At 62.6% G+C, this 57,169-nt stretch carries 57 protein-coding genes and 1 tRNA gene (1 of these 58 cut by a window edge); 32 read left to right on the top strand and 26 right to left on the bottom strand.

Annotation, left to right across the window (positions count from 1 at the left end; genetic code table 11):
• Positions 1-271: 271 nt before the first annotated feature.
• A complete protein-coding gene (locus NED98_RS12975; RefSeq protein WP_265313291.1) occupies positions 272-1,846 on the top strand; it encodes a lysine--tRNA ligase in 1,575 nt (524 codons plus the stop codon).
• Positions 1,843-3,045 (top strand): Na+/H+ antiporter NhaA, encoded by a 1,203-nt coding sequence (nhaA, locus tag NED98_RS12980; protein ID WP_265271200.1) that lies wholly within the window; start codon positions 1,843-1,845, stop codon positions 3,043-3,045. Before NED98_RS12975 ends, nhaA begins: the two co-directional genes overlap by 4 nt.
• On the opposite strand, the gene NED98_RS12985 is transcribed toward nhaA, so the two are convergent.
• Positions 3,046-3,720 (bottom strand): RlmE family RNA methyltransferase, encoded by a 675-nt coding sequence (locus tag NED98_RS12985; protein ID WP_179512906.1) that lies wholly within the window; start codon positions 3,718-3,720, stop codon positions 3,046-3,048.
• Entirely contained in the window at positions 3,717-4,754 is a 1,038-nt protein-coding gene (locus NED98_RS12990) for a Ppx/GppA phosphatase family protein (protein ID WP_265271202.1), read from the bottom strand. Before NED98_RS12990 ends, NED98_RS12985 begins: the two co-directional genes overlap by 4 nt.
• A gap of 146 nt (positions 4,755-4,900) precedes the next feature.
• On the opposite strand from NED98_RS12990, the gene NED98_RS12995 reads away from it, so the two are divergent.
• The 8 genes from NED98_RS12995 to NED98_RS13030 all read left to right on the top strand — a co-directional run bounded on the left by NED98_RS12995 (position 4,901) and on the right by NED98_RS13030 (position 9,844).
• A tRNA-Gln gene (locus NED98_RS12995) sits at positions 4,901-4,974 on the top strand.
• A 137-nt stretch (positions 4,975-5,111) separates the two neighbouring features.
• Positions 5,112-6,356 (top strand): tyrosine-type recombinase/integrase, encoded by a 1,245-nt coding sequence (locus NED98_RS13000; RefSeq protein WP_265313292.1) that lies wholly within the window; start codon positions 5,112-5,114, stop codon positions 6,354-6,356.
• Positions 6,353-7,027, top strand: a complete 675-nt coding sequence (locus NED98_RS13005; RefSeq protein ID WP_265313293.1) for a hypothetical protein — start codon at positions 6,353-6,355, stop codon at positions 7,025-7,027. The genes NED98_RS13000 and NED98_RS13005 overlap by 4 nt, the downstream gene beginning before the upstream one ends.
• Before the next feature lie 124 nt (positions 7,028-7,151).
• Positions 7,152-7,313, top strand: coding sequence for an excisionase family DNA-binding protein (locus tag NED98_RS13010; RefSeq protein WP_265313294.1), 162 nt, complete (start codon positions 7,152-7,154; stop codon positions 7,311-7,313).
• Positions 7,314-7,512: 199 nt separating this feature from the next.
• Complete coding sequence (locus NED98_RS13015; protein WP_179511234.1) at positions 7,513-7,716, top strand: hypothetical protein; 204 nt, start codon at positions 7,513-7,515, stop codon at positions 7,714-7,716.
• Positions 7,706-8,038, top strand: coding sequence for a hypothetical protein (locus NED98_RS13020; RefSeq protein WP_265313295.1), 333 nt, complete (start codon positions 7,706-7,708; stop codon positions 8,036-8,038). Before NED98_RS13015 ends, NED98_RS13020 begins: the two co-directional genes overlap by 11 nt.
• Positions 8,035-8,592 carry a hypothetical protein gene (locus NED98_RS13025; protein ID WP_265313296.1) on the top strand — a complete coding sequence of 186 codons (558 nt, stop codon included), beginning with the start codon at positions 8,035-8,037 and terminating at the stop codon, positions 8,590-8,592. Before NED98_RS13020 ends, NED98_RS13025 begins: the two co-directional genes overlap by 4 nt.
• Positions 8,582-9,844 (top strand): AAA family ATPase, encoded by a 1,263-nt coding sequence (locus tag NED98_RS13030; protein WP_265313297.1) that lies wholly within the window; start codon positions 8,582-8,584, stop codon positions 9,842-9,844. The genes NED98_RS13025 and NED98_RS13030 overlap by 11 nt, the downstream gene beginning before the upstream one ends.
• On the opposite strand, the gene NED98_RS23410 is transcribed toward NED98_RS13030, so the two are convergent.
• Positions 9,841-10,410, bottom strand: a complete 570-nt coding sequence (locus NED98_RS23410; protein WP_432423324.1) for a hypothetical protein — start codon at positions 10,408-10,410, stop codon at positions 9,841-9,843. The two genes, NED98_RS13030 and NED98_RS23410, sit on opposite strands and share 4 nt — an antisense overlap.
• Positions 10,411-10,471: 61 nt before the next feature.
• Here NED98_RS23410 and NED98_RS23415 point away from each other — a divergent pair, with 61 nt between their 5' ends.
• Entirely contained in the window at positions 10,472-10,711 is a 240-nt protein-coding gene (locus tag NED98_RS23415; RefSeq protein ID WP_432423325.1) for an HGGxSTG domain-containing protein, read from the top strand.
• A 134-nt stretch (positions 10,712-10,845) separates the two neighbouring features.
• Here the strand turns inward: NED98_RS23415 and NED98_RS13040 are convergent, their stop codons facing one another.
• Complete coding sequence (locus NED98_RS13040; protein WP_265313299.1) at positions 10,846-11,142, bottom strand: hypothetical protein; 297 nt, start codon at positions 11,140-11,142, stop codon at positions 10,846-10,848.
• A 355-nt stretch (positions 11,143-11,497) separates the two neighbouring features.
• Complete coding sequence (locus NED98_RS13045; protein ID WP_265313300.1) at positions 11,498-12,334, bottom strand: hypothetical protein; 837 nt, start codon at positions 12,332-12,334, stop codon at positions 11,498-11,500.
• 230 nt (positions 12,335-12,564) lie between these two features.
• On the opposite strand from NED98_RS13045, the gene NED98_RS23420 reads away from it, so the two are divergent.
• The gene (locus tag NED98_RS23420) at positions 12,565-12,927 is read left to right on the top strand and encodes an energy transducer TonB (RefSeq protein WP_432423328.1); all 363 of its coding nucleotides are present in this window, start codon (positions 12,565-12,567) and stop codon (positions 12,925-12,927) included.
• Between the two features lie 67 nt (positions 12,928-12,994).
• Here the strand turns inward: NED98_RS23420 and NED98_RS13050 are convergent, their stop codons facing one another.
• From NED98_RS13050 to NED98_RS13065, 4 genes are all read right to left on the bottom strand, one after another.
• Positions 12,995-13,651, bottom strand: coding sequence for a sigma-70 family RNA polymerase sigma factor (locus NED98_RS13050; RefSeq protein WP_265313301.1), 657 nt, complete (start codon positions 13,649-13,651; stop codon positions 12,995-12,997).
• A 138-nt stretch (positions 13,652-13,789) separates the two neighbouring features.
• Positions 13,790-13,996 carry a hypothetical protein gene (locus tag NED98_RS13055; RefSeq protein ID WP_265313302.1) on the bottom strand — a complete coding sequence of 69 codons (207 nt, stop codon included), beginning with the start codon at positions 13,994-13,996 and terminating at the stop codon, positions 13,790-13,792.
• A complete protein-coding gene (locus tag NED98_RS13060) occupies positions 13,993-14,283 on the bottom strand; it encodes a hypothetical protein (RefSeq protein WP_265313303.1) in 291 nt (96 codons plus the stop codon). The genes NED98_RS13055 and NED98_RS13060 overlap by 4 nt, the downstream gene beginning before the upstream one ends.
• Before the next feature lie 450 nt (positions 14,284-14,733).
• Complete coding sequence (locus NED98_RS13065; protein ID WP_265313304.1) at positions 14,734-14,922, bottom strand: hypothetical protein; 189 nt, start codon at positions 14,920-14,922, stop codon at positions 14,734-14,736.
• A gap of 454 nt (positions 14,923-15,376) precedes the next feature.
• Here NED98_RS13065 and NED98_RS13070 point away from each other — a divergent pair, with 454 nt between their 5' ends.
• From NED98_RS13070 to NED98_RS13100, 7 genes are all read left to right on the top strand, one after another.
• A complete protein-coding gene (locus tag NED98_RS13070; protein WP_265313305.1) occupies positions 15,377-15,832 on the top strand; it encodes a hypothetical protein in 456 nt (151 codons plus the stop codon).
• 104 nt (positions 15,833-15,936) lie between these two features.
• Positions 15,937-16,359 (top strand): hypothetical protein, encoded by a 423-nt coding sequence (locus NED98_RS13075; protein ID WP_265313306.1) that lies wholly within the window; start codon positions 15,937-15,939, stop codon positions 16,357-16,359.
• Positions 16,359-17,063 (top strand): hypothetical protein, encoded by a 705-nt coding sequence (locus NED98_RS13080; protein WP_265313307.1) that lies wholly within the window; start codon positions 16,359-16,361, stop codon positions 17,061-17,063. The genes NED98_RS13075 and NED98_RS13080 overlap by 1 nt, the downstream gene beginning before the upstream one ends.
• A 173-nt stretch (positions 17,064-17,236) precedes the next feature.
• On the top strand, positions 17,237-19,243 hold the full coding sequence (locus NED98_RS13085) for a hypothetical protein (RefSeq protein ID WP_265313308.1): 2,007 nt from the start codon (positions 17,237-17,239) through the stop codon (positions 19,241-19,243).
• Positions 19,240-22,395, top strand: coding sequence for a hypothetical protein (locus NED98_RS13090; RefSeq protein ID WP_265313309.1), 3,156 nt, complete (start codon positions 19,240-19,242; stop codon positions 22,393-22,395). Before NED98_RS13085 ends, NED98_RS13090 begins: the two co-directional genes overlap by 4 nt.
• A 13-nt stretch (positions 22,396-22,408) precedes the next feature.
• Positions 22,409-22,783 (top strand): hypothetical protein, encoded by a 375-nt coding sequence (locus NED98_RS13095; RefSeq protein ID WP_265313310.1) that lies wholly within the window; start codon positions 22,409-22,411, stop codon positions 22,781-22,783.
• 742 nt (positions 22,784-23,525) lie between these two features.
• Entirely contained in the window at positions 23,526-24,434 is a 909-nt protein-coding gene (locus tag NED98_RS13100) for an SDH family Clp fold serine proteinase (protein WP_265313311.1), read from the top strand.
• A gap of 294 nt (positions 24,435-24,728) precedes the next feature.
• On the opposite strand, the gene NED98_RS13105 is transcribed toward NED98_RS13100, so the two are convergent.
• The 3 genes from NED98_RS13105 to NED98_RS13115 form a co-directional block, all read right to left on the bottom strand.
• Positions 24,729-24,857 (bottom strand): hypothetical protein, encoded by a 129-nt coding sequence (locus NED98_RS13105; RefSeq protein ID WP_265313312.1) that lies wholly within the window; start codon positions 24,855-24,857, stop codon positions 24,729-24,731.
• A 76-nt stretch (positions 24,858-24,933) separates the two neighbouring features.
• Positions 24,934-25,428 (bottom strand): methylated-DNA--[protein]-cysteine S-methyltransferase, encoded by a 495-nt coding sequence (locus tag NED98_RS13110; protein WP_265313313.1) that lies wholly within the window; start codon positions 25,426-25,428, stop codon positions 24,934-24,936.
• A gap of 74 nt (positions 25,429-25,502) precedes the next feature.
• Positions 25,503-26,093 carry a TlpA family protein disulfide reductase gene (locus NED98_RS13115; protein WP_265313314.1) on the bottom strand — a complete coding sequence of 197 codons (591 nt, stop codon included), beginning with the start codon at positions 26,091-26,093 and terminating at the stop codon, positions 25,503-25,505.
• 16 nt (positions 26,094-26,109) lie between these two features.
• Here NED98_RS13115 and argH point away from each other — a divergent pair, with 16 nt between their 5' ends.
• The 6 genes from argH (at position 26,110) to NED98_RS13145 (ending at position 32,537) form a co-directional block, all read left to right on the top strand.
• Positions 26,110-27,471 (top strand): argininosuccinate lyase, encoded by a 1,362-nt coding sequence (argH, locus tag NED98_RS13120; protein ID WP_265271283.1) that lies wholly within the window; start codon positions 26,110-26,112, stop codon positions 27,469-27,471.
• A gap of 2 nt (positions 27,472-27,473) precedes the next feature.
• Positions 27,474-27,731 (top strand): lipoprotein, encoded by a 258-nt coding sequence (locus NED98_RS13125; protein WP_179512902.1) that lies wholly within the window; start codon positions 27,474-27,476, stop codon positions 27,729-27,731.
• Entirely contained in the window at positions 27,731-28,990 is a 1,260-nt protein-coding gene (gene lysA / locus NED98_RS13130) for a diaminopimelate decarboxylase (RefSeq protein ID WP_265271246.1), read from the top strand. The genes NED98_RS13125 and lysA overlap by 1 nt, the downstream gene beginning before the upstream one ends.
• Positions 28,987-29,850, top strand: coding sequence for a precorrin-2 dehydrogenase/sirohydrochlorin ferrochelatase family protein (locus tag NED98_RS13135; RefSeq protein ID WP_265313315.1), 864 nt, complete (start codon positions 28,987-28,989; stop codon positions 29,848-29,850). The genes lysA and NED98_RS13135 overlap by 4 nt, the downstream gene beginning before the upstream one ends.
• Positions 29,847-30,800: a CorA family divalent cation transporter gene (locus tag NED98_RS13140; RefSeq protein WP_179512899.1), complete on the top strand. Its 954-nt coding sequence runs from the start codon at positions 29,847-29,849 to the stop codon at positions 30,798-30,800. The genes NED98_RS13135 and NED98_RS13140 overlap by 4 nt, the downstream gene beginning before the upstream one ends.
• Before the next feature lie 84 nt (positions 30,801-30,884).
• Positions 30,885-32,537 carry a hypothetical protein gene (locus NED98_RS13145; RefSeq protein WP_265313316.1) on the top strand — a complete coding sequence of 551 codons (1,653 nt, stop codon included), beginning with the start codon at positions 30,885-30,887 and terminating at the stop codon, positions 32,535-32,537.
• 29 nt (positions 32,538-32,566) lie between these two features.
• On the opposite strand, the gene fcl is transcribed toward NED98_RS13145, so the two are convergent.
• Positions 32,567-33,505, bottom strand: a complete 939-nt coding sequence (gene fcl, locus NED98_RS13150) for a GDP-L-fucose synthase (RefSeq protein ID WP_265313317.1) — start codon at positions 33,503-33,505, stop codon at positions 32,567-32,569.
• A 5-nt stretch (positions 33,506-33,510) separates the two neighbouring features.
• Entirely contained in the window at positions 33,511-34,608 is a 1,098-nt protein-coding gene (gmd, locus tag NED98_RS13155; protein ID WP_265313318.1) for a GDP-mannose 4,6-dehydratase, read from the bottom strand.
• A gap of 211 nt (positions 34,609-34,819) precedes the next feature.
• Between gmd and NED98_RS13160 the strand changes: the two genes are divergently transcribed.
• Positions 34,820-35,863, top strand: a complete 1,044-nt coding sequence (locus NED98_RS13160) for a glycosyltransferase family 4 protein (protein WP_265313319.1) — start codon at positions 34,820-34,822, stop codon at positions 35,861-35,863.
• Between the two features lie 4 nt (positions 35,864-35,867).
• Here NED98_RS13160 and NED98_RS13165 read toward each other — a convergent pair whose 3' ends face one another.
• The 12 genes from NED98_RS13165 to NED98_RS13220 are packed head-to-tail and all read right to left on the bottom strand — an operon-like array spanning position 35,868 to position 48,366.
• Positions 35,868-36,614, bottom strand: coding sequence for a glycosyltransferase family 2 protein (locus tag NED98_RS13165; protein ID WP_265313320.1), 747 nt, complete (start codon positions 36,612-36,614; stop codon positions 35,868-35,870).
• The gene (locus NED98_RS13170) at positions 36,611-37,798 is read right to left on the bottom strand and encodes a glycosyltransferase (RefSeq protein ID WP_265313321.1); all 1,188 of its coding nucleotides are present in this window, start codon (positions 37,796-37,798) and stop codon (positions 36,611-36,613) included. The genes NED98_RS13165 and NED98_RS13170 overlap by 4 nt, the downstream gene beginning before the upstream one ends.
• Positions 37,795-38,721: an NAD-dependent epimerase/dehydratase family protein gene (locus tag NED98_RS13175; RefSeq protein ID WP_265313322.1), complete on the bottom strand. Its 927-nt coding sequence runs from the start codon at positions 38,719-38,721 to the stop codon at positions 37,795-37,797. The genes NED98_RS13170 and NED98_RS13175 overlap by 4 nt, the downstream gene beginning before the upstream one ends.
• Entirely contained in the window at positions 38,718-39,569 is an 852-nt protein-coding gene (locus NED98_RS13180) for a class I SAM-dependent methyltransferase (protein WP_265313323.1), read from the bottom strand. The genes NED98_RS13175 and NED98_RS13180 overlap by 4 nt, the downstream gene beginning before the upstream one ends.
• Complete coding sequence (locus tag NED98_RS23305) at positions 39,566-40,141, bottom strand: acyltransferase (RefSeq protein ID WP_349293262.1); 576 nt, start codon at positions 40,139-40,141, stop codon at positions 39,566-39,568. Before NED98_RS23305 ends, NED98_RS13180 begins: the two co-directional genes overlap by 4 nt.
• On the bottom strand, positions 40,138-41,223 hold the full coding sequence (locus NED98_RS13190) for a glycosyltransferase family protein (protein ID WP_265313324.1): 1,086 nt from the start codon (positions 41,221-41,223) through the stop codon (positions 40,138-40,140). Before NED98_RS13190 ends, NED98_RS23305 begins: the two co-directional genes overlap by 4 nt.
• 4 nt (positions 41,224-41,227) lie before the next feature.
• Positions 41,228-42,580: a hypothetical protein gene (locus NED98_RS13195; RefSeq protein ID WP_265313325.1), complete on the bottom strand. Its 1,353-nt coding sequence runs from the start codon at positions 42,578-42,580 to the stop codon at positions 41,228-41,230.
• Positions 42,577-44,478: an asparagine synthase (glutamine-hydrolyzing) gene (gene asnB, locus NED98_RS13200; RefSeq protein ID WP_349293263.1), complete on the bottom strand. Its 1,902-nt coding sequence runs from the start codon at positions 44,476-44,478 to the stop codon at positions 42,577-42,579. The genes NED98_RS13195 and asnB overlap by 4 nt, the downstream gene beginning before the upstream one ends.
• On the bottom strand, positions 44,426-45,658 hold the full coding sequence (locus NED98_RS13205; protein WP_265313327.1) for a lipopolysaccharide biosynthesis protein: 1,233 nt from the start codon (positions 45,656-45,658) through the stop codon (positions 44,426-44,428). Before NED98_RS13205 ends, asnB begins: the two co-directional genes overlap by 53 nt.
• Before the next feature lie 56 nt (positions 45,659-45,714).
• Positions 45,715-46,821, bottom strand: coding sequence for a DegT/DnrJ/EryC1/StrS family aminotransferase (locus tag NED98_RS13210; protein ID WP_265313328.1), 1,107 nt, complete (start codon positions 46,819-46,821; stop codon positions 45,715-45,717).
• 19 nt (positions 46,822-46,840) lie between these two features.
• Positions 46,841-47,308, bottom strand: coding sequence for an acyltransferase (locus tag NED98_RS13215; RefSeq protein WP_265313329.1), 468 nt, complete (start codon positions 47,306-47,308; stop codon positions 46,841-46,843).
• Between the two features lie 2 nt (positions 47,309-47,310).
• The gene (locus NED98_RS13220) at positions 47,311-48,366 is read right to left on the bottom strand and encodes a Gfo/Idh/MocA family protein (RefSeq protein ID WP_265313330.1); all 1,056 of its coding nucleotides are present in this window, start codon (positions 48,364-48,366) and stop codon (positions 47,311-47,313) included.
• Between the two features lie 143 nt (positions 48,367-48,509).
• Here NED98_RS13220 and NED98_RS13225 point away from each other — a divergent pair, with 143 nt between their 5' ends.
• From NED98_RS13225 to NED98_RS13250, 6 genes are all read left to right on the top strand, one after another.
• Entirely contained in the window at positions 48,510-49,943 is a 1,434-nt protein-coding gene (locus NED98_RS13225; RefSeq protein ID WP_265313331.1) for an O-antigen ligase family protein, read from the top strand.
• 150 nt (positions 49,944-50,093) lie between these two features.
• Positions 50,094-50,693: a polysaccharide biosynthesis/export family protein gene (locus tag NED98_RS13230; protein WP_265313332.1), complete on the top strand. Its 600-nt coding sequence runs from the start codon at positions 50,094-50,096 to the stop codon at positions 50,691-50,693.
• A gap of 68 nt (positions 50,694-50,761) precedes the next feature.
• A complete protein-coding gene (locus tag NED98_RS13235) occupies positions 50,762-52,930 on the top strand; it encodes a GumC family protein (RefSeq protein ID WP_265313333.1) in 2,169 nt (722 codons plus the stop codon).
• Positions 52,931-52,989: 59 nt separating this feature from the next.
• On the top strand, positions 52,990-54,159 hold the full coding sequence (locus NED98_RS13240) for a hypothetical protein (RefSeq protein ID WP_265313334.1): 1,170 nt from the start codon (positions 52,990-52,992) through the stop codon (positions 54,157-54,159).
• A gap of 46 nt (positions 54,160-54,205) precedes the next feature.
• Positions 54,206-54,481 (top strand): hypothetical protein, encoded by a 276-nt coding sequence (locus tag NED98_RS13245; RefSeq protein WP_265313335.1) that lies wholly within the window; start codon positions 54,206-54,208, stop codon positions 54,479-54,481.
• Between the two features lie 210 nt (positions 54,482-54,691).
• A protein-coding gene (locus tag NED98_RS13250; protein WP_265313336.1) for an alpha-2-macroglobulin family protein crosses the window boundary here: on the top strand, positions 54,692-57,169 show its start. It continues 3,315 nt past the right edge of the window; only the first 2,478 of its 5,793 coding nucleotides appear in the window; it begins with the start codon at positions 54,692-54,694; its stop codon lies off the right edge, out of view.

Genomic DNA, 57,169 nt, shown 5'->3' on the forward strand with positions numbered 1-57,169 from the left:
CCCGGAGAAGCCCGCCGGCAAGGAGCGCAGCGCAGACGCGTAGCAATTGCTACGCGCAAGCAAGCGACGCCGTCCGGCGGGCTTCTCCGGGCGACCCCTTCGGGGCGGGCGGATTTTGGCGCCATGCGGCGTCGCGCGTCGATCACGATGCATGAGCATCGCTCACTCCTTGCTCCTAGCCCGGCGCCAAAATTCGCTCCGTCACGACGCCTTCCTGGTTGGGCTTGGACCCTAGCCATCGCCGCCGCGTCTCGCTACGTCGCACCGCACCATGACTGATGATCTCCGCACCGCAGCCCTAGAGTCCAAGGCCTGGCCGTTCGAGGAAGCGCGCAAGCTTCTCAAGCGCTGGCCCGAGGGCAAACCGGGGGGCGAGGCGATCATCTTCGAAACCGGATACGGCCCGTCGGGGCTGCCGCATATCGGCACGTTCAACGAAGTGCTGCGCACGACGATGGTGCGCAACGCATTCAAGGCTTTGTCCGACCAGCCGACGCGGCTGATCGCCTTTTCCGACGATATGGACGGGCTGCGCAAGGTGCCCGACAATGTCCCCAATCAGGCGATGCTCGCGCAATATCTCGGCAAGCCGCTGACCCAGGTGCCCGATCCGTTCGAGAAGTTCGAAAGCTTCGCGCATCACAACAATGCGATGCTGCGCGCCTTCCTCGATCGCTACGGCTTCGACTACGAATTCGCTTCGTCGACCGAATATTATGCCGCGGGCCGCTTCGACGAGCAGCTCCGCAACGTGCTGCGCAACTATGATGCGATCATGGCGGTGATGCTGCCGACGCTGCGCGGCGAGCGCCAGGCGACCTATTCGCCGGTGCTGCCGGTCAGCCCCAAGTCGGGGGTGGTGCTGCAGGTGCCGGTCGAGGTGGTCGATGCCGAGGCGGGGCTGATCCGCTTCGTCGACGAAGGCGAGACGATCGAGCAGAGCATCCTCGGCGGCAAGGCCAAGCTGCAGTGGAAGCCCGACTGGGGGATGCGCTGGGCGGCGCTGGGGGTCGATTATGAGATGCACGGCAAGGATTTGATCGATTCGGCGGCGCTCGGCGGGCGGATCTGCCAGATTCTCGGCGGGCGGAAGCCCGAGACGCTCGTCTACGAGCTATTCCTCGACGAGAAGGGCGAGAAGATCTCCAAGTCCAAGGGCAACGGGCTCAGCCTCGAACAATGGCTGACCTATGGCCCCGAGGAATCGGTCGCCTTCTACGCCTATCGCGAGCCCAAGAAGGCCAAGCAGCTGTACATGGGGGTGATCCCGCGCGCGGTCGACGACTATTGGCAGTTCCGCGGCAATTATGCCGGGCAGGCGATCAAGGAGCGGCTCGGCAACCCGGTCCACCACATCCACGACGGGCGATTGCCCGAGGGCAATCTGCCGGTGACCTTCGGGCTGTTGCTCAACCTCGTCGGGGTGATGGGCGAGGCGTCGCCCGAGCAGGTATGGGGCTATCTCGGCAATTATGTCGCCGATGCCTCGCCGGCGCGCTATCCCGAGCTCGATCGGCTGATCGGCTATGCGCTGGCCTATCACCGCGATTTCGTCGCGCCGACGCTCAAGCGCCGCGCGCCCGAGGGGGTCGAGGTGGCGGCGCTCGAACGGCTCGACGCGGCGCTCGCCGCGCTGCCCGCGGACGCCTCTGCGGAGGATATCCAGAACGAAGTCTATGAGATCGGCAAGACCGGCGGGTTCGCCGAATTGCGCGACTGGTTCCGCGCGCTCTACGAAACCCTGCTCGGATCGAGCCAGGGGCCGCGGATGGGGAGCTTCATCAAGCTCTACGGCATCGCCAACAGCCGCAAGCTGATCGCGGAGGCCCTGGGGCGGGCGGCATGACGGCGGCGCGGCGCGGCCCGACTTCCGCCCTGCGCGATTTCCTGCGCGGCGAGGCGGCGGGCGGCTTCGTGCTGGTCGCCGCGGCGGCGCTGGCGCTGATCGTCGCCAACCTGCCGGCGACGGCGGCGCTTTACGCGCATATCCTCCACGCCGAAACCGGCCCGGTGCTGGCGCCCGCGCTCGGGCCGATGACGGTCCATCTGTGGATCAACGACGGGCTGATGGCACTGTTCTTTCTGTTCGTCGGGCTGGAGATCAAGCGCGAGCTGACCGATGGCGGGCTGGCGCGGGCGGACCAGCGGCAATTGCCGTTCATCGCCGCGGTGGCGGGGATGGCGGTGCCGGCGCTCACCTATCTGCTGGTGGTCGGCGACAGCCCCGGGCTGCAACGCGGCTGGGCGATCCCGGCGGCGACCGATATCGCCTTTGCGATCGGGGTGATGGCGATGCTGGGGAAGCGCGTGCCCTCGTCGCTCAAGCTGCTGCTCACCACCGTCGCGATCGTCGACGATATGGGCGCGGTGGCGATCATCGCGCTTGCCTATACCGAGGAGATACGCGCGGTTGCGCTGGTCGGCGCCGGGGTGGCGCTGGCGGTGCTGTATGTGATGAACCGGCGGGGCGTCCACGCGCTGTGGCCGTATCTCGCGGTCGGTGCGATATTGTGGCTGCTCGTGCTGCAATCGGGGGTCCATGCGACGATCGCCGGGGTGGCGACCGCCGCCTTCGTGCCGCTGGTGCGGACCCCCGGCGCGCCCGATGCGCCGCATTCGCCGCTCCACCGGCTCGAACATGCGCTCCACCCCTGGGTGGCCTATGCGATCGTCCCGCTGTTCGCCTTCGCCAATGCCGGGGTCGCGCTGGGCGGCGTCGGCTGGAGCGCGCTCGCGGCGCCGGTGGTGATCGGGGTGGCGCTGGGGCTGTTCCTCGGCAAGCAGATCGGGATTTTCGGCGCGATCTGGGGCGCGGCGCGGCTGGGGATCGCGCGGCGCCCGCACGGGGTAAGCTGGGCGCAGATCCACGGCATGGCGCTGCTCGCCGGGATCGGCTTCACGATGAGCCTGTTCATCGGCGGGCTCGCCTTCCCCGGCGACGCGCGGCTGATCGCCGAGGTCAAGGTTGGGGTGCTTGCCGGTTCGCTGCTGTCGGCGGCGGCGGGGGCGGTGGTGCTGGCGCTCAGCGGGCGATCGCGCGGCTGATCAGTCGCCCGCCGCGCGGCCCTTGAACCCCTGCGCGACGACGAACCATTCGACGCTGCCCTTGCGGCTCGCCGGGGGCTTGGCGTGCTTCACGGTGGTGAAATGGCGTTTCATCTCCGCCACCAGCGACGAATCGGCGCCGCCCGCGAAGACCTTGGCGACGAACGTCCCGCCCGGTGCGAGCACCTCGATCGCAAAGGCGAAGGCGGTCTCGACCAGCGCCATCGTGCGCAACGCATCGGTCTGCGGATGCCCGACGGTGTTCGCCGCCATATCCGACAGCACCAGATCGGGCGCGCCGCCCAGCGCGTCGATCAGCATCCCCGGCGCGGCATCGTCCATGAAATCGTGCTGGAAGATCGTCACCCCGTCGATCGGATCGACCGGCAGCAGGTCGATCCCCACCACCGCCGCCTTGGGCAGGCGGCGGCGCACCACCTGGCTCCACCCGCCGGGCGCGATGCCGAGATCGACCACCCGCTTGGCGCCCTTGAGCAGCCCGAAACGCTCGTCGAGTTCGGTCAGCTTATAGGCCGCGCGGCTGCGATATCCCTCGGCCTTGGCGCGGCGGACATAGGGGTCGTTGAGCTGGCGCTCGAGCCAGCGGGTCGATTGCGCGCTGCGGTTGCGCGCGGTGCGCACGCGCTGGTGCCCGCCCGATCCGCCGCGGCTCATCGTGCGGTCGCCATCAGCCGGCGCAGGATGCCCTCGCGGATTCCGCGATCGGCCACCCCGAGCCGCTCGACCGGCCACAGATCGAGGATCGTCTCGAGGATCGCACACCCCGCCACCACCAGATCGGCGCGCTCGCGCCCGATACACGGCAAGGCGGCGCGCTCGGCCGGGGACATATGCGCGAGGCTGTTCGATACCATACGCATCGCCGCCGCCGGCGCGATCAGCCCGTCGACCGCGGCGCGATCATAGCGATCGAGCCCGAGATGGACCGAGGCGAGCGTCGTCACCGTGCCCGAGGTGCCGAGCAAGCGCCGCTGCCGGTCGCCTGCCGGCAGCCGCGCAGCGAACGGCGCGAAGCTTTCGCGCACCAGCGACCGCATCCGCTCATAGGTTGCCGCACGCCCGGCGGAGCCGTCGGCCGCGGGAACGCTTTCGGTGAGCGAGACGACGCCCCACGGCGCCGAATGCCAGTCGAGCACCGAGGGGACGGTGGTGGCGGTGTCGATCAGCACCAATTCGGTCGATCCGCCGCCGATGTCGAACACCAGCGCCGGCCCTTCGCCCGGCTCGAGCAGCACATGGCAGCCGAGCACCGCGAGCCGCGCTTCTTCCTCGGCGGAGATGATATGCAGGTGGATCCCGGTCTCGGCGTGGACACGCGCGATGAATTCGGCGCCGTTCGACGCGCGGCGGCACGCCTCGGTCGCGACCGATCGCGCGAGCGCGACGTTGCGGCGCTTCAGCTTGTCGGCGCAGACGCGCAGCGCGGCCAGGGTGCGCTCGATCGCCGCATCGGACAGCCGCCCGCTGCTCGCCAGCCCCTCGCCGAGCCGGACGATGCGCGAGAAGGCGTCGACCACCGCGAAACCGTCGCCCTGCGGGCGGGCGATGAGCAGCCGGCAATTGTTGGTGCCGAGATCGAGTGCGGCATAATGGCGCGCGAATCCGGTGCGCGGGCGCGCCGAGGCTAGGGCCGAACGGGCAGGGTCTGAGCCCTGCCGGTACGGCAAACTGGCGGAGCTGTCGCCCATTGCCGTCGGGTCACTTTCTATTCTGTTCTGCCGTCGCGGACCCTATCGTCCGCCCGGTGCTTGGACGCGAGGCTACAGTTTCGTGACCCGACGAGCAAGCCGGCCTTGACCAGCCCGTATGTTCCAGCTTAGAGGCGCCCGCCTGTTGCCCCGTCGTCTAACGGCAAGACTACGGACTCTGACTCCGTCAATCGTGGTTCGAATCCACGCGGGGCATCCAATCCTTCTTCCGCCGACATTCGCCACCGTTCAATTTCCTCTCGGGAAACGGAACGGATCGGATACGCATGTTCCGCTTATGTCCGTTGACGTTCGCGGCCAGCCATGAAAAGATGTGGGAACCAATGAGGGTTCCGCATGGGAAGGCTGACAGTCAACAGCGTTAAGGCCAAGCGCGCAGCCGGTCGTTACGGCGACGGCGATGGCCTCTATCTGCTTGTGAAGCCTTCGGGCACCCGATCATGGGTGCTGCGCGTGCAGGACGGCGGCCGTCGTCGCGACATCGGCTTGGGCGCGGTTCAGTGTGATTCGCTGATCGATAATCACGGGCTAAGTGATGTCTCGGTGCTGCACCGAAAAATTCTCACACTCGCTGAAGCGCGCGAGAAGGCGACCATTCTCCGGCAATATGCAAAGGCCGGACGTGACCCGATCCTAGAGCGCGACAAGGAACGGCGATCCGCACCGACCTTCAAGGAGGCGGCAACAACCTGCCACGAGGCTTTGAGCAAGGGATGGGCGCCGAAGCACGCGGCTGCGTTTCTCGCCTCGCTAGAAGAACACGCTTTCCCCGTCATCGGTTTGTATCGCGTGGATCAAATCGACGCAGGGCGTGTAATCGAGGCGCTGTCGCCGATCTGGACCGACAAGCCGGTCATGGCTCGCAAGGTGCGCCAGCGCATCGGAACGGTATTGGCGTTCGCGAAATCCAAAGGATGGCGGAAGGACAGCGCGCCTGATCCTCAGGAATTGCGGCGGGGCCTCGCTAAACAACCAAAGCGCGGCAACTTCGCCGCCATGCCATATGCCGATGTTCCAAGCTTTTACGCCGCAGTGAGCGCGAAGTCCGAGACAACGGGGCGTAGCGCGCTCCTGTTCCTCATTCTGACGGGCGCGCGGTCCGGTGAGGTGCGACATGCCCGCTGGTCGCATATCGATTTCGACGCCAAGCTGTGGCGTCGACCGGCGTCGCTGATGAAGACGGGCGAGGGGCATGACGTCACCTTGAACGGCGCCGCGCTCGCACTCTTGAGGCGTCTGTACGAAGACAGGCAACTGAAGGTTGACGGGCTGATCTTCGCGGGGCGGCGCGGAAAGCCGCTGTCAGACATGACCCTGGCGAAAGTGCTGCGCGATGCAAAGCTACCATACGTCCCGCACGGCTTCCGATCGAGCTTCCGCGATTGGGCGGCGGAGAAGATGCACCGCATTCCCGATCCGGTGGCGGAGGCTGCGCTGGCGCATAAAGTGCCTGATGACGTCATTGCCGCGTACAAGCGGACGAAATTCCTCGCCCTACGGCGTGAGCTGCTGGAGGCATGGGGGACGTTCGTTGTTTCATATCCAAGCCAGCCCGCTGACCATTTGGGACAGCCGGCATGAATGATGGTGACTGGACCGATGACCTGCGTCGGTTCCTTGTACTCCGCGAAGGCTGGGAGGACATTCAGCACCCGGTTCTGCGGGCGCGCAAGGCCTATATGCTTTTCAAGGCGGCCATTCGCATTGCCCGCGGATTGTGCGGAGAAGCGATGCTGCGTGAGGTTTACGGTCCGTCTGACGATGTGGACGGCAGGGACCGGCTGCTATTGATCGCGCGTCGACTGGAGGCCGCCGCGTGGATTTTTCTGCCATTCCACGGTCAGCCAGTGAGCTTATCCGCCGTTGCAGATGAAGCGGTTGCGGTTGCGAACGGCGACGATCCGCTAATCTTTGCTCGCCTCGGAAAGCTCAGCAAGGTGCGCCTGCTTGGGGAGAAACTCGAAGCGCTCAAATGGGAAGCGTGGTTGAGCGGCTTAGGCGTAAGCGCCGCCGACCGGCAGCATGCGATTACAACCGCCTATCTCGGCAATGGGGTGTGGGACAGCATTCGGCGCCGATGGGGTGAGGACGTCAATAAACACTTCGGCGAAAATCGTGTCGCGGACGTACTGAAGCGGGAACGCCGCGATGGTTCGCGCTCGCTTCGTCGCTGGGTAATGCGGCCGGACGAGCACTGGGAAGCGGCGCTAGCTCGAAGCGGCAATCGTTATCGAAGGGCGCGCGGCACCTAGAAGCGGACAGAATCTCTCGATTTTGTCCGGACGCACGCTCGCTTTTATGTCCTTGGACCGTCCGCCGTTTTCCGCATTATTTCGCTGTCGCCCGCTGGAACCCCAGCGCAATCGGAGGCGACAGATGAAAATCACGGGTACGGTTCAAGAAGCTGAATTGGCTTCCGGCCTTGGTAAGACGACCATCTACCAAAAGATTGCCGAAGGAAAATTGAGGACGGTGACGGTTGGCCGGCGACGGCTGATCGTCTGGGACAGCCTGCGCGCTATGCTGGAAGCGGCGTGACGCACCGTGTTCGCAGCAGCAAGGGCGAGCGGCCCTAAAACGCGAAAGGCCGGGACCGCCACAGTCCCGACCCCCGCAATTTTGTTCAACAACAGCACGATCGAAGATAGCCGTGGGGCCGACGCAGCGCAATGCTTTGCGCTCGTCCCGCGGATCATTGCACTCCACTGGCTGCGATCGGATTCGGGGGAGGGTGGCTATGTCTGAGCCCTTCGCCACCGTCCCCGACGCCGCGCGCGCTTTGTTGGCCGTTGAAACGCTGACCGAGCGGGAAGGCCAGTTTTGCGGCGGCCTCGCATTTCGCGCGGCGCCGATAACCGATCGGCAAGCCCACTGGCTTCGGATCCTGCTTGAGCGCCACGGTCTGCCCCAGTTGATCAAGGGAGGCTCCGATGTCCATTGATCGCTATCCTGATATTGCCGGGCATCGCGGCGTTGATACGTCGATCGCGGCCGCGGAGGACGTCGCTCCAGCGGCGGGCCCCCTTCAACGAATTGTCCTCGCCGCCATCGCCGCGGCCGGTCCACTCGGCCGATCGACGAACGAAATCGCCGATCAGCTCGAATTGGACCGTGGCTCGATACAGCCGCGCACTTCCGAACTCAGGTTGAAGCGCCTGATTGCGGATAGCGGCCTTCGTCGCCGTAACGCGAACGGCAAGCGCGCCATCGTATGGGTGCTGCCGCAACACGCGCCGTCTTCTGCTTCGGTAGATCCAGCATGATCGGCCGCGATCTGGAACGGGAGTTCGACGCCGCGGTCACGAACGTCCTGTCGGTTCACCTTGAGCGCCTTCGCGCGCTTGGGGTAGCCCCGGCCACAATCGCGCGGATCAACCTCGCATATCCGGCGCTCGGCATCGCGTCGGGGGCGATTGATCGGCATGGGGTTTTCGTTCCCGGCGACGGCGGCGCGCATGTCGTGCAGCCGCTCGTCGAGAATGGTGGCCTCGTCGATCTGATAGCCTGGCGCCCGGCCGCGCCCACCCGCTGGGGTCTGCGCACCGGCCTCGGTTGGCTGCTCAACGCCGATACCGCCTTTTCGACGCGCTGGGATGGTGAGGTGCTGGATCTCTACGCCACACCGCTCGATTGGCTGCGCACCGATGCTCGCGGTGCCGTGGTTGTCGATTGGGATGCGCCGGACCTCGATAGCCTTCGATCGTTCGAACGCATCCGCTGCGGCAACGACATGCTGGGGCGTACTCTTCGTCGCGCGCTGGACCGGCCGCGTCGGCTTCCCCGCATCGAAACGATGGAGGCGCGTCGTGCCGCGTGATCTGAACAGCGTTGCCTCTGAGCCCGTTCCGCATCCGGCAATCGACCGGGCGATTCGCGCGACACCATATCGGTGGCGAGACCCGGCCTCCATTCCGGAGCGTCGGTGGATTTATGGTCACCAGTTGCTGCGAGGCGCGGTGACGGTGGTGGTCGCGCCGGGGGCGACCGGTAAGACCGCGCTGATGATCGGAACGGCGCTCGCGCTCGTCTCGGGGCGCCCGCTGCTCGGGAAGACGGTATGGGGTGGTCCCAAGACGGTCTGGCTCTGGAACCTCGAAGACAGCGGAGAGGAACTGGCGCGTGGCCTCCAGGCCGCCGCATTGCATTGGGACATTGGCCCCGATGCTCTGGACCGCGACGGCAATTCGCGCCTGTTCGTCGATAGTGGCCTCGATGGTGCCGAATTGAAGGTCGCCCATGAGATGCCCGGCGGCGCGCGGATCAACGGCCCGGTCGTGTCGGCGCTGGTCGAGCAGCTTAAAACCAACGCGATTGACGTGCTCATCGTGGACCCATTCGTTTCGTCCCACGCGGTCAGCGAGAACGACAACAACGCGATCGACATGGTGGCGAAGCAATGGGCTCGGGTGGCGACGCAAACGGGCTGCGCGATCGTCCTCGTCCACCACGCCCGGAAACTCGGCGGGGAGCAAGTCAGCGCGGAGACTGCACGCGGCGCCAGCTCATTGATCGCGGCGGCCCGCTCGGTCCTGACGCTCAACCGCATGTCAGATGAGGAAGCGCCGCGGTTCGGTGTCGAAGGCGAGGATCGCCGCCGCTATTTCCGGGTGTACGATGACAAGAACAATCGTGCCCCGCCGGCCGATCGGTCAGACTGGTATCGACTGCACAGCGTCTCGCTGGGCAATGGCACCGACGGTGGTGACAGCCTGCCCGTGGTCGTGCCGTGGTCCCCGCCCGATGCCTTCGAAGGGGTGAGTGTCAGCCATCTGCGCGCGGTGCAGGAGCGATTGGCCTCGGGCGAGTACCGCAAGAACGTTCAGGCCAAGCCGTGGGCTGGCGAGGCGGTCGCGGAGGTGCTCGGCCTCGATCTGAGCCGGAAGGCGGATAAGGCCCGTGCCGCCGAGTTGCTGCGGACCTGGGAGGTCAATGGCGCGATCGTGACCGAGATGAAACAGGACGGCCGTCGCGAGCAGCGTCCGTTCCTCGTGGTCGGGCAATGGGCGGATGATGAGGCTGCCGCACCTGTAACAAGTGCGGCGCGGCAAGGTGCGGCAGTGGGGCGCTAAATCTGCCGCACCACCACCCCCTTATATAGGGGGTGGGGTGGTGCGGCACGGCAGCAGGTGAACGGTGAGGTGCGGCAAAGATGACGACGACGATGACCCCGCCGACGGATGGCGAGCCCGAAATGAATGATGAAAAGAAGCCGTCGTTGCAGATCGAAATGAAGCTCCCTGATGGTAGCTCCGTTTCGCAGGCGATGGCCGTCCTTCAGATCGAGCCGAATATGCGGAACGCTCACCTGACGAGCCTCGCCGCCTCTGGCGTCCTGTCCGCATCGAGCGATCGCGCCGATTTCGGCGACACGTTCGCGAAATTGAACGCTACGGTGGATGCGGCCAAGGGCGGCGACATAGAGCATGTATCGGCAGCGCTCGCGGCTCAGGTGATTAGCCTTGATGCGATCTACACGGATCTGGCGCAGCGCGCCGTCGTAAACATCGGTCCGCACTTTGATGCGTCGATGAAGCTCATGGGCATGGCGCTCAAGGCGCAGTCGAACGCGCGCGCCACCGCCGAAGCGCTGGCGCGAATCCACCAGCCGCGCGAGCAGACCGTCCATCACCGCCATTACCATATCGGTCCCGACGGAAAGGCGGTCTTCGTCGAGAATATGAACGGGGGTCTCGGAAATGCAGGAATCGCCTATCAAGCCTATACACAAGGCGCACCAGTCGCCCCGCTGCCTGGCGCGAACCAGATCGGGGAGCCCGTGCCAAGCGCCGGCTGTCAGGGGCAAGAAGCGATGCCGAATGCACGGCGGAGCAAAGGGAAGCGGCGCGCCCAAGGGCAATCGGAATGCGCTGAAACATGGGGCGCGAAGCCGTGAGATGATCGAGCTGGCTAAGCTGCTGAGGGGGATGCGGGGCTAGGCGGCCGGCCTGGGAAAAGGGGGGAATCTTTTTGATCCCCCCTCTGTTATAACAACCTCATGAGAGGTCATTATTCAGACTGCGCGATCTATAACGAGCCCGCGATGCCGCAGGGCGCCTGCGATTGCGGCGGCCTAGAGTTGAGCGAAGATTTCGATCATTCCGCGGTCGTTCTTCGCATATCCTTGCCGGGGAGCCTGGGAGACTTCCTCCGTCATATGCATGGTGAAGGCCTTGTCCAGCACCATCATTTTCCAACCGACCGGCTCCCCGCTGACGCTGCCGCCGGCAGTTTGGAACACGCGCATACAGTGATTTCCCGCCGTCGAGATGCCAACGGCATGGACTTCCACGATGCGGTGGAAGCCATTGTACTGGAGGCGGAGCCGAACGCCGCTCTGAAGCGCGGCAACAGGTAAATTATGTAACATGGTTACTTGTTCCCTTCATCGGGAGAAGCAACCGCCTTGACCTATTGCCCTGAAACCGCCACGAAGCCGGTGCATTTAAAGCATCTGTCCGCAGCGGTTGCAGCCATTGCGGATTGAACCGGGCCGGGGGGTGCAACCCTCGGCCCAATTCATGTCGACCTCATCGATACAAATTAACCATTGGCACTGTCTACGTGCGAGTGCCACGGGGTCGCGATTTTCGGCTCCCGTGTGGCAAGAAATCATCGCCGAGCTTTTGAGATATAAGAATATCTTTATATACTCGCGCGCCATCGCAGCAGAGCGGCCCCGCTGCTTGAGCGAGGCGATTTTGAATATCGGCGGGTCAGATTCCTCAGCTCTTATCCACGCCGAAGTCAAAAATCCGGGCTGTCATTGCTCCGGCGCCCGCGCCACCGGTCAACGAATAGATGAAACCATATTCGCCCGGTGCGAGTGCGGCTTTGGTCGAAACCTTGAAAACCCCCGGGCGGACCATCTGATAGTCGAACGAAAGCCGATCGCTATCCATCACGCCGGTCTTGGCTCCCCCAATGTTTACGCTTCCCACGCGCGCTTCGCGGCGCCCCTTCTTTTCCATCAGCTTGATAAGCGTAAACTCGCTCGGCGCCGTGACGGTCGCTGCGGTTCCGGCCTGCCATGCGCTAGACTGCGCGACCGTACCCGGGTTGGACTCGTCAAAGAAGAAATAGAAGGTCGGGCTCGCATTCTCCGTTCGCACGCGTGCAGCCGGATTCTGGATCGACGCCTTCACGCTCATCGAGGCGAGACCGCCGGTAAGCGCATATCCGAGAATCCCGCCGGTTTTAGCCTGGTTGGAGGCCGTCGCGTCGATCCGGGCCATCTTCTGGCCTGAGACGAGATACACGCCCGATGGATGCGGGACCATCGGGTCCGGCGAATCCAGCGACATAGCCGGCGCCGGCCCCGACGCCTTGCCGCTCAGCATCGCGGCGATCACCGGCCCTGAGACACCATTATTCTTGAGGGCGATAATATCGTTGGTGTCGAGATTGTACTGCCCGTCGCTGCTTCGAATCTTCGCGACAATCGCTTCGTCGCCGAGCTTCGCCTGGGTCATCAGCACGATCGACTGATTGGTGAGCGTCTCCGCCGCAGCCGGAGTAGCGACAGCCAACGCCGCCGCCGCGACGTGGAAATACGTTTTCATTTGAACCCCCGTTCGCGCGCCGATCATGTCGGCTTCATTATTGTTGCGGCTTAGCAACGAGTCGCACAAGCGGATTTCGTGGCGGAACCGCCTGCGACATGATCCGATATGGGGCGAAAATATGCTGGTCGCGCTGACCCTTGCTGAGATCAAGCCGGTGGGGCGCGTTGCGTTCCCCGCAAGGAAGAAGATAAAGTGAGAGGACTCTTTCGAGGGACGCGGCAAATATGATGCAGGAGGTGCCGATCCTGTCTTTAGGGCTGGCTCTCGCCATTCAGGCGGTGGGACCGCCGACGCTTCTACCCCCACCAACTACGCCACCGCCACCACCGCCATCGCCGCCGTCACCTAGGTCGCCCGCCGCAACGCCACTCGGCATCGGGCCGTCGCGTGCGGTCGTACACCTAACGATCGGCGAGGACGGCCGCGTAACGAACTGCGACATAAAGGAAAGCACCGGGAATGCGGCTGTCGATACGGCAACCTGCCGAATTGCCTTCCAGCGAGTGAAATACTCCGCGCGAATCGATGCTTCACCCGGAGCACCCCTGCGCACCGTCGATTTGCCCGTTAGGTGGCAGATCAATCAGTAGCGGGTGGTATGGCTTGGCGCGATGAACGGCAAGGCTGCCCCAGCCTCTCGACCGGGGCGCCAGCGTTTCACCAGACCGTCGCGCCCATTTCCTCTAGCCATGAGCTGGATCGCTCGTCCGGGATCATATCCATCATAGTAAAGCCGTCGCCATCGTCGCCGAGCTCTTCGTTTAGCGAGCGCGGGCCGTATCGGTTGGCGAATTGCTCGAGTGCCTTGTTGCCGTAGCGTCGAGCGGCCTTCTCAATTTCGGCCACCGGAATGGTCCCATCGAGTATATCGACGATCATGGCCTGGGTGGCTTCTTCCGCTATATCCCGCGGTAGGCCGCGCCCAATCGCCTTCTTTACCCGATCGAGGATCCCGGCGAGCGTGGGGCGCGGGTTGTGCAGCTCGTTCACGCCGAGGGAAAAATTCGCGGCGAGCCCGAGATCGCGACGCCAGCCGCGGATGCTTGTCTTATGCACTCCCTGCTCGCGGGCGATATGACGATCGCTCCAGCCAAGTTGATACATGAGCATTCGCGCTGCTCGCTGCGTTGGCGTCAGGCGATAGGAGGTGCGAGAGCCACGATTTACCGGTAGGTCCCGCGCCCTGCGCCAAACGACGATCGTGTTTTTCTTCGCCCCGGTTCGTGACGCTATTTCACCATCGGTGAGCCCCTGCTCGTAGAGGGAAAGGCGAGTAGCAAGCGCCGCTGCCGACGCGGCCCGATCGATTTTCATGTTGCTTCTCCTGAGGCCAGCCGAATTTGACTGGCGGCAGGAGGTTTCACCGCTCGGCCGATGAGGTCGCAGCTTTCGCGACATGCGGTGGCAAAATTTAAGCGGGCGCCCCAAAACAGTTCGAAGCGCCCGCCTTCATTATGCGATCAGGCAGCGCTCCCGCACCAGCGTTTTGATCGCCGCGACGCGATCGGCGTGGCCGGAGATCTGGGCGATGAGCAGCCACTGGTCGGCGCCCTTGTCGAGGCCACCGAACCACAGTCGCCCGTCACCGGTCAGGGCGTAGCCGCCCCCAGCCTCGGTGAATGCGGCGAGCCACACCGCTGGATTAAACGGGGCGCTCATGACGGCTTCCTCGCTGCACCGAGTTCATCGGCCAGATGGGCTCGCTCCGCCTCAAGGTAATTAATCGGCCCGAGCGACTGATCGAGGCCGTATTTCGGGAGTGTGGTCAGGATACCTCGCGAGCTGGCCGCCTCTCCACGCTCGTCCAACTCGTCCCCGGCGGGGTCATCATCCTCCCGGTCTGAATCTCCGTCGACCAGATCAAGCAGTCCGATCAGCCGCTCTATTTCGTCCTCGATCGCTTGGCGGTTCGCCAGCGCAAACGTCGGATGGAGGTAAACGCTCATGTCAGCAGCCCCCCGCCGTTTGCATGAAGTGGTGCACCCGTTGCACCGTCCTCGGCTGAATTCTGCGGCCCCAGCGTAGGCTTTCGACAAAATTCGAATCATCCATCGCCATCGATCCGAAGGCGCTCGCACTCATCCCCGAGGCCAATAGGAAGCGGGCAATGTCCGCCAGGATCGGATGCGGATCTCGGACCCAATGCTGGCGCCGGGCGCGATCTACGCCCTCTCGTCGCGCCTCGGCCGCCTCTCCGCTCTTGGGATTAGCGCTCGGTAGCACCTTACCGTCACGGATAAGACTGACGATCCGATCCACTGTTTCCCGCCGGGGCCGGCGTCCCGACCGGAGATCCCCAACGAGGCGAGGATCATTTACGGCTGCGCGACCGAACATCGACGGCGCTACGCCGCGGTCGGCACAATATCGCTCGATAGAGCGCAGAAGCTGCGTGGTCATGCCGGCACCTCGCTAGCGAGGCCAAATTCGAGGTTGTGAGTTTCGAGGAGTTTGGTCCAAGCGCGGTCGTAGGCGTCTTTGGCGGCGAGATATTCAACGACGGCGGGCGGCAGATTGCGCGCGTCCGCAGCGCTTTCGGCAGGTGCGCGCAACCGCGCGCCCGTGGTAGGGGCGTTCGTAGCCATGTTCGATCTCCTTGTGATCGAGTTGTGGTCAGACCGGGCGGGAGGGGCCTAAACCTCCCTCCCGGTCGCTTTTCCTGCTCAAAGCAGTGATATAAAAACTATCGTTTTGGCGCATTGCGTCAACAGAAAAATGATATTATTCATATCGAATGGATTTGACGCCCTCCTTGTGCAGAGCGGCCCGTGGCCTGATTGGCTGGACGGCTGACGACCTTGCGGTCGCGGCAAAAATTGGCGTTGCTACCGTCCGCCGGTTTGAGCTCGGGGAGCCAGTTAAGGCGGTGACGCTTCTGGCATTGATGGCTGCTTTTGAGGGCGCCGGCATTGAATTCATCCCGGCCGGTGCGTTGATCCGCACCGGAGCCGGCCCGGGAGGGGCGGGCGTACGTTTGCGCTAGCAACGGCGATTGGGATATGCCTGACCGCCGATTAGGCCCGCATAGGGGGAGCGGTCTTGGCGGAAAATAACGGACAGGGCTGCCTGGGTTGCCTTGGAGTCATCGTGCTCTGCATTGCCGCGTACGCGATGTTTCATGTCGGCGGCGACAAGAGCGAAGCCCAACAAGCCGCCATCGAAGGGGACGCCAAGCCGGGCGTGACGCAGCCGGCCGTTGCGGCGGTCAGCTTGGGCCGTGAATTTGATGAAGACGCCGCCCGCGATGCTGCCCACGACGACCTTTCCGGGCAGAGCTACGAGAGTGAGCAGGGTTCGTCCCAGTGCACCGACGATTGTAGCGGCCACGAGGCCGGCTGGTCTTACGCGCGCGACAATGGCGATGAAGATTGCGATTCTGGCGCATCAGATTCCTTCAGGGAAGGGTGTTCGGCATATCGCGAAGCGGTCGAGCAACGCATCGAGAATGCGCGGGAGGCCTATAACAAGGGCGATGCTGCGTTCGTGAAGGACTGACGCCGAAACGCCCGTGAAACGTCGATTAGCGGATCGTCCGCAGTTATAAGACCGCATCGGCCGACCATGCCCTGCGCCGGGGGCTCCCTGTTCCACGGGAACATATGGTCGGCATCGAACAGAACCCCGAGATCATCAACCGGATCGCCAACAGCGAGGGCGTGAAGGAATTCCTGCGGCCCGACGGCGAGCCGATGGACTTCACGCCCATCACTGAGGTCCCGATCACGCAAACCGGGGTGGTGGCGTTGTCGAACGGCAACGATGCGGTGGGGCTCTTCGAAATCACCTGTGAGGGAATCTGGCAGGGGCACATTGCCTTTGCGCGGACGTGTCGCGGCAAGCGCGCGATCGAGACCGGGCGCGAAATGCTCGATTGGATGTTCGAGCACAGCGCTGAGGTGATCTGGGGCGCGGTGCCTCGCTGGAACAAGCCCACAATCTGGTTTGCGCGCGCGATCGGCATGCGTCCGACCGGCAATGGCGACCAGGATACCGAAATCCTCGAAATCAAAAGGGTGCATTAATGGCGTCAGCGGCAATTTCCGCGGCAGGGTCGATCCTCGGCGGACTGACAGGCGGCAAGGGAGCGGCGAAGGCTGCTAAGATCCAGGCCGATGCATTCAGGCAGGGCCTCGCGCAGCAGCAAGCGCAGTGGAACCAGACGCAAACGAATTTGCGGCCATTCCTTGGGTTGGGGACAAGCGCGGTCAACCCGCTGGGAAACCTCGTCGGGGTCAACGGGAACGACGCGCAGCAGGCAGCGATCACTCAGTTGCAGAATGGGCCACTGTTCTCGTCGCTTGTGCGGAACGGGGAAAACTCAATCCTCGCGAACGCTGCAGCGACTGGAGGGCTGCGTGGGGGCAATATTCAAAACGGCCTCGCCAACTTCCGCTCGGACACACTCGCCAATGTGATCCAGCAGCAGCTCGGCAATCTCGGCGGCCTGGTGAATACGGGCGTCGGTGCTGCGAACAGCCTCGGCGGTTTCGGACAGGCGAATGCCGACGCGTCTTCGAAGCTGCTCGGCCAGTTAGGGAATGCGAACGCGGTTGCGGCAGCAGCGCCTTATGCCGCGTTCGGTAGCGCGCTGGGACAAGTCGATTTCAACAAAGTCTTATCCGGTCTTGGGAGTGGAAATGGCGGCATAACCTTCCAAAACGCGAGCGATATGTCCAACAACGCGCTGAACGCGGTTGATGCACGGCGCCTTGGTCTTCCGTGGTGATCCTGAAATTTGGGAATCCCATTGCGGATGATCCGCTATTGGTCTAGTGTAAATCTATCGGCTGATCGAGTCCTGCGCCGGGGACATTGCACTCGTGGAGAGTTGCTTCGATCATGCCGTCATCTCAATTTAGGCAAGGTGATCGCGGCCTCTCCCAGCTAGGGAGACGCTGAATGGCTACCGACCAGCTTGTCGACCAGATGATAACGAATCTGGTCAACATGCCGAAGAACATCTCCGACTCTCTTGCGCAGGGTCAGCAACGTGCGCTCGATCAACAGGATGCGACGCTGCGGGTACAGCAGCTTCAGCGCCAAGCTGATCGCGACGCACAGTACGACATCGATGCCGATGCCTATTTGCAAAACCAAACTCCGCAGCAACTCGCGACATTGGTGACGAAATATCCCGATAAATATCAGGCGCTCAAGCAGGGCTACGAGGTGATGGACGAGCCTCGGCAACAGGGCCTGAAGGTGCAGTTCGGAAGCCTCTACAATGCCGCGGACAACGGGCGCCCTGATCTGCTCGCAAATCAGATTGACGATCTGATCACCGCCGAGAAGAAAGCGGGGATCGATACGACGGACGCGCAGGCGATGTCTGCCCGCCTTCGGTCGAATGATCCTGACACCGTGAAGGCCGCGACCGCCAACCTTCGGAATTTTGCCGCAGTCCACCTATCGGCGCTCGACAGCAAGTTCGCGCAAAGCCTCGGTATCAACCAAGGCGGCGACGGCCATTTTAAATCTTCGCCGTTGGGAATTTTTGACGATCGCACTGGCTCATTGAAGCACGCGATCAGCGAAAAGCTGCAAATTCGAACTGTTCGAAACGCGGACGGCACGACTTCAGTTGTTGGGGTCGGTGGCGATGGGGAGCCCGTGGTCATCGGCTCGGAGTCTGACGATTTGCCACCGGGCGCGTCATCTCCTCCTGGCGCTGGGGGTAGCCAGCCGCTCAGTATCCGCCTGAATAATCCAGGTGCCATCCGGTACAATCCGAGTAACCAGTGGGTCGGGCAGGTCGGTCAGCAGAATGGTTTCGTCCAGTTCGACACGCCCGAAAACGGCCAGCGCGCGCATAGGAGGCTGATCGCCAACCAGATCCGAGCGGGATACGATACTCCGCTCACCTGGGCGCAGCATTACGCGCCCGCCAGTGACGGGAACGATCCCCAAGCCTATGCGCAGACAATCGCGAAGGGGTTGGGGATCGGCGTCAACGACAAAATGCCGATCGACGCGGTGCCGCGTATCGCAGCCTTGTCGGCGAAGGTTGAGGCTGGCGGTTCACCAGCGAATTCGGGGTCTGGCGCACCATCTCAATCCTCGGGCGCGCCAACGGCCCTCGTTGGCGTAGCAGGCACGAAGCCGCAGCCGGCCGTCAGGGTGCTCTATACCTCGGCGCCGAAGCAGGCTGCGTTGGACGCGAGCACCATCGACTTCTACGCGCAGAAGGTCGCGGCGGGCGGCGACATGCCTCAACTCGGGATGGGGAAAGACGCGGCCACGTTGCGTCAGGCGATTTTGCAGCGTGCGGCCCAGATCCAACTGGGAAGGGGCATGAGTGGCGGGGACAGCAATCTGCTGCACGCCGACACCAAGAGCGCGGGAATGGCGCTGACCGCGCTGCAGAAAACCCGAAATAGCCTCGATCCCTTTATCAAGACATTCGATGGCGCTGCGGACCAGGTGCGCAAGCTGGCCCCGCAAGGGGTTGGGGGCAGCATTCCCGTCTTCAATCGCTGGATACAGGCAGGGCGACAGGCCGTCACGGGGGACCCCGCGGTCTCCAAGTTCAACGTGGCGATCAATGCGGTCGCCAACGAGAATGCCAAGATCATGTCTGGCGCGTCCGGTGGCGCTGTTACCTCGGACTCGGCGCGTCACGAGGCAATGTCGCTGATCAATAACGCAATGACGCTGGATCAGCTGAACTCGGTGCTCGACCAGATGCACACCGACTCCCAGCTCCGCATTCGGTCCTTGGACGATCGGGCGACGACGTTGCGCGGGATCATCTCCGGCAATTCGGCGGCCGGTCCAGCGCCAAACTCATCGCCTGGGCGTCAAACGGTGCCAGCGAAGGCCGCCCCCGCCATCGGAGCCGTCGTCCGTGGCTACAAATTCAGGGGCGGTAACCCTGCCGATCGCAATAGCTGGGTGAAGGTGCAATGACTGATCAGCGTGGCCCTTGGGAAGACTATGGCTCTCCGGCAGCGGTTGCGATCCAGGCGCGGCCCGAGCCGATGCCTGTACCAAATCCCGTCGAACTGGCGCCCCATGGCGCGCCGCCGCCCGCAGAGGATGGCCCTTGGGCGGATTACTCGCCGGGCGCCGCTCCAACCCCGCGGAACCTGCCGATCGCTCCGACCGCGCATAATGAGCGCATTGGCGGCTTCGCGGATCAACTGCCTCCCCAGCCGGCACATCGTATGTCGGAAAAGGATGAAGCCACGTACTCGAACATGCTCAAGACGGCGGATGCTGCGACGTTGAAGCGTTTCCTCTGGGAGCACGGTAACTTTCAGCAGCCTGGGCTCGATGAGTATGTGGCTGCCCGGGACAAAGCCCGCGCGAAAGGCGCCCCCGTCAGCTACGACGTCACCTATGCGCTTCCGAAGGTCAGCAATGCTGATGGCGCAACTGGCGCTGCCACTCGTGGCGTTGGCCGCGGTGCGACGGCAAACTTTCTCGATGAAGCCGGCGCGTTGGTCGACGCGGTGGGTGGAACCGATGGGCGTCCGAACATCTGGAATAGCGATCAGAGCTTCGGCGACCTGTATGACCGGAACCTCGATTATAATCGCGCGGTTCTTGGCGCCGACGACAGGGATCATCCCTATGCGTCGCTGGCTGGGGAAGTGGCGGGTAGCCTTGTCCTTCCTGGCGCGATTGAAAAAGCCGGCGTCACGGCCTCGCTTAACGAGGTCCGATTGGCAGCTCGCAATGCTGCACTCATGGAGGGATATTCCGGCGAGGAAGCGGCCCGGATTGGCGCGCGTGCCGTTGCGCGGCGCCTCGCCACCGAGGGAGCGATTTACGGCGGCGCTTATGGCGCGGGCTCCGCTGATGGTGGCCCAGGATCGCGCATTGTAGGGGCAGGGACCGGGGCTATAGCTGGTGCGGCGCTCCCGGTTGCCGGGCGCGTCTTGTCGCCGATCACGGCGCCGATCCGCAATTCGATCGCGAGCGCGGCGGATGCGGTTTACAATGGTGGTCGCCGGCTCATTTCCCCGTTCACGCGTGAGGGTGCGCAGGACACCGCCGCCGAAATCCTGCGCAATTCCGCGACCCGTCCCACGAGCGATATTGTTGCCGACATTGCCAATGCGGCTCCTCCGGTTGCGGGCGTGCGGCCGACGCTGGCAGAGGTTGCGGGAGATCCGGGGTTGGCCGGCCTTCAGCGCGGGCATGCCAATACCGATTTGAATACCGCTGCTGCGATCGGCGAGCGCAATGCGGCGAATGCCCTGGCGAGAACCCGAGCCACGTCGGAGGCGTTGGGCGATGGCTCGCCGCAAGCGATCCAGGACTATGCCGCTGGGCGCATGGCTTCTGCTGAGCAGGCAACCGTTGATCAACGGGCGGCTCGACAGGCGGCCATCGACACCCGGCTGGCCGGCGAGCGTCAATTGGCGGATCAGGGGCATAGTGACGCGGTTGCTGCCGTATCGCAGGCGATCGACCGACTCGGGCCTACCGCCGATCGGGAAGCAACCGGTGCTGCCGCACGGGAAGCGTTCGACACGGCATACGATGCGGCAAAGGCACGGACGCGCGAAGCTTACGCAGATGCGGCCCTCAACAACCCGCGCCCGATTAAAATCCCGCCGAGCGTGTTTCAGAAGCTGCGGCTGGCTGCCGACGATTTCTATGGCGACGGTGGCGGAGAAATGCCGGCGCGCCTCCAATCGATCCTCAATGATATGGCGGATGAACACGCCACGACCCGCACCCTCACGAATATCGATCGCCGGCTCGCAGATTTCGCGGGCGAGGCGAGGATGCAGGGACGCCGATCGGAAGCAGCATTTGCCGAACGGGTGCGCGCGGATCTCGGCAATTTTGTCCAGAATGCTGCGCCGCCCGAGTATCGTGCCGCGATCGCCAATGCCAAGGCAGTGCGAGCGGAGCAGGGGCGCTTGTTCGAGGGCGGGGATGCCGCGGCGACCTTTGCCCGCGACCGCTACGGCAATCCCGCCATCGGCAACACAACCGTGCCGACGCGCCTTGTTCGTCCAGGGGCTGCCGGAGGCGATACGGCCGAGGAATTGATCCGCGCGATCGGCCCAGAAAATGCGGAAAATATCGTCCGCGAGGAAATTCGCAGGGTCGCTGAGGAGAGGGGTGTCCAGACCGGGGCACAGGCTCGCGCCTTGGCAAACCGCTTCGGCGAGGCCGCGAATCGCTTCCCGGCAGTGCGAGACGATCTCCGCAACCTGCAGGCGCGAGCCGCCGAACTCGATGCCGCACGCGGCGTCCAGCACGACGCCATTTCCATGAAGGCAACCGTGGAGGAACTTGCATCGGCGAGCGAGATGTCAGCCTTGCACAAACAGCTTGTCGCTTCACCGTTGGCGAAGGTGGCGGACACCACGGTCGATCCAAGCAGCTTCGTGAAGGGGTTGATGCAGCGATCGGATGACGGACGTCAGCTTCGTCAACTGGCGGCAATGCTGAGGACGAAGCCCGAGGCGATGGCGGGACTGCGCCGAGTGATCGGCGATTACATAATCGATGCCGGCGCCGGACCGAACTTCACCGCGGCCGGTGACCGCATTCCGGCGATCAACAAAACCCGCGCCGCGATCGATACCGTTCTCAAGCGCGCGGCGCCGGCTCTGACCCGTGAGCAGGCCATCGTCTTGAAGGTCGTCCGACGGGAATTGGAGCAGGCCAATTTTGCCGCGACCGCCTCCAAGCCGAGCGGATCGGAAACGCAGCTCAACAAGACATTCGTTGATCTGATGCGGCATGCCCCGGCGGTGGTGGGCAAGAAGGCGAAGCTTCTGATTGCTCACGTCCTCGGTGCCCTTGGCAACGGCCAGGAAGTCAAAAGCCTGATCACCGAAGCCGTCCTGAATCCTGATTTTGCGGCAACGCTGCTGAAGCGCCCCACTGAGCGTCATTGGTCTCAGATCAGGGAGGGGCTCATCGGTCGAAAAGCGGTGATGGGCGGCGCGATCGTGGGTCAGGCGATCGGCGATCACTATGGCTTGCGAGATTTGCTTCTCACTGCGGTTCGCCGCGCTGCGTCGGGTATTCAGCCGGCACCTCAAGGCGATGGTCGCTCGCTGCACTCCGACCCAATTGCGGTCGCACGATAAAGGAGGATGACCCATGCGCTCTGAACAAGAATTGGCGGCCATATTCGTTTCGCTTTCGACGGCCATGACCATCGCGGTTTCAGCCGCCACGCCAGAGCCGGCGCCCGATCAGCGCTCGACGCTCTATATGCCGCCTGTGTGGCGGCGCGCCTTCAATCTCAACCAGCGCGACCGGTTGGGTAAGTTCAACGAATTGGTGCGGGCGCTTGCCACCGCCGCGCGCACCCCTGAGTGGATGGCGCGTATGGCGTTGGACGTCGTCTACATCCCGGGCCGCGAGGCCGATCTTGATGACGTGAATAACGATGCGCCAGCCCTCGAAATGGCGCTCATGGCGATGGGACTGAATCCCAACCATGTGGCGTGGGCTTCGTCGACACCGAACTAGGGCGAGAGCGGTGGGGGTGCTGGTTTGGTTGCCTTGCGTGGCCGCTCCCATACCTTCAGTCCGCCTTGTTGCTTGTGAGCTGCCCGGCGATAATCCGCCGAGCGGTAATGCGGAGTAACGTCGTATGAATCCACCCGATTGGCCGCGCGCGATGAAGCGCGCAACAGCGGCCCGATACTGCGACCTCGCCCCCGCCAAATTCATAGCTGAGGTCACGGCCGGCCGTTTGCCGCTCCCCGTGGAATTAGGGGGAGAGGATCATTGGGACCGCAACGCGCTTGATGACAGCCTTGGGCGGCTGTTCGGTAGCGCGGTGCCGGACTGGGAAAGGGAGCAGCCGGGTCTTCGCGGCTAGGTGAATCAGCCTTCGAATTCATCGGTAGCGTCATCGCAGGAGTGCGCTGATGCAAGCGATCGTGGAGGCGATGTTCGTAAGCTAGGCCGCGACTCGCGGGAGCCAGCGTCTGACCTTCAGATTCGGGCTCCCTTGACAAGGGGAGCGTTTTTCGATTCTTTTAACGAAAATTTGAACTGTTGCGGCGACAGAAACGTTGATAGGGGGCCGCCGCGCAAGGAGGAGTTGACATGTCTGTAGCGGAGGAATTCGCTCGCCTTATGGCTGGCGTCAACGTCCAGACTCTGCCCGCGCCCTCGTTCCCGGCAGTGGCCGGTACCAGCGTTGTTCCCACTCGCACTGTTTACAGCGTCGGTGAAGCTATCGAATACCGGGAGCGGTCTAAGCATGCCAAATTGGGGGCAGGTACTTTCTGAGATTCGAAGTGAAGACGCTACACTCAGAAACAATTCGATTAGCCCGGTTGACGTAGTTCGGCGACGCTATCTCAAGCAGCTTCACGATCTCACCGGTCGCAATGTCATTGCATATTACTCAGGCTGGCTGTCGAATCCGACAGCTTTCGGCATTGATGTAAATGACGAGGACAAAGCGGCATTCATGATGGCCATACATGGCTTGGATAAGGCTAAAGGGCTCGACCTTATTTTGCACACCCCGGGCGGTGGGATTGCGGCGGCGGAATCCCTTGTAGATTACCTGCGCCGGGTTTTTGGGGGTAATATCCGGGCGGTGGTGCCTCATCTGGCGATGTCTGCCGGAACGATGATTGCTTGTGCTTGTAAGTCTATTTTAATGGGAAAGCAGTCCAACCTTGGACCGATAGATCCGCAATTAGGGGGATTGCCCGCCGCCGCGGTAAAAAAGGAAATTGAGCGCGCGCTTGATGAGGTCAGGCAAGACCCTCACAGAATGCAATTCTGGCAGTACGTTCTTTCAAAATACCAGCCGACATTTGTAAGTCAGTGTGAGCAAGCCGTGGATTTGGCTGCCAAGTTTGTTAAACGTCGCTTGCTTGATAATATGCTTTTGGGCGTGGAAAATGCAGATATGAAAGCTGATTCTATCGTTCAAGGCTTATCAGACGTAGATATTAATAAATCACATGCGCGTCATATTCATATAGATGACTGCGAAGCATTGGGCTTGAAGATTGAGCGCCTTGAGGATAATCAGCCCCTTCAGGAAGCGGTCCTTACGGTCCATCACTGTTATATGCACAGCCTCAGCGTAACGAGTGCCGCAAAGATCGTAGAAAACCACGATGGCGCCGCTTTTATTAAGGCTCCAGCCTAAGCCGGTAGACCGTTCGTCACTTGCCTTTTGTCGTGCGGGGACTTGGCGCATGGAGCGACAACCATCGTGGGCGCCTCTGATTCTCGTCCTCCGCCCATCGGCGTTGTAGCCATGTGCGAGTCCTCCGCGGAGGTCGCAGATTTGACCCAAAGGAGGGTTCAAATGTGGGAACAACGCCGATCCGTTCCAAAGATTATGACTTAATATCAATTAGATATGACAAAATATCTGGAAGCACGCGGGGCATCCAGCATTCTTCGAGGATCGGTGATTTCCGCCTTGTCGGACGGCACATCAGCGCCGCCGTCGCCGGCCCCAGACGCGTTCGTGTTCGCGGCGATAATGGCGGAAGGCGCGCCAGACGATCCATCCCACGCTCACCACCAGCAGCGCCAACAACGCGTAACCAATTTCGACACGCACCATCCCGCCCCTTAGTGTCGCACGCGATCACTCCCGATGCTGCAACGCGCGATGAGGCGGATGGCTCCCGCCGAATTCAGCCCGCATCCCCCCGCTCCAGCGCCAGCAACATCTCCTTCGCCGCCAGCCCGCCGGCGAAGCCGGTGAGCGCGCCGTTGCTGCCGATCACGCGGTGGCATGGGGCGATGATCGAGATCGGGTTGCGGCCGTTCGCCGCGCCCACCGCGCGCGCCGCATTGGGGCGATCGAGCTCGCGCGCGATCCGGCCGTAGCTCGACGTTTCGCCGAACGGGATGCGCAGCAACGCCGCCCAGACGGCGCGCTGGAAGGCGGTGCCGCGAAAGGCGAGCGGCACGTCGAACGCGCGGCGCTTCCCCGCGAAATATTCGTCGAGCTGGCGCGCGGTTTCGCACAGCACCGGATGATCGGGCGCATCGGCCAGCGCGGGCAGCGGGACGCGCGCCGGATCGTCGCCCTCCCACAGGATCGCGACGAGCGCGTCCCCTTCGGCGACCAGGGTGAGCTCGCCGACCGGCGAGGCGATGATCTTTGACGGCAGAGGTTGGGACATGACGATCTCCTTCGCCGGCAGCGATCGCATCGATCGCCCGCGCGCGCATCCCGCGGTTTGCGGTCAATGACGGGTCAGAACGCCTCGTCGATCAGCTTGCGCGCGGCGGCGCTGGTCCAGTCCATCTCGCCGGAGGTGCGCCATATTTCATGCCCCTTGGCGTCGAACAGTATCGTCGTCGGCAGGTTGACGCGATAGCCGAGGCTCAGCCCCATTTCGGGATCGGTATAGGGCTTCAGCCGCGTCAGATGCCGCGCGGCGACGAACGGGGCGACCTTGGCCGGCTCCATATCCTGGCTCACCGCGAGCATTGTCACTCGATCGCCTAACTGCCCGCCCAGCGTATCGAGCGTCGGCAGTTCCTTGACGCACGGCGCGCACCATGTCGCCCACAGGTTGAGCAGCACCGGCTTGCCACGGAAATCGGCGAGCCGCACGCGCTTGCCTTCGGGCGAGATGAAGACGCTGTCGACCGCTGCCATGCCGCGCTGGTGGCGATCGACCGCATTGTGCGCGCCATGCTTCTTGGATGCCGGCTGCACTTCGTCGGGCGACGTATCATTATGCGCCGCAGTCGCTTGCCCGTCGCCGGGCCTTTGCCTATCGCAGCCGGCGGCGGCCAATGCCAGCCCGAGGAGAAAGACGATCGCCGAACGCGAAGCCATGAGCGGTTCCAATCAGATGTGGGGCGGTCGGTTTGCCGAAGGCCCCGCAGCAGTGATGCGTGAGATTAACGCCTCGATCCCATTCGACAAGCGCATGTGGCGTCAAGACATCGCCGCGTCCAAGGCGCATGTCGCGATGCTCGCGACGCAGGGCGTCGTCGCGCAGGAGGATGCCGCCGCGATCAGCGCCGGGCTCGATACGGTCGCCGCGGATTATGAAGCCAACGGCGTCCCCGACGATCTGACGCTGGAAGACATCCATATGCTCAGCGAGGCGAAGCTCGCCGCGGCGATCGGCCCGGTCGCGGGGCGGCTCCACACCGCGCGCAGCCGCAACGATCAGGTGGCGACCGATTTCCGGCTGTGGGTGCGCGACGCGATCGACCAGACCCGCACCGCGCTCGCCGCGCTCGATGCCGCATTGCTCGCGCGTGCCGAGCAGCATGCCGGCGACGTGATGCCCGGCTTCACCCATCTCCAGTCGGCGCAGCCGGTGACGCTCGGGCATCATCTGATGGCCTATCACGAGATGATCGCGCGCGACGCCACCCGCTTCGCCGATGCGCGCGCGCGGATGAACCTCTGCCCGCTCGGCTCGGCGGCGCTCGCCGGGACCGGCTTTCCGCTCGATCGCCACGCCACCGCGGCGGCGCTCGGCTTCGACGGCCCGACGCGCAACTCGCTCGATGCAGTGTCGGATCGCGATTTCGCGATCGAATATCTCACCGCCGCCGCGCAATGCTCATTGCATCTGTCACGGCTGGCGGAGGAATTCGTGCTGTGGGCGTCGCAGCCGTTCGGCTTCGTCGCTTTGTCCGATCAATGGTCGACCGGCAGCTCGATCATGCCGCAGAAGCGCAACCCCGACGCCGCCGAGCTGGTGCGCGGCCATGCCGGACGAATCACCGGCTGCCTCGTCAGCCTGATGGTGACGATGAAGGGGCTGCCGCTGGCCTATTCGAAGGACATGCAGGACGATAAGCCCCCGGTGTTCGAATGCCACGATTTGCTGGGGCTGAGCATCGCGGCGATGACCGGGATGATCGAGAGCGCGACCTTCCGCACCGATCGGATGCGCGCGCTGGCCGAGAGCGGCTATGCCACCGCGACCGATCTGGCCGACTGGCTGGTGCGCGAGGCGAACGTGCCGTTCCGCGAGGCGCACCACATCACCGGCCGCGCGGTGGCGCGCGCCGAGGCGCTGGCGGTGACGCTCGATCAAGTGCCGCTCGCCGACCTCAAGGCGATCGACCCGCGGATCGACGACCGGGTCTATTCGGTGCTGTCGGTCGACGCCTCGGTCGCCAGCCGGACGAGCTTCGGCGGCACCGCGCCGGACAATGTGCGCGCCGCGATCCGCGCGGCGCGGGGAGAATGACGATGAAGCGCGCCTTTGTGACGCGGGGGGCGGTGTTCGCTCTCGGCTCGCTGTTGTTGCTTGCCGCTTGCGGTCGGACGCATCCGCTGCGCCCGGCCAAGGGCGAAAGCCTGCCGCCCGCGCCTTATGGCGCGGAAACCCCGCCGGCGGGCAGCAAATTGATCGAACCGTCGGTCCAGGCGCGCCCCAAGCGCGGCGACGATCTCCTCACCAACTCTCAGGATCGCCGGTCGGACCAGTTCGACCTGCCGCCACGCTGATGAACCATTTTTCGATGATCGATGGCGCGCTCCATTGCGAGGGCGTGCCGCTCGAACGGATCGCGGCCGAGGTCGGCACCCCGGTCTATGTCTATTCCGCCGCGACCTTCCGGCGCCATGCGCAGGTCTTTCGCGACGGGCTGAAAGCCGCGGGCGCGCGGGTCCATCTCGCTTATGCGATCAAGGCCAATCCCAATATCGGGGTGCTGCGCGTGCTCGCCGACGAAGGCTATGGCGCCGACGTGGTGTCGGGCGGCGAGCTGGCGCGCGCGCTGGCGGCGGGAATGCCGGCGCATGACGTGGTCTTCTCCGGGGTCGGCAAGACCGACCGCGAGCTGATCCGCGGGCTGGAGGCCGGGATCGGCCAGTTCAACCTCGAGCTCGAGGAAGAGGGCGTGGTGCTCGCCGCGCTCGCCGCGGCGCGCGGGCTGACCGCGCCGGCGGTGCTGCGCGTCAACCCCGACGTCGACGCCGGGACCCACGCCAAGATCTCCACCGGCAAGAAGGAAAACAAGTTCGGCGTGCCGATCGATCTCGCGCCCGGGATCTTCGATCGGCTCGCGACGCTGCCGGGGATCAACCTGCGCGGGGTGGCGATCCATATCGGCAGCCAGCTGTTCGATCTCGCCCCGCTCGAAGCGGCCTATCGCCGGGTCGGCGAGCTGGTCGCCGAGCTGCGCGGGCGCGGTCACACGATCACCCATGTCGATCTCGGCGGCGGGCTCGGCGTGCCGTATCGCGAGGAGGACGCGCCGCCGGCGCCGGCCGATTACGGCGCGATGGTCGCGCGCGCCACCGCGGGCTGGGATGTCGAATTGATGTTCGAGCCCGGCCGGGTGATCGCGGGCAATGCCGGGGTGTTGCTGACCGAGGTGATCTGGGTCAAGCCGGGGGTGATCAACCCCTATGTCATCGTCGATGCGGCAATGAACGATCTCGCGCGTCCGGCGATGTACGATGCGTGGCACGATTTCGTCGCGGTGCGGCCGCGCGGCGGGACGATGACCGCCAATATCGCCGGCCCGGTGTGCGAGACGGGGGATACGTTCGCGATGGGGCGGACGATCGATCGCGTCGAGCGCGGCGATCTCGCGATCTTCCGCACCGCGGGCGCCTATGGCGCGACGATGGCGTCGACCTACAACAGCCGGGCTTTGGTGCCCGAGGTGCTGGTCGACGGCGATCGCTATACCGTGGTGGCCGATCGCATCGCGGCCGAGACGATCCTCGCCGCCGAGCGGGTGCCGGACTGGTTGTGACGCTCGCCAGCCTTCCCCTGTTCGTCAGCCTCGCCGGGCGGCCGGTGATCCTGATCGGGGAAGGCGAGGCGGCGGATGCGAAACGGCGGCTGCTCGAACGTGCCGGCGCGGTCGTGGTGGATGAGGCGGGGAAGCCCTTGCCGTCATCCACCACCGTTCATGCTGAGCTTGTCGAAGCGTTGCCCTTTTCTTCGACGCGCGGTGAAGGGGAAAGCAGCCCTTCGACGAGCTCGGGGCGAACGGAGGAAGCGAGGTTCGCGATCGTCGTCGATGACGAGGCGGCGGTCGCGCGGCTCAGGGCGCGTGGCGTCCTCGTCAATGCGGTCGATCGTCCCGATCTGTGCGACTTCACCTTGCCCGCGATTGTCGATCGTGCGCCGGTGATCGTCGCGATCGGCACCGGCGGCGCCTCCGCCGGGCTGGCGGCGGCGCTCAGGCAGCGGCTGGAGGCCTTGCTGCCGGCGCGGCTCGGGCGGCTCGCCGAGGGGCTGCATGCCGCGCGCGGCGCTTGGCGTGCGCGTTATCCTGAAGCCGGCGACCGGCGGCGCGCGATCGGTGCGGCGCTGGCGCCGGGCGGGGCGCTCGATCCGCTCGGCGAGCACGGCGAGGCGCCCGATGCCGGGCCGGTCGACGCAGCGGTCACGGCGGGGATCGTTCCGCTCAAATTGCGCTCGGCCGACCCCGACGATCTGACATTGCGCGAGGCGCGGCTGCTCGCGCAGGCCGATCGCGTGACGCATCGGCCGGGGGTGCCGCGCGCGATCCTCGATCGCGCGCGCGCCGATGCCGCGCGGATCGAATGCGCCGCGCCGCCGTTGGACGCGGGACCGGGATTGACCGTCGACGTGGAGATGCTGTGAGCGGGTTCGGCTATCGTATCGACAATGGCGTGGCGCGCCGTATCACGGTGAAGGAAGCGGCGGCGTGCGACGCCGGGATGGTCTGGGTCCATTTCTCCGGCACCGGCGACGCGACGCGAGCCTGGCTGCGTGACGAAGCGCGGCTTCCCGAACATCTCGTCGAGGCGCTCACCGCGCAGGAAACCCGCCCGCGCTGCGACGGCTATGATACCGGCGCCTATCTCAACCTGCGCGGGCGGAGCGAGGAGGAGGTCTATCCGTCCGACCTGCTCGCCTCGGTGCGGATCTGGGCCACCAAGGGGCGGGTGATCTCAGTGACGCGCAAGCATCTCGTCGCGACCGACGTGGTCGAGCAGGCGGTGAAGGACGGGACCGCGGACGACCCCGGCGATCTGATCACCACCTTCGCCACCGCGATCACCAACGATCTCGATCCGGTGGTGGCCGAGCTCGGCGATCAGATCGACGATTGCGAGCAGGAGCTGGATGCGAACCGCGTCTACGAGCTGCGCCGCAAGGTGACGCGGGCGCGGATCGCCGCGATCGGCTATCGCCGCTTCCTCAACCCGCAACGCGCCGCACTCGACAAGCTCGCGCAATTGCAGGGCGACTGGCTGAGCGAGGACGATCGCGCGCATGTCGCGGCCGCCGCCGATCGCGCCGCGCGCATGGCCGAGGAGCTCGAGGCGATCCGCGAGCGCGCCAGCCTGATCCACGAAACGCTCACCGACCTGCGCGCCGAGCTGATCGATACGCGCAGCCTGATCATCGCGATTGCGGCGATGGTGTTCCTGCCGCTGACCTTCATCACCGGGCTTTACGGGATGAACGTCGCCGGGCTGCCTTATGCGCAAAAGCCGTGGGCATTCGATGCGATCATCATCGCCTGTATCGTCATTTCGGTTGGAATCATTGCCTATTTCCTGCGCCGGCACTGGTTCCGCGCTTGAGCGATCGACCGGGAGATGGTGCCGGCGAAATAGCCAAATCATCGGGGTGTGTGCGGGTCAATCGGTGTTATACCGAGGATTATGATGGAGATCGGCAGGCGGCGATTCATTGGTGTGGCCGGCGCGGCGGTCACACAGGCGTTGGAATCGGGGCGACAAACGACAAGCGCGCTGTTGCGTCGCCGTGAAACGATCTCGGTTACTGGGCGCGGCGCTTCGGTGGGTGGATTACGTGCTGCGATGCGGGAGGTCGCGGGTTATGGCGGCGGAACGGTCCGGCTCCAGACCGGGCCCATCGCAGTCGATACGAACGATCTGATCGCGAACGGATCAATCAAGCTGCCGGGCAATGTTGTTCTGGAAGGGGAGGGCGCGCTCTTTACCTACGCGGGAAACCGCATCGCCCCACCGCTGTTCACGGCACAGGATGTATCGCGAGTCACGCTGCGCAATCTGGTCGCGGCTGGAAATGGCCAAGCAATCGCCGATACGCGCAGCGGAAGTTTCGCACTGTTCTCGCTATCGGGCGGTGCGAAGGCCGACATGGAGGATATTCGCCTCGAAAATCTCCGATTGTCGGGGTTTGGTGCTGAGCGCTGGCTTCAGTTCCTCCAGCGGAATGCGTCAGGCAAACGAATGCTCGGACTTCGCGTGATAGATTTCGATGCGTCCGCGGGACGGGCCCTTGCGCCGGAAGCCATCGGTATCGCGGCTTCGCCTTTGTGGATTTACGGCGCGGAAGGCGAAATTTGCGATGTGGCGGTGCGCGGTCTTTCGGTTCAGGCGAGCGGACTGAAACAGGGGGTGGTGCTCTTCCACAAGGTTCGGCAGGCTCTAATAGATTCGGCCTTGGTGGTTGACGCCGGCAAGACGGGCGCGCGTGACGACGCCGGCGCCTATGCCGTCATGATCTATGCCGATCCCGGCGAGATGAGCGATATCACGATTATATCGACTAACATTCAACGCCCCCGCAGTGCCGGCATCTATCTGCGGGGAGCGCAACGTGTCCATGTTGTTGGCGCCTCGATCACGGGGCAACGAGATGCCGTGACCACCAACCTGCCAAAGGGGGCGATAGTGCTCAATGGTTGTTCCGGCGTCACGATCGAGGGCGCGAGACTGTCGGGCAACCGGTTCGATCTTTCCGTCGCAGACGGCGGGGTTAACGCACTGAATCTTGAGGTTCGTGATATGCGGACTTCTGGATCCGACACTTCAGTGATTCTGGCTGTCTCCCCTGGCAAAGGCACGATCGGCCACGCCCGTTTCATCAACTGCCAACTTGCCGCGCGCGATCGGGTGCTACGGGTGATGAACGAACAGGTTCCTGGGCGCTATTACAATGACGTCCAGATTGTTGGCGGAGTACTATACAGCGATACAGCCGCAAATGTCATTGAATTCAACCAGCAAACGCCGACCGGGGCGAGCGGCTACCGGATCGAAGGCACGACCATCCGCGCCAATAACGTCGCGATCATGACAGCCGGTTTGCAGGGATTGTTGACGATCAGGCGAATCGCAATCGAAGGGCTCGGACGGCTGAGTTGCGGTATTGTCGCGGATGATTGCGCCGCGCTCGACTGGGATGGCATCATATTCCGGAACCTTGGGAGCGGTTGCGGTTACACTGCTCGCTCGATCCGGCGCCCGGCCAGAGGGACATTGCGCAATTTGCATCTGGGAGGAGCCGCAAATCCGTTTACCAGCGGATCGTTGCAGGTAACCCGCTGATGATCAGATTGGTGCGATACAGCGATCCGTCAGCCGTAATGATCGAGAAACCACCGGTAGACGCGTGCAATTCCGTTCTCGAGGTCGATTGAAGCGCGCCAGCCCAAATCATCAAGTCGCGTCGTGTCGAGGCGCTTGCGCGGAGTACCGTCGGGTTTGGAGGTATCGCGGAGCACGGTTCCGTTGAACCCGACGACGCGCGCGACGAGTTCCGCCAGATCGCCAATCGCAATTTCCTGCCCGCTGCCAACATTGACGATCTCTGGACCCGAATAATATTTGGCCAGGAAAACGAGTGCATCCGCAAGATCGTCGACGTGCAGGAATTCGCGCATAGGCGATCCGGTGCCCCAGATCGTGAATGTGTCGGCGCCAGCGATCTTTGCCTCGTGGGTCTTGCGGATCAAGGCAGGCAGCACATGACTCGACGATAGGTCGAAATTGTCGAACGGGCCATAGAGATTGGTCGGCTGCGCCGAAATGAAGTCGAGGCCGTATTGCCGGCGATATGCCTGGCAGAGCTTGATCCCCGCGATCTTGGCGATCGCATACCATTCGTTGGTCGGTTCGAGGGGCCCGGTTAGCAGCGCATCCTCCCGGATGGGTTGGGGCGCGAACTTCGGATAGATGCACGATGATCCCAGGAACACGAGCTTGGCGGTGCCGACGCTTCGCGCGGCTTCGATGATATTCCCCTCGATCATCAGATTATCGTAGAGAAACTCTGCCGGCCGCGTATCGTTGGCGTGAATTCCGCCAACCTTCGCAGCCGCCACGAAGATGAGGTCGGGACGTGCATGCCCCATCCATTCCTCGACAGCCCCCTGCCGACGCAAGTCGAGCCGATCGCGCGGCGCCTCGATGAGTGCGCAATCCTCTTGCGTCAGGCGCCGTGCGAGGGCCTGGCCAACCATGCCGCGATGACCCGCCACCCAAACACGGCGTCCAGAGAGCTGGAATTCAGGCATCGCGCTCAGGCCACCGAGCGTCGGCGCAAAGCGGTTTCCTCATCGATGCGCCGATGCTGCGCTTCGCGCTCAACTGTCTTCAAATCCGCTACCATCATGTCGGTCACCAAGTCCTCGAAGCTGGTCGTGGCCTCCCATCCGAGCTCGGCCTTGGCTTTGGCGGGATTGCCTATCAGCAACTCGACCTCGGTCGGTCGGAAATAACGCGGGTCAACCTTGACGAGAGTGCGGCCGGTCTCGGCGCATAGGCCGCATTCTTCGACGCCGCTGCCTCGCCATTCGAGCGAGACACCGACATGGGCGAATGCGCGCTCGACGAAGAGACGAACCGTTTGAGTCCGCCCCGTCGCCAGAACGAAATCATCGGCGCGATCGTGCTGCAGGATTCGCCACATTCCCTCTACATAGTCGCGCGCATGGCCCCAATCGCGTTGCGCGTCGAGGTTGCCGAGCCATAGCTTGTCTTGAATCTTGAGATGGATCGCAGCGACCGCGCGGGTTATCTTGCGGGTGACGAACGTTTCGCCACGGATCGGGCTTTCGTGGTTGAACAAGATGCCGTTGGAGGCGAACATATTGTACGCCTCGCGATAATTTACTGTAATCCAATACGCATATAGCTTTGCCGCAGCATAAGGTGAGCGTGGGTAAAAGGGCGTCGTTTCACTCTGAGGTACTTCCTGAACGAGCCCGTAAAGTTCGGAGGTGGAAGCTTGGTAGAATCGTGTTTTGTCCGTCAGGCCAAGAATCTTGATCGCCTCAAGCATTCTGAGCGTCCCGATGGCATCGGCATTAGCAGTATATTCGGGCGTGTCGAAGCTCACCTGCACGTGGCTCTGTGCGGCGAGATTGTAAATCTCATCAGGCACGATCTCCTGAACGATGCGGATGAGGTTGGTCGAATCCGTCATGTCGCCATAATGCAAATGAAGCTGCGCGCCGCTTTCGTGCGGATCTTGATAAATATGATCGATCCGCGCGGTATTGAACGAGGACGACCTTCGTTTGAGGCCATGCACCTGATAGCCCTTGGCCAGGAGGAGTTCGGCCAGATAGGCGCCGTCCTGACCGGTAATGCCGGTGATAAGTGCGGTCTTGGTCATGTCGGTCCCAGAAGAGAGGGGTAGTGTCACCAAATGTGGCAAAGGAACGGGCGCATTTATCGGTTTCGAGCGCGTCGGTCTACCGTCGCGGACCATGCGTTCGGGCGATGGACGGCTCAATATCTTCTCGATTCGGCGAGGGACGAAAGCATTTTTCCGCGACGTCCATCGCCTCTGGCACTGACCTGATTCTTGGGCTAGTGGGCGCACCGTGGGCAACCTGTTTAGTACCTACTCCGTTCTGCTGCCCCCGATTTGTTCGGCGATAACCCTCTTGCTGTGCCTGGCAGCGGGGCCACTGACCACGAAGCTTCGCCTGCTCGATATACCTGGCGGTCGTAAATCGCATCGGCGCCCGACCCCGTTGATGGGCGGGCTGGTGCTCTTATTTGGCTTTTATCCCTGGGTTGGCATCTGGATTGCACTCAACCCGCAGCCAGCGACGATCCTTTTGCCGGTCGTCCTGTGTGCGGCAGCCGTCACCCTGCTAGGGCTGATTGATGATCGCCGGCATCTTTCAGCCTTGCTCCGCTTGACCTTCTGCTTCGTTGCGATCGTGGGGGCGCTGTTGTGGGCACCGACATTGGTCGTGCGCGCGATCACCTGGAACTATGATCACGGGAGTATCGCGCTACAGCCGACGGTCGCGATGATTTTTACGATTCTGTCGATCGTCGCGCTGATCCAGGCTTCGAACCTTGCTGATGGCAAGAATGGGCTGCTGATCGGTATGTGCCTTGCGTGGATCTATTTCCTCGGCAACGCGCTGCCGGATAATATGATGCCCGTCGTGTTGGGTTTGAGCGGCGTGCTGATTGTGCTCCTTGCGTTCAACTTGGCGGGCGCGTTGTTCCTTGGCGATGGTGGGAGCTACGGGCTCGCGGCTTTCATCGGGTTCATGTCACTGGTTGCGGCTGGGGCTCCCAATCCGCACAATCACGCAGCATCGGACCAGATCGGGCTTATCTTTCTTTTGCCCGTGCTGGATATGGTTCGGTTGATGACGGTGCGAATGGCGCGAGGGCAATCACCGTTTGTTGGTGATCGTGATCACCTCCACCATCACCTGCTCGCGGCATTTGGCTGGCCGGGGGGACTCGCTGCCTATTTGATGATGGTGGTGTTGCCGAGCTTTATCGCGGCTGGGGCGCCGCGAAACACTCTGACGATCATTGCGCTCACCGTCGTGGTTTATTTCGGTGTGATCGGCTACGCCAAGCGACTGGTCCGGATGAGGAACTCGACGGCGACCTGAGAGCCTATTTCTTCATATATTCTAGAGTCTTGAAGAAGTATTTGCTGAGAATCATCGGCCAAGACGTCCGCACGCCATGCGCGCGGCAGGCACGTAGCATTTCGCGGTTGATGGTCCACTTTGCCCGCAAGCCGGCGGTACTGACCCCACCCGGCCGCATGTGAACGAATACATCGGGGATATAGCGGTAGCGCAAACGGGCTTTAGCGAAGGCGCGAACGATGAACTCGAAATCGGCCGCGATCTGATAGTCGGTGCGATACTCGCCGACTAAGTCATAGGCTTGGCGGGTCAGGTACATGCCTGGATGTGCGGGCATCCAGCCCCAGCCTATCCGATTGGGATGGAAACGCCCGCTGTCGTAGCGCCGCCCGAACCTCAGACCCGATGCAAGGAAAGCGATATCGCCAATAACGGCATCGAGCGAGGGATCTTCGGTAAATGGACGCGCAATCCGCGACAGGACTGCCGGATCGGCAAGGAAGTCGTCGGCGTTAAGGATACCGATCACATCGCCCGACGCGCGCGCGACACCCTTGTTCATCGCGTCGTATAGCCCGCGATCGGGCTCTGACACGAAAATGGTCCGGGCGTTGGCCATTTGCGCGACGATCGCTTGTGTTCCGTCCTTTGAGTTACCGTCAATGATGACATGCTCGATATCCGGATGATCCTGTGCCTGCACCGACGCGATGGTGTCGGCGATCGTCGCGGCAGCATTGTAGCTGACGGTAATCACGCTGATCTTCATGCCGGGTAATTTCCCTTGCCGGTATGGGCTGCGGCAAAAATGGCAGTGTTGAGCGCCTCGGCAAAGGCGCGCTGCCGGCGAGCTGTTTCGTCGCGAGCCGCTGCTACCGCTGCCCGAATCTGCGCGAGTGGGCGCGGGGGCGCGGCGGCGATCGCGCTGGCGAGTGCGCCCGCGTCGTCAATACCGAAGAACGTAGCGCCGGGGGCTTGCTCACGATGGACGGAAAGATCTGACAATATCAGCGGCGTGCCGACCGCTTTGGCCTCCTCGACCGTCGTGCTCCAGCCTTCGAATCGGGATGGGTTAAGTAGTGCATTGGTGCCGACCATAAGCGCGCGGACTAGCCCATGATCGACGTTCCCTATCAGGCGAAAGGAATCCTGCGCGCCGACTTCGACGATTCGTTCGGCGAGTACATCGCGATAGCCTGGACGCCGCGGATCTTCGCCATGACCTGTTGCCAATATTGGACGACGCAGGCCCCGCTGCGTTAGCAGCGCTGCCGCATCGATAGCGAGCAGGTGATTTTTGTGCTGCCATAGCTGATTGGGAAGAAAGACGAAATCTTCCGGAATATCGGCAGCGCGCAATCGGGACCACGCGGTGTCAGCGTCGGGCCAGTCGTCGAGCGGAACAGCAAAACGGGCAACATGGGTGCGACCACGCGCGGACGGGTACCACGAAAGGCAATCGCGCTCGGAATCGTGACTGCTCAATAGGATCGCCGCACTCGAGGCAATCTGGGCACGGAATCCGAGTTCGCGCTTCCACCAGGCCGAACGGCTGAACATACCGGGAAGGTGGCGATGCTGAAAATCGGGAAACCAGCTGACGCTGGGGATTTCACTGCGCCAGCCGAGATAGATCGCAGGCGTGAACGCGACGCCGATCCGTTCGCGCCGGAGAGCGTCGAGGATGGGGGCGTTGCGCCCCGTCAGGACGGTGTGGCCGATTCCGCTGCGCACCCGATCCTCGGAGAATGTCGGGTCGATCACGATGCGGGTCCGAGGCAAGGCTGGCAGATCGCGGACCTGCGGGTCGTTTGCTCGGCGGGGATCGAGAAACAGGACGGTCTCGATCGCAGGATCGCCATGTCGAGCCAATGCCCGGATCAGATTGCACATGTACATCCATCCGCCGAACCATCCCTTGCCGCCGATCGGAGGTACGCCGAAACGGATCACAGCGAATCCCGCGTGCGATACCAGCGCACGTAATCTTCGACACCGGCGGTTGGATCTACTCGCCAGTCGAATCCGATCGCGTCGAGCAGGCCCCGCGCTGCGATGAGGCTGAAGGGATCTCCCGGCCGACTGTTGCCCGAGAATGAAAGGCACGCAGGATCGCGGCCGAAAGCGCGAGCCGCGACCTCAGCGATCTCCCGCACGCTTCTCGCGCGGCCCGATCCGGCGTTGATGACGGGCATTGCCGGCGAGGCTAGCGGCGTCGCGATGACCAGTGCGCGGACGACATCGTCGACATGGGTCCAGTCGCGCAGTTCGGCGCCTGTGCCACCAAGCACGATGGGCGCATCACTCACCGTTAGCTTCCCGCAAAGATCCCATAGCAACTGTTTCCTCAGTTCCGGGCCATAAACTGAGAACAAGCGCACAGCGACAACGGGGAGCCCGAAGCTGCCGGCCCAGCCGGCGCAGATCGTTTCCATCGCGAACTTGTGTGCGCCATAGGGCGAGAAGGGCGCCGTTGCCGCATCCTCGGCAATCGGATCGACATGAAGGTTGCCATAGACCGCGGCTGACGAGACGATGACGAGCCGCGTCACCGGGCTATGATTACGCAACCAATCGAGCAGCATCGCGGTGCCGGCGACCGTCGCGGTGAAATCGCGAAAGGGCTCGGAAAGAGACGCGCCGACCGACGATCCGCCGGCAAGGTGATAAATGACGTCGGGAAGGCCGGTATTCTGGGCGAGCGCGTCTAACTTTTCGTGTGACACGGCGCCAACCTGCCAACCCGCGGTGATGTGGGTCAGGCCGGCAGCCTCGGCGAGATCGATCCCGGCCACGCGCGTTCCCGTGGCGACGAGATGTCGCACGAGAGACCGCCCGATGAACCCGGCGCCCCCTGTGACCCAAGCAAGGTTCATTTCGGTTTGCGCGCGACGAAAGAAACGTGTCGACCCGGGCGCCGATCGATGCGCGAGGCGAGGCGACGTACCGTGCTACCCACCCCAGGGAGATCGAGCAGGGCGGTCGCCAAGGGACGCAGCATGGGAATCGGCACGAGTTGACCGGCAATGCGACGGTGAATCTCAGCGGTGGACTGCGGACCGTAGTTGATCGGATTGTCGAGCGAGCCGATCGTACGTTCAAGCATAAGGCCCGATTCACGGATCGCGTTTTGATAGATTTCCAGCGGATGCGCGTTCTCGCCGCCGTAGCGATGATGCAGCGCATGGCCGTCGAAGAATGCCGGCAAGTCCGCCGCGGTGGTGACGACGTGCTCGCGTGTGGCGACGAAAATACCGCCCGGGCGCAGCACGCGATGGAATTCGCGCATCGCCGCCGGCAGATCACTGATATGGTGCAGCACGGCGCGCGCGAAGATCACGTCGAACGTAGCCTCGGCGAACGGCAATTGCTCGGACAGGCGTTCTTCCACCCGGATCGTCAGCGCAGCATCACGCGCGAGTCCCCTGATCGCGCCCCCGCCGACTAGCTCGCTCGGGTCTGGTTCGAGCGCGGTCACCGAGAAACCGTCTTTGGCGAGTGCGTAACTGGCGATGCCCCGCCCTGCGCCGGCGTCGAGTGCTTCCCCGGGGCCGGTGCCGATGATCGCGCGAACCGCTTCCCACTCGTTGCTGCGTCGGTACCGGTCAGCCGCTTCGATCAGTGGATCGTCGTAATAGGCGTCGCGGACAAGGTCCGCCCGCTCCGGCTGCTCGCGTAGCCAGCGCACCGCTTCTTCCCAGCTGCCATGCGATGTCTCGGTCATATATCGGCTCTCGACAGCGTGCGGATGGGGCGAGCGGGGTTGCCCGCAACCACCGTATAAGGAGCGACGTCCTTCGTGACGACCGCCCCCGCCGCAACGACCGCACCTTCACCGATGGTGACGCCTTTCAGGACGATGGCATTGAAGCCGATCCAGGCCCTGTCTTCTATTCGCACGGGAGCGATCTTTACTTGGCTCCAGTCTTTCCTGCCCTGTCCCCAGTCAAGCACGTCGCGAGCGCGATACTGCCATTCAAGAGCATGAGAGTTATGATCAACGACCGTCACGCCCCACGAAATGACGACATCATTGCCTAGGCTGATCGATTGAGCTGACACGAAGTGGCTAGCTCCGACATAGCAGCGGCTACCACAGACAAAATCAGCGCCTGCGCGATCGAATGAAATGCGCGCGTTAATGATGCAATCGTCCCCTACAACCAGATGGCATCCGCGAACCCGGCCAATCCGATCGAAGCGAACTGACGACCGTTCTCCCACAGCGATTTCTACAATACCTTTTAACCGGTTTTTGCCGTAGCCATCGAGCGCACGTCTCAATAACATCTTCATGCGACAATTTCCTCGAATCGCGCCCATTGGCGCGCCTTGGAAAAGCGATCGGCGATCATTTCGTGTCCCGCCTCCGCCAGCCTTTGGCATTGCGCTACATCCGCATGAAGGGCGCGAAGATGCGCAATGAGTTCCTCCACGCTCCGGTAAGTAATGAAATGTTTGCCTGGTATCATATCGTCGGGATAGCAGCCTGCGTCGCTGACTAACGTCGCGCCGCAACCGAGCGCTTCCCAGACGCGCATGTTGCCGCGATCTTCGCCTGCCATGTCGATCGCACCATTGACGATGATCCGTGCGTTACCCATCGCATCGAGTAGGTCGCGCCCAAAAACGGGTTCGTAGGTGACAGCGCGTATATTGCGGCTTCGACGATGACGCGCAAGGGGAGGGAGCCAACCAAGCGGCGTCTCCGCTAGACGTGTGAGGCGAGACCGATCGAGATGGAACGCAACTCTCATTTCGTGTCGCAGCGCCGCGACCGCCTCGAGCGCGAGTGCGCGTGTTCGATGGTAGCGAGAATAAGTGCCAACAAACAGAACGTCGATCGGCCGATCTGTTCGCGCAGCATAGGCGTCCATCACCGTATCATGCGCCGGTGCCAAATATTCCGCGCGCGCGCCCTGGTCGCGGTAACTGTCGAGTAGCGCAGGGAAGTTGTTGACGATAATATCGTGCGACAGAAACTCTCCTCCGTGGGAGGGGGCGGCACGCCAAGCCACCGTCCGCCGCACCGAACCAGGCAAACGCTTGAGAAAGGCGTCGCCGTAACGCATCGGATCCGAGTTGTAGAATACCTCTGTGCGATGGTGCTCTATCTGTGAAAGTAAAATTACATCAAGAGCGGTTCCGGCTTTCATGCCCTGTTCTACCGCCCAAAGGCGCTGCGTTTCGGGATCATCGCCATTGGCGAAGAAGGCGCTAGAATCTCCCGTCAAAACCGGCTGCAAAACATGTGCAATACCGTAGCGATCGTCAAAGAAAGCCGCCATCGATTCTGCAAAGGTAGACTTATTCCGAAGCAGGTGCTGCAATCGGGGACGATAGGAGCGATAAATTCCGCTATTCTGGAAGAGGCGCAACTATCTAGTTCCTATCGAGAGGAGCGACGCAAACCAACATCGCAACTAAAATGCCGCCGCCGGTAACAAGCGACGTCAAAAGGCTGGTGTTGGCCAACGAAAGAAGGAAGCCCGTGCCGCTGGCAACCATTAGCATCGTGCGGCCGGGTGCTATAAAGCGCGACATAAATTTTAAGACGACGCCCGAAATTACCCCGGCAATAGGGATACCTGCTATGCCAAAGGCTGCAATCCCGTCTGTAGCGAGAAAGTTCGCATTAAGCTCCGGAATGTCTTGTCCAGATATTGGAACAAGAAACTGCAAAACAGCTTGACCAACGCTGAAATCACCATACGGATATGGAACAAATAGCGCCACTATCGTATTGTTCGACAAGTATGTGGCGGGGTTTATCGAAAAAAACTGCTCATAAACCCCATATGTTGCACCAGAAATGAGTAACGTCCTCAAATACAGGAGGGTTGTAAGTTGATTTAGTCCGCCTCCTACGGGATTATATTGTTTAAGAAGAGGGATTGTTGCAATAAAAACAACTACAAGGCCGGATATCATTAGATGGCCTCGCATTCTACCTTGGCGGTCGGATAGAAAATACGCGGCAATTACTATAAAAGGTGAAAGCAGCACTGCGCGTGCTGCAAGTGTACCGAATAAGATGATCTGTGAGACTGCGCCGAGGCCTGTTATCCAATAACGCCGCGTATAGAGACCAGCTCCAATTAAGAATGGATCAATTGCGCTCGAGAGTATCGCAAGTGCGTAGCGCACAGCAGGGTTGGCCGCCACACCGGCACCCGCAAATCGCTGGTCGTAGATGCTATCTGCGGTGGCGAACTGAAACGATCCGTCAAAAGTAAACAGGACAAGGAGGATCAGTACCAGCCAGATGGAGAGCACCACCCCCCAGAACAACTTCGGCGGGATGGCGGGGACGGTGATACGTCGCACCTCTCCACGGACGATCAGCATAAATAAGATGCAGGTCACGAAAGTGGCGCTGAATATCTGAATTAACCGCGACGTACTTCCTGGGGATTGCATCACCGGCACGATCAGGCACGGCAAGAATACCAGTGCATAGATAAACCATGCGGCGGCCTGTGCAAACGTACGCGGCCGTGCATCGAGCAGGATCGCCGGGATCGCGGCGACCAAGCAGGCGCCGATACGCAATGAATCGTCGTTCAGCAGGTAGGTGAAGCCGAAATAGCTCCACCAGCGTGAGAGGACGTCATAGGCATAGCACAAAGCAAAGCAGTAAATTAACGTCAGGCCATAGCGGACAAGGGCGCCGGCCAGCCAAGCCCCGGCGGGCCGTGCTCCATTTTCGGGGTCAGCGGGGTGCGCAGCGGTCAAGGGCATCGGTGGTCGAGATACCATTTAAGATTGATATAGGGCCAGAGGCGACCGACCGAGGTCCAATCCCAGCCGCGGCGCGCGGTCAATGCCGCGATACGCGTGCGCAAAGCCGGGCGGTCGACGATCATGTCGAAGGCCGCGTGCGGCGTCGCGAGTATGCGGTTCGCCCAATCGCCCAGCGAGCCGTTGAGCCAGGCCGGCATCTGCGAGTTGAATCCGACCTTGCGAGTCGCGCGACGGATCGAATCGGGCATGATGCCGATCATCGCTTCGCGTGCGACCAACTTGGAATGGGTGGCGTTAGCCTTCATCGTCGCCGGCAGCGCCATCGTGTCGGTTACGAGCCGCCAGTCCATAAAGGGCATTCGCACCTCGACGCCATGCGCCATGGAGAGGCGGTCGAAGTTGCGGAGGATCGTCGGGAGCACGCTGCCGTGAAACATCGCGTAAAGGCGACGGTCCAGTCCTGAATAATAGTCCGGCAATTGATCGTTGTAGCTCGCAATCGGCATTCGCTCGGGCGGTGCGGCGCGCGGCTCGCGCAAAAAATAGCTGCGGTCGAGCCGCAGTGCGGCGAGTTTGGCCGTATCGCTCACCCATGTCCGTGCGCTATTGCTAGTCGCTTGGTCGCCGATCAGATTGCGTAGAATGAACGCCAGTGATCGACCGCGCTGGCGATAGCCGCCGATCATTTCGTCGGCCCCGTGCCCGTCGAGTGTAACACGCACGCCGCTGCGGCGCACTTCGTGATAGATGCGCCAAGGCGCAGCCGGCAGGCTGATATAGACGTCGTCGAGCGCACCGAGCACGGTATCGGCAAGCTCCGCGCCGTCGTCCCCTCCTAGATCGAAGAAGTGAGGTGTAACGCCGGCATGATGTGCCGCTTCGGTTGCTTCCTGCATCTCATCATGAGGTTGACCGCGGAAGGTGGCGATGAAGGCATGGCGCCAATCGCTGCTCTCGCGTCGATGCGCGCCGCCAAGAGCGGCGATATGTGCCATCGATGAGACGACGGCGGTAGAATCGAAGCCACCCGACAAACAGGTGCCGATCGCGACGTCACTCCGCATTCTCAGCCGGGTGGCGTCCAGGAAGGTCTCGCGGAAGCGTGTCGCCGCTTCGTCGAGCGTTAAAGGGATGCCCGTTGCGAATTCGTCTGCGGTTTTCCACCAACGTGAAACAGCGAAGCGTCCGTCGGCCAGGGTTGCGCAATGTCCGCCCGGTAATCGCCGGATTCCCGCGTGCAGCGTATATTCCGATCCCTCTATCCCGAACGGATCGAACAGCAGGCGCCGGGCTACTTCCGGTGCCGGTGAGGCGTCGACCCAGGCAAGTTGCAGCAGCGCACGCATCTCCGAGGCGAAAGCGAAACGTGCGCCCTGGTGGGCATAGAGCAGCGGTTTGATTCCGAAGCGATCTCGGGCGAAAAACACATCGCCGCTGACGTTGTCGCGGATCGCCAGTGCCCACATGCCGTTGAGCTTCGGGAGCATTGCGCGGCCCCAGGTGACATAGCTCTGCAGCAGGACCTCGGTATCGCTTTCGGTACGAAAGCGAATGCCCATCGCCTCGAGCTCAACACGCAATTCAAGAAAATTGAAAATTTCGCCGTTGAAGACAATCGTGTACCGCCCGTCGTCACTGACGAACGGTTGGTTCGACCTGGCTTCGACGTCGATGATGGCCAACCGCGTGTGAACGAGCCCGCAAAGACGGTTATCAGAAAGCCAGATTTGCTGCCCATCTGGCCCGCGATGCGATAGGGCTGCGCCCAGCTGTGCGAGCAACCCTTCGTCGACGCGGTCCGATCGGTCGATAATGCCGGCTATCCCGCACACGCGCTCACACACTCCCCGGCTGTATGAATCCTTCGTCGCCGCGCAGGCTGAAGACACATAGCAGCACGAAAACCAGCCCCAGCCCGCCTACCGCCAACGCATGCAGCGTCACTGCGGCATGGAGATCAAGTTGCCATCCCAGGACGATCAGCCAGCCGGCGCCGATACAGATGGGCCAGCCCATATCCCAGGCCGATTGCAATCGAAAGGCCCCAAGTGAGACGAGCGTTTGGTTGATGACGCCCGCGACGAGCGCGATCGCGTAGCTGAAGACCAAGACGCGCGCCAAATCGATCGCCTGCGCCCAGCTATGGCCAAAGGCGAGTGCGAAGGCAAAAGGGATCACGGCATAACCGATAGCGGCACCCAAACCGCACAGGATCGAACCCGCGGCTACCACCCGGAGCAACATACGCCTCACGCCCACGCGGTTGCCAACGCGGATCTGCTCTGTCACTCGGCCCGCGAATACTTGGCTTCCGGCATTGACGAGCATCGCGACCGGCACCCCCATTGCCCGGTCGACCAATCCATACTGGCCCGCGGCAGCGGCGCCGAAGACATGGAAGATCATGAACGGCGTCATCATGGCGCCGGCCGAATTGGCCAAAGCCCCCGGCAGTGAGATGACCGCGAGTTCCCAGTGGCGACGAACGAAGGGTGCCAGATTGCCGATTCGCGTCATCCTGCTCAACACGGGCCCGCTGCGCCTTATCGCCTGAACCGCGAGTGTGCCGGACACCAGCCGGCCGGCGACATCGGCGATAATGATGCCCCATAGCGTGGGGCGCACCGCCGCGATCGCGAGGGCGACCAGCGCGTAGACCAACACCTGACTGACCTTGAGTAAGGCGAGGCGTGAGAAATGCTGGTCACGAATAAGCTTGTACGAGGCGACCTGCGAGAAGCCGTTTCCGATCAGCCCGAGCCCGAGAAAGACAATCGGAAACCCGAGTCCCGGTACGATCATCGTATACAAAGCCAGCAAAGACGACAGGATAAGCCCGACGACCAGCACCAATCCCAACAGGGTCGACGCGGTCTGATGCGCCTCGTCATCTGGCTTGGAGAGCAGCGTAAGTTCGATGCGCAGGGCAATTGCGACCGTGCAGAAGACGAGGAGCGACAAGTATAGCTGGAAAACCCCGAACGCCGCCGGAGCGAATGCACGGGCGAGCACGGGAAGGATTAGCAGCCCGACCGCCTGCGCGCTCGCGGTTCCCGACATGACGGTCATCAAGTCTCGGAATATCGAGCGTCTGCGGGGCGAAAGGGGCACGACGGCTCCTGCGGTCACGCTGTCGCGACAGCCCGGACCGCCGCGACTATCGCATCCTGCTGCTCCTCGTTGAGTTCAGCGAAGATCGGGAGGGATAGAATGCGGCCCTGTAACCGATGCGCGACGGGGAAATCCGCTGGCGTATGCCGGAGATGGGCATAAGCCGGGAGGAAGGGCAGCGCGCGCTTGTAGTTGATGACGGTTGGGATTCCGCGGTCTTTGAGCGCTGCGGCCAGAGCGTCGCGATTGTCGGCTTCTATGACATAGAGGTGATAGACGTGCTCGCGCCCCGCGACCTCGGTCGGCGTTGCGATACCGGGGATATCGGCAAGCAGCGCGTCATAGCGCTTGGCTATTGCGCGGCGCTCTCGCGTCCAGCGCGAGAGGTGTGGGAGTTTGACTCGCAGGATCGCCGCCTGGAGACCGTCGAGGCGTGAATTGATACCCTCCATCTCGTGGTCGCCCTTCACCAGTCCGCCGTGGCGGGCGAAGCATGCCATATGTCGGGCGAGTGCATCATCGTTCGTCGTGATTGCGCCGGCGTCACCCATCGCGCCGAGATTCTTGCCCGGGTAGAAGGACCAGGTGGTAATCGTCCCGAACTGGCCGGCCTTGCGCCCGTCGATCGTCGCGAGATGCGCCTGTGCGCAATCTTCGATTACCCACAGTCCATGCTTGCCGGCGAGATTCATGATCGCGGGCATGTCGGCCATCTGACCATATAAGTGGACAGGGATGATGCCGACGGTGCGGGAGGTGATCCTCTCCGCGATTTTCGCGACGTCGATCGTCGAGGTGACGGGATCAACGTCGACAAATATCGGGGTTGCGCCGTGTTGACCGATCGTTTCTGACGTCGAAATCCAGCTTTGCGCGGTGGTGATGACCTCGTCGCCCGGCTTCACCCCCAGTGCTTTCATTGCAATGTAGAGCGCATCGGTGCCATTGGCGCACGAAATCGTGTGCTTTATGTCCATCAGCGAGGAATACTCGGCCTCGAACGATTCTACGTCGGGACCGCGCACGAAGCTGCTGTTGGCGATGGTGCGCGCGATCGCGGCATCGATCTCATCCTTGAGCGAGAGATATTGGGCGTGCAGATCGACGAACGGAATGGACATGAAACCTCTCGAAAAGGGGTCAACTGAAACGGCGTAACAACCTGGCGGGGTTACCGGCGTAGATACCGGGTTCAGCAATTGGCTTTGTAACGACCGATCCGGCGCCGATCACCACGTCGTCGCATATCGTCACCGGCATGATCGTGGCGTTCGATCCGATCGATACCCGATCGCCGATTCTGGTTGCCTCCCATTTCGTTGTGTCTCCGCGCGCCGGACCGCCATCGGCGAAGCGGTCGTTGACGAACATCACGCCGTGTCCAACGAAACAATCCCTGCCGATCGCGACCAGCTCACATACGAAGCTGTGGCTTTGTACCCGCGTGCGCGCGCCGATGACGACGCCCTTCTGCACCTCGCAGAACGGCCCGACGAATACATCGTCATCGAGCGTGCATTCGTAAAGATTGGTCGGCTCGACGATGGTTACGCCGTGGCCGGCGGTAACATCGCGCACGCCCGCCAGGTGGCGCTTGATCTCACCCATATTCAGCCGCCGAGGCGCGAATGCCGTGAACGGAAACGGAGCGGCACTTCTTTGCCCGTTTCAATCGATTCGTAAAGCGCGGTAATCAGTTCGAGGCTGCGACGCCCCTCCAGCCCATCGACTAGCGCTGCGGTATCATGCTGCAAGCAATCGACGACATGCTCGTAATAGGCTTGGTGGCCATAGCCATAGACGTTGGGCGGGTTTACTGAAAACCTGTCGAGAACCTGGTCGTCGCCAGGTTGTGGTTCGGCGAATTCCCACGTCACCATCTTATTGACCGCGAAGCCGCCGATCACAACCGTGCCGCCTTCGCCCAATACGGATAGCGAGCCCTCAAGGTCGCGCGGTCGCGCTGCGTTGGTCGCCTCAATGATGCCGAGCGCTCCATTAGCGAATTGCAGCGTCGCGATCGCGGTATCCTCGGCCTCTATATCGACCAGCGTCCGGGAAGCGCGGGCGTGAACGGAGACGACGTCGCCCATAAAATATTCGAGCAGATCGACGTGATGGCTGGCCTGATTGGAAAGGACGCCGCCGTCCTGCGCCCATGTGCCGCGCCAGCTATCCTGGTCGTAATAACTTTGGTCGCGCCTCCAGCGCACGCGTACCGTGCCGAGCACGAGCTTGCCGAAGCGTCCGGCATCAAGCGCCTCACGTGCCTTTACCACGGGGACGTTGAGGCGGTTCTGTTTGACCACGAACAGTTTCACCCGCGCACGATCACAGGCCGCGATCATTGCGTCGGCGTCTTCAAGGCGGAGAGCCATCGGTTTTTCTACAATGACGTGCTTTCCCGCGTTGGCCGCGGCGATAGCATGCTCAGCGTGCATACCGCTCGGCGTCAGAACCGTGACGGCGTCGATAGCAGAATCCGCCAACATCGCCTCGAGGCTGTCGTAAGCGGTGACGTTGTGACGCTGGCGGGCGAGTTCAAGCCGGTTCGGGTTATTGTCGCAGATCGCGACCAGCTCCGCACCGCCGATTTGCTTGCCTCCCAAAAGATCAAGATGCCGTTTCGCAATGCGTCCGCAGCCAACGACACCGAACTTGATCATACTAATGGCGAGCCTTTTCCGGGGGCAACGGTAAGAGGTCGCCCGGATAAAGGTTTTCGAAGGGTGTGGCAATCTGAGGCCGGATTTTCTGATCGAGCGGAGCGATCGCTGCGCATTGGCGTATGGAGCTAGGAGCCTCGTTTATGTCAATTGTGCTGGATAAACCTCGCCGGCTAGATCATAGCGCCATGCCTATGCCTTCTCGCGTTCGATCGTATGCGATGCCGAGCTTGCCATTTGCGTTGCTGCTTGTGCTGTTGGGTATCCTGTGGCTCTGCGGGGGGGCATCGCGCGCCGATGCGGCAGGGCAGATCGCGGTGAGAGGAGGTGCTTGGTTTCTGCTAGTAGCCGTGATTCTTTTGGGCCGTCGGCCCGCGCTGGGCGAAATGAAGGCGGTATCGGGCTTCCTATTTGCTGCCGTTGCGCTCGTGCTGTTGCAGTTGGTGCCGCTACCGCCGATGATATGGATGGCGCTGCCAGGAAGGGCTGTATTCGTCGAGGCCGCTAGGCTCATCGGTCAGCCGCAGCCATGGCGGCCGTGGACGATCGTACCGGGAGCGACGGTCAACGCCGCGTCATCGCTGATCGTACCACTCGTTGTCTTAATCCTTATCGGCGCGAGCACTTGGGAAGAGCGCTGCAGGTTGCCTGGGGCGTTGCTCGTTATGATCGTTTTATCGATGCTTATCGGATTGCTACAATTCTCCGGCGGCTGGTTCGACAACCCCTTCATCAACGATACGCCCGGGCAGGTCAGCGGCACATTTGCCAACCGGAATCATTTTGCGCTCTTCCTTGCCATCGGCTGCGTGGTTTCACCAGTATGGGCTTTTCTCGACGGGCGCCGTCCGCGATGGCGTGGGCTGATTGCGCTTGGTCTTGTGCCCTTGTTCGTACTGACGCTGTTGGCAAGCGGATCGCGCGCGGGTCTGTTGCTTGGTGTTTTGGCGCTGGTGATGGGCCTTCTTCTCGCTAGGCGGGGCCTTGCGCGGGAGCTACGGCGCTATCCGCGTTGGGTGCTCCCAGCGGCCGTCGTGGGGATCGGAGCGAGTATTGCGATCCTCGTTCTGATTAGTGCCGTTACCGACCGAGCGGCATCGATCGACCGCCTATTTCTGGTAGACCAAGGGCAAGACATGCGTGTCCGCAGCTTGCCGGTCGTTTCGACAATGGTGCGGACATATTTTCCAGCTGGTACGGGGGCAGGCAGTTTCGATCCCTTATTCCGGATGCACGAGCCATTCGCACTGCTTGTGCCGACCTATTTCAACCATGCCCACAACGACTTCGTGGAAATCGTGCTTGACACAGGGCTGCCGGGGCTGCTGCTGCTTACGGGAGCGTTGATGTGGTGGGGGTTCACGAGCATACGTGTGTGGCGCGCCGAAGGCCTGCAACCTGGTCTTGCGGGGCTCGGGTCGGCAGTGCTGCTCCTCGTCTTGATTGCCAGCATGTTTGATTATCCCGCGCGGACGCCGATGATCATGGCGGTGGTGGTATTGGCTAGCGTGTGGCTGGCCGGCACTCCCAAGAAGGCGTCTGTGGTAACTTTACCCCCGGGGAAGCAGCATCTATAGGCTTGCACCTCGCCATTTTCCCGGAAGCTTCCCGAGCGCATGCATAAAATCCGCACGTCCCTTCTCCTTGCGATGGTTTTATCGGGGTGCGCAGGCAAGCCGCACCTCGAATCCACCCCGCATTTGACGGTAGTTAAGGATAGCGTAGAATTGCCCGCGCCGGATCGCAACGATCTGACGGCGGCCGACCGACCGTCGTTGATCGGCCCACTCGACACCATTCAGGTCGATGTCTTTAACGTTCCCGACCTGAGCCGCGAAGTGCAGGTGGATGCAAGCGGCCGCATCTCAATGCCGCTCGCGGGAACGGTCGATGCGCGCGGCAAAACCGCCGAGGAACTGGCGCGCGCCATCGAGGCTGCGTTACGGGGGCGCTTCGTCCGTAATCCGGAAGTAACGGTCAATATCAAGAATTCAGTTAGCCAGGTCGTCACGGTGGACGGGCAGGTCGCCGAGCCTGGGCTCTATCCGGTGACCAATCAGATGACGTTGATGCGAGTGATAGCGTCGGCCAAAGGGCTTTCAGAATACGGCCGGCAGGATGATGTTGTCATCCTGCGCACGGTAAATAATCGTAGGATGGCCGCCCTCTATAACCTTGGCGCGATCCGGCGCGGCGTTTATGAGGATCCCGCCATCTACGCCAATGACGTCGTCGTTGTCGGAGATTCCCCGCAGCGCCGTATGTTCCGCGATCTCGTCTCGTTGTCGCCGTTGCTCGCGGCGCCGCTTATCGCACTTGTGCGCTGAGGTTCGACTGCATGAACTTGATCGGAACCCGTTTGCATGACGTAGGGGAGGGGGGCGCTGGAGGCCGCTTGCTGGCGGAGCCAGCGGCCGGCACCAGCGTGCCGATAATCCGCCAGTATCTGCGCATCGTGATGCGCTGGCGTTATGTTATTCTCGGCGCGACAGTTGCGTGCGTTCTTCTAGGCTTGATTGCCACGTTGTTAATGAAGCCGAAATATACGGCAGCAGTGACGATCGAGATCGCCCGCGAATCAAGCAAAATCACCGACTTTCAGGGAGTCGAGCGGGACACAAGTGTTGCGGATCAGGAATTTTATCAAACCCAATATGGACTGCTGCGCTCGCGTGCCTTGTCGGAGCGAGTGGCGTCGCAGTTACGGCTCATTGATGATCCGAAATTTTTTGAAAAATTCGGAGTCTCAAGGAATAAACCCGAATTCACCATTGTGAATGGTCGCTATGTTACGTCTGGGCACAACGCGAGGCTGCGGGCTGCCGGGGAAGTCCTGATCAAATATCTCAATGTAGCCCCCACCCGCCTCTCGCGCCTTGTAGACATCGAGTTCACCAGCCCGGATCCGGAATTTTCCGCAAAGGTAGCGAATGCCTGGGCGGAAAATTTTATCCAGACCAATCTGGAGCGAAAGATTCAGGCGACATCTTATGGCCGCAACCTGCTCCAACGGCAGCTCGCGCAGTTGAAGGACAAGCTGGATGAATCTCAGCGCCAGCTCGTGTCTTATGCGTCGACCCAAAAAATCATCAACCTTCCGGCGCAGCCGGGCGGCGACGGCAAGACGACGGCCGAACGACCGATCGTCGCGGACGATCTTGCGGCGCTCAATCTGGCATTGTCACAGGCTACGGCCGACCGCATCCAAGCGGAAGCGCGTTACGAGCAGGCCGGGAAAGCCGGTGCTTCGACCGAGGCGCTCCGCAACCAGGCGATAAATTATTTGCGGCAGAAGCGCGCAGAACTCGCGGCCGACTATCAGCGGCTAATGACGCAGTTCGAGCCGGAATATCCTGCGGCCAAATCGATCCAGTCGCAGATCGACCAACTCGATCGTTCCATCGCCCGCGAGGAAGGACGCGTATCGGGGTCGCTACAGGCGGATTATCGCGAAGCGCGGGAGCGCGAGCGCGCCCTTCAGGATAAGGTCGAGAAGCTCAAGGCGAACTATCTCGACCTGCGGCGGCGCAGTATCCAGTATAACATCTACCAGCAGGAGGTGGATACCAATCGCGCGCTTTATGATGGCCTGCTTCAGCGCTTCAAGGAGATCGGCGTCGCAGGTGGCGTAGGAGTCAACAACATATCTGTTGTCGATCCGGCAGATGCTCCGCAAAAGCCGTCCAGCCCACGCCTGCTGCTCAATCTCGCAATCTCGTTATTGGCGGGTCTCGGTTTGGGGACGCTCGCGGCCTTTGCGCTCGAGCAGATTGACGAGGCGATCGCAGATCCGGGCGAAGTCGAACGGCGCCTTGGTTTGCCGTTGCTCGGATCGGTGCCGAGGGTGGAGGGCGTAACACCCAAAGAAGCGCTGCTGGATCGCAAGTCGGATCTTTTCGACGCATATCTGGCGGTACAGACCAACCTCGCGTTTACGACCGAACATGGTGTGCCGCGCTCGCTAGCAGTTACCTCCACGCGGCCGGCAGAAGGCAAATCGACCACCTCGCTGGCGCTTGCCACCACGCTTGCGCGCGCGCAGCGCAAGGTGATCTTGGTCGATGGCGACATGCGTTCACCCTCTGTGCACCACCTGGGCGGCGTCGATCACGAGCGCGGGCTAAGCAACTTCCTGTCGGGCGAAGACAATATTGAGACGCTGATCTTCACGATGAGCGATCTCGGCTTTACCGCCATGTCGGCCGGACCGATTCCGCCCAACGCTGCCGAGCTGCTAACCGGCAATCGCTTGGCGTTGCTGATCGAACGGTTGTTGGAGATCTATGATCATGTTGTGATCGATTCTCCGCCGGTTATGGGGCTCGCTGACGCGCCATTGATCGCCGCGCGTGTCGAGGGCGTGATCTATGCGGTGGAGTCGCATGGTATCCGATCGAGCCTGGTCAGAACTGCGCTGGGTCGGCTTGTCAGCGCCAGCGCACATATCGTCGGTGGTGTCCTCACCAAGTTCGAAGCGCGTAAGGCGCATTATGGTTATGGCTATGAATATGGCTATGGCTATGGTCGCGATGGCAAGACCAACAAGGCGGCGCGCGGCGGATGAGATGGCGTGCCGGCACGCTGCCACGGCGCCCAGCCGGCGAGTGGATTGTCCGGATTGCGTTGGCGCTGGTCGCTATGCTGGCGGGCGTGTCGTCGCTCAAACAGTCGCTGGCCTATTCAGAGCGCGGCATCATGCCGGAGCTGGCGCACCAGCTTGCTCCGGGCGACGGGCGGATCACCGCGCTTCTCTCGGAAAAGCTTTCCAATCCAGAAGCGACGGCGACGGACCGCGCGGAGGCTGATCGGCTGGCGTCGTTGGCCCTACGCCAAGACCCGACAGCGGTTCCAGCGTTGGCGACCCTTGGGATTGACGCGCAGATCCGCGGCGAAACGGCGCGGGCCCGCCGTATCTTCGCTTACGCGCAACTGCTGTCGCGGCGCGACCTGCGCACGCAGCTCTGGGCGATCGAAGATGCGGTGGCGCGGGGTGACGTTGCCGACGCGCTGCGGCAATATGATATCACTCTGCGAACTTCCGAGTATGGACCGGACCTGTTGTTTCCGGTGCTTGCGAGTGCGATTGCGGATCCCGCGATCCGCGAGGCGTTGATGCGAACATTGGCCACAAAGCCGGCCTGGACGGCATCATTTATCGAATATGCCGCCGTGAACAGCCCCGACCCTCGGACCACTTTCAGCCTGTTAAGTGGACTGAGACGCATCGGGGTGGCGGTGCCGAGCAACGCGAAGGTGGCTTTGGTGAATGCCTTGCTCCGGGGCGACTTTTACGATGAGGCATGGACTTATTACGCATCCCTCCGGCCAGGCGCGAATCGCCGCCGATCGCGCGATTCGCGTTTCACTGCCCAATTCGATTCCCCTTCCCCGCTGGATTGGAACGTGATCGGCGATGCTGGCATCTCGGCTTCTATTCAGCGCGGCGACAAGGGTGGTGTGTTCGATTTCTCTGCGCCTCCCAGCGTGGGGGGGGCGGTTTTGCGGCAGATGCAACTATTGCCGCCTGGAGATTATTTGCTTGAGGGGCACAGCTCGAACATCGAGCAGCCCAGTGACGCGCGACCCTATTGGCAGTTGACCTGCGTCGACGGGCGGGAACTGGGCCGCGTCGAGATCGCCAATTCGGCGCAGACAGGCGCCTATTTCGCCGGCCGGATCAGGGTGCCGACCGGGTGTGTGACACAATATCTGGTGTTGGTTGTACGCCCGTCGGACTTAATTGCTGGATCGAGCGGCCAGATCGATCGCGTGCAGCTTGCGCCGGCACAGTGACGGGGGCGTGGTGATGCGGATGTGCAATATAGCGTTGGCAGTATTTTTGCTGACCACGACGCCTGCCATGGCGCAGAAAGTTACCGCCGGCCGCGTTGCAAATTCAGCGGTCGGCGAGGTGGGCAAGCGTCAGACGAAAGAGCAGGGCGTCATCGGTATCGAGGCGATGGCGCGGGTCGACAACCGCATTCAGAACCGCGTGCAATCGCGCATTCGTAACCGGATCGACCGCTATTATGATCCGGAAGCCAATGCAATCTCGCCATTCGCCGTGGCCAGCGACAAGGCGCGTAACGCCGTAAAAGCGCGCAGGCGGCCGTAGTAACGGACCGCGCCCCACAGGTGCGCGGCAGATGAAGACTTAAGTAGCGGGGCTGTTGAAAGCCGGTATTGATCACAAAATCCGTGTGGATCGCGCGTCCGCGCCGGCACTGGTTCCGCGCCTGAGCGATTACACGAATTAACGCTGTTTCCTGCTGGACTTACGGCACTTTTCATCGATAGCCTCGCCGCGGTCTCGGGAGGACACTCGATGAAGCTCGCCGCCAAGCTTGCCCTGCTCGCGCTGGCGATCGCGCCGGTCGCGGCCCTCAGCGACAATGCGCCGCGGGTGATCCTTGCCCAGCCGGGGATCGGCGGCGGGACGATCGAGCGTTTCACCCTGCGCTTCAGCCAGCCGATGGCGCCGCTCGGCGATCCGCGCGCCGCCGCGCCGGCGACCGCCGAATGTTCGGTCGCCGGGCAGGGGCGCTGGGTCGACCAGCAGACCTGGGTCTATGAATTCGAACGCCCGCTGCCCGGCGGAACGACGTGCCGCTTCAAGACGGTCGACGGGCTCAGGAGCGTCGCGGGCTATGCGCTGGCCGGCGCGCAGAATTTCACCGTCGATGCCGGCGGGCCGGTGGCGCGCGCGGTGCTCCCCTCGGGCGGGGGCGACGAGATCGAGGAGGACCAGACCTTCCTCGTCGCGGCCAATATGCCCGCCGATCCGCGTTCGATCGCGGCCAATGCCTATTGCGCGGTCGACGGGATCGGCGAGAAGATCCCGGTCGACGTGCTCCCCGCCGATCTGCCGGGCAAATTGATCGGCGCGATGGGCAAGGACCGCTGGGAGGTGCGTAACTTCCTGGAGAACGCCGGGCTGCCGGGCGATCTCGCCACCGCCTCCGCCGCCGATCGCCAGCGCGCGGTCGCCGGGGTGGTGGCGCTGAAATGCCGCCGCAATTTGCCGCCGGGGCGCGACATGGCGCTGGTGTGGGGGGCGAATATCGCCGGTGTCGGCGGCAAGCTCGCCGGGGCCGACCAGCGCTTCGACTATAAGGTGCGCAAGCCGTTCGCGGCGCGGTTCGAATGTTCGCGGGTCAACCCGCAGGCGGGGTGCAGCCCGGTCGAAAAGGCGTGGGTGCGCTTCTCCGCGCCGGTGGCGATGTCGGTCGCGCAGCAAATCCGCATCACCCTGCCCGACGGCAAGACGATCGCGCCGACCTTCAGCGACGACGAGAAGAAGAAGGCGACGATCGCCGATATCGGCTTCGCCGCGCCCTTGCCTTATGCCACCGCGGCGAAGCTCGAACTGCCGCAGGGGGTGAAGGACGAGAGCGGCCGCGCCTTGTCCAATGCCGAGCGCTTCCCGCTCGATATCCGCTTCGATCGCGCCCCGCCTCTGGTCAAGTTCGCCGCGCCGTTCGGGATTCTCGAGGCGAAGGAAGGCGGCGTGCTGCCGGTGACGGTGCGCAATGTCGAGCCCGCGCTGCAGGGCCGCAACCTCACCGTCGGCGGGCAGGCGCTGCGCGTCGCGGACAAGGACGGCGCGGTGGCGGACTGGCTGCGCCGCGTCTCCGCCGCGGGCGATACGCGCTACGAATCGGTCAAGCGCGGCGAGGAAACGGTCGAGGTCAACCACACCGGCGACACCTCGATCCTCGGCAAGCAGGGCGCGCCGCTCAATGTCGCCTTGCCCGGCAAGGGGCAGGATTTCGAGGTGGTCGGGGTGCCGCTCGGCAAGCCCGGCTTCTATGTCGTCGAACTGGCGAGCCCGGTGCTCGGCCGCGCCTTGCTCGGGCGCGATGCGCCGCGTTATGTCGCGGCGGCGGCGCTCGTCACCAATATGGCGGTGCATTTCAAATGGGGCCGCGAACGCAGCCTCGCCTGGGTCACCGCGCTCGACAGCGGCAAGCCGGTCGCCAATGCCAATGTCGCGGTGACCGACAGCTGCACCGGCGAGGTGCTGGCGCGCGGCATCACCGATCGCTCGGGCGGGTTGTTCGTCAAGGGCGGGCTGCCCGAACCGGCGACCTATGGCAGCTGCAACGACAATTCGTCGACGCATCCCCTGATGGTCTCGGCGCGCGCCGGGGGCGATTTCAGCTTCACGCTCACCCAATGGGGCGACGGCATCCGGCCGTATGATTTCGATCTGCCGTACGGCTATTCGAAGCCCGACGACGTGTTCCACACCGTGTTCGACCGCGCTTTGGTCCGCGCCGGCGAGACGGTGCACATGAAGCATATCGTGCGCCGCCCGGTCGGCGCCGGCTTTACGATTCCCGCCGGGTTCACCGGCACGTTGCGGCTGTCGCATCGCGGATCGGACACCGAATTCGACGTGCCGCTGACGATCGACGCCAACGGCATCGGCGAGACGACATGGACCGCGCCGCAAGGCGCGCCGATGGGCGATTACGATCTGCGCGTGATCGCGGGCGAGCGGACGATCTACACCCAGCAATCGTTCCGGCTCGACGAATATCGCCTGCCGACGATGCGCGCGACGGTGAGCGGGCCGAAGGGTGCGGTGGTGCGGCCCAAGACGGTGCCGCTCGACCTGTTCGTCGGTTACCTCTCCGGCGGGGGCGCCTCCAATCTGCCGGTCGATATGCGCGTCGGCTGGTTCGCGCATCGCAACACGCCCGACGGCTATGACGCTTATACCTTCGGCGGCCGCGCGGTGCAGGAGGGGGTGAAGCCGCTCAACGGCGACGGCGAGGAGGACGGCCCGACCTTGCCCCCG

The organism is Sphingomonas lycopersici (assembly GCF_026130605.1).
Taxonomy (GTDB): Bacteria; Pseudomonadota; Alphaproteobacteria; order Sphingomonadales; family Sphingomonadaceae; genus Sphingomonas; species Sphingomonas lycopersici.

Bases quoted from the DNA above. Each gene is read 5' to 3' on its own strand.
- NED98_RS23415 (WP_432423325.1), top strand. From the start codon at position 10,472: ATGCAGGAATCGCCTATCAAGCCTATACACAAGGCGCACCAGTCGCCC.
- NED98_RS13075 (WP_265313306.1), top strand. From the start codon at position 15,937: ATGGTCGGCATCGAACAGAACCCCGAGATCATCAACCGGATCGCCAAC.
- fcl (WP_265313317.1), bottom strand. From the start codon at position 33,505: ATGCCTGAATTCCAGCTCTCTGGACGCCGTGTTTGGGTGGCGGGTCAT.
- NED98_RS13210 (WP_265313328.1), bottom strand. From the start codon at position 46,821: ATGTCCATTCCGTTCGTCGATCTGCACGCCCAATATCTCTCGCTCAAG.
- NED98_RS13060 (WP_265313303.1), bottom strand. From the start codon at position 14,283: ATGAGCGTTTACCTCCATCCGACGTTTGCGCTGGCGAACCGCCAAGCG.
- NED98_RS13085 (WP_265313308.1), top strand. From the start codon at position 17,237: ATGGCTACCGACCAGCTTGTCGACCAGATGATAACGAATCTGGTCAAC.
- NED98_RS13040 (WP_265313299.1), bottom strand. From the start codon at position 11,142: ATGTTACATAATTTACCTGTTGCCGCGCTTCAGAGCGGCGTTCGGCTC.
- NED98_RS13215 (WP_265313329.1), bottom strand. From the start codon at position 47,308: ATGGGTGAGATCAAGCGCCACCTGGCGGGCGTGCGCGATGTTACCGCC.
- NED98_RS13090 (WP_265313309.1), top strand. From the start codon at position 19,240: ATGACTGATCAGCGTGGCCCTTGGGAAGACTATGGCTCTCCGGCAGCG.
- NED98_RS23420 (WP_432423328.1), top strand. From the start codon at position 12,565: ATGCAGGAGGTGCCGATCCTGTCTTTAGGGCTGGCTCTCGCCATTCAG.
- NED98_RS13175 (WP_265313322.1), bottom strand. From the start codon at position 38,721: ATGAACCTTGCTTGGGTCACAGGGGGCGCCGGGTTCATCGGGCGGTCT.
- NED98_RS13005 (WP_265313293.1), top strand. From the start codon at position 6,353: ATGAATGATGGTGACTGGACCGATGACCTGCGTCGGTTCCTTGTACTC.
- NED98_RS13055 (WP_265313302.1), bottom strand. From the start codon at position 13,996: ATGAGCGCCCCGTTTAATCCAGCGGTGTGGCTCGCCGCATTCACCGAG.
- argH (WP_265271283.1), top strand. From the start codon at position 26,110: ATGTGGGGCGGTCGGTTTGCCGAAGGCCCCGCAGCAGTGATGCGTGAG.
- NED98_RS13025 (WP_265313296.1), top strand. From the start codon at position 8,035: ATGATCGGCCGCGATCTGGAACGGGAGTTCGACGCCGCGGTCACGAAC.
- NED98_RS12990 (WP_265271202.1), bottom strand. From the start codon at position 4,754: ATGGGCGACAGCTCCGCCAGTTTGCCGTACCGGCAGGGCTCAGACCCT.
- NED98_RS23410 (WP_432423324.1), bottom strand. From the start codon at position 10,410: ATGGCGGTGATGGACGGTCTGCTCGCGCGGCTGGTGGATTCGCGCCAG.
- NED98_RS13205 (WP_265313327.1), bottom strand. From the start codon at position 45,658: ATGACCGTCATGTCGGGAACCGCGAGCGCGCAGGCGGTCGGGCTGCTA.
- NED98_RS13145 (WP_265313316.1), top strand. From the start codon at position 30,885: ATGGAGATCGGCAGGCGGCGATTCATTGGTGTGGCCGGCGCGGCGGTC.
- nhaA (WP_265271200.1), top strand. From the start codon at position 1,843: ATGACGGCGGCGCGGCGCGGCCCGACTTCCGCCCTGCGCGATTTCCTG.
- NED98_RS13010 (WP_265313294.1), top strand. From the start codon at position 7,152: ATGAAAATCACGGGTACGGTTCAAGAAGCTGAATTGGCTTCCGGCCTT.
- NED98_RS13115 (WP_265313314.1), bottom strand. From the start codon at position 26,093: ATGGCTTCGCGTTCGGCGATCGTCTTTCTCCTCGGGCTGGCATTGGCC.
- NED98_RS13065 (WP_265313304.1), bottom strand. From the start codon at position 14,922: ATGGCTACGAACGCCCCTACCACGGGCGCGCGGTTGCGCGCACCTGCC.
- NED98_RS13095 (WP_265313310.1), top strand. From the start codon at position 22,409: ATGCGCTCTGAACAAGAATTGGCGGCCATATTCGTTTCGCTTTCGACG.
- NED98_RS13015 (WP_179511234.1), top strand. From the start codon at position 7,513: ATGTCTGAGCCCTTCGCCACCGTCCCCGACGCCGCGCGCGCTTTGTTG.
- NED98_RS13050 (WP_265313301.1), bottom strand. From the start codon at position 13,651: ATGAAAATCGATCGGGCCGCGTCGGCAGCGGCGCTTGCTACTCGCCTT.
- NED98_RS12985 (WP_179512906.1), bottom strand. From the start codon at position 3,720: ATGAGCCGCGGCGGATCGGGCGGGCACCAGCGCGTGCGCACCGCGCGC.
- NED98_RS13180 (WP_265313323.1), bottom strand. From the start codon at position 39,569: ATGACCGAGACATCGCATGGCAGCTGGGAAGAAGCGGTGCGCTGGCTA.
- NED98_RS23305 (WP_349293262.1), bottom strand. From the start codon at position 40,141: ATGAAGATGTTATTGAGACGTGCGCTCGATGGCTACGGCAAAAACCGG.
- NED98_RS13080 (WP_265313307.1), top strand. From the start codon at position 16,359: ATGGCGTCAGCGGCAATTTCCGCGGCAGGGTCGATCCTCGGCGGACTG.
- NED98_RS13000 (WP_265313292.1), top strand. From the start codon at position 5,112: ATGGGAAGGCTGACAGTCAACAGCGTTAAGGCCAAGCGCGCAGCCGGT.
- NED98_RS13045 (WP_265313300.1), bottom strand. From the start codon at position 12,334: ATGAAAACGTATTTCCACGTCGCGGCGGCGGCGTTGGCTGTCGCTACT.
- lysA (WP_265271246.1), top strand. From the start codon at position 27,731: ATGAACCATTTTTCGATGATCGATGGCGCGCTCCATTGCGAGGGCGTG.
- NED98_RS13110 (WP_265313313.1), bottom strand. From the start codon at position 25,428: ATGTCCCAACCTCTGCCGTCAAAGATCATCGCCTCGCCGGTCGGCGAG.
- NED98_RS13165 (WP_265313320.1), bottom strand. From the start codon at position 36,614: ATGAAGATCAGCGTGATTACCGTCAGCTACAATGCTGCCGCGACGATC.
- NED98_RS13225 (WP_265313331.1), top strand. From the start codon at position 48,510: ATGTCAATTGTGCTGGATAAACCTCGCCGGCTAGATCATAGCGCCATG.
- NED98_RS13125 (WP_179512902.1), top strand. From the start codon at position 27,474: ATGAAGCGCGCCTTTGTGACGCGGGGGGCGGTGTTCGCTCTCGGCTCG.
- NED98_RS12975 (WP_265313291.1), top strand. From the start codon at position 272: ATGACTGATGATCTCCGCACCGCAGCCCTAGAGTCCAAGGCCTGGCCG.
- NED98_RS13220 (WP_265313330.1), bottom strand. From the start codon at position 48,366: ATGATCAAGTTCGGTGTCGTTGGCTGCGGACGCATTGCGAAACGGCAT.
- gmd (WP_265313318.1), bottom strand. From the start codon at position 34,608: ATGACCAAGACCGCACTTATCACCGGCATTACCGGTCAGGACGGCGCC.
- NED98_RS13100 (WP_265313311.1), top strand. From the start codon at position 23,526: ATGCCAAATTGGGGGCAGGTACTTTCTGAGATTCGAAGTGAAGACGCT.
- NED98_RS13020 (WP_265313295.1), top strand. From the start codon at position 7,706: ATGTCCATTGATCGCTATCCTGATATTGCCGGGCATCGCGGCGTTGAT.